At 64.2% G+C, this 57,097-nt stretch carries 47 protein-coding genes and 1 tRNA gene (1 of these 48 cut by a window edge); 24 read left to right on the top strand and 24 right to left on the bottom strand.

What is annotated here, in order from left to right:
- A protein-coding gene (locus OKA04_RS21800) for a tetratricopeptide repeat protein (protein ID WP_264503340.1) crosses the window boundary here: on the bottom strand, positions 1-937 show its 5' portion. It extends 431 nt beyond the left edge of the window; 937 of the gene's 1,368 nt are visible here — the first part of the coding sequence; it begins with the start codon at positions 935-937; the stop codon falls past the left edge of the window.
- A 6-nt stretch (positions 938-943) separates the two neighbouring features.
- Between OKA04_RS21800 and OKA04_RS21795 the strand changes: the two genes are divergently transcribed.
- From OKA04_RS21795 to OKA04_RS21785, 3 genes are all read left to right on the top strand, one after another.
- A complete protein-coding gene (locus OKA04_RS21795) occupies positions 944-1,984 on the top strand; it encodes a bifunctional riboflavin kinase/FAD synthetase (protein ID WP_319800629.1) in 1,041 nt (346 codons plus the stop codon).
- Between the two features lie 79 nt (positions 1,985-2,063).
- Positions 2,064-4,508 (top strand): Amuc_1098 family type IV pilus outer membrane protein, encoded by a 2,445-nt coding sequence (locus tag OKA04_RS21790; RefSeq protein WP_264503338.1) that lies wholly within the window; start codon positions 2,064-2,066, stop codon positions 4,506-4,508.
- Between the two features lie 54 nt (positions 4,509-4,562).
- Positions 4,563-6,116 (top strand): hypothetical protein, encoded by a 1,554-nt coding sequence (locus OKA04_RS21785; protein ID WP_264503337.1) that lies wholly within the window; start codon positions 4,563-4,565, stop codon positions 6,114-6,116.
- A gap of 51 nt (positions 6,117-6,167) precedes the next feature.
- On the opposite strand, the gene OKA04_RS21780 is transcribed toward OKA04_RS21785, so the two are convergent.
- The gene (locus OKA04_RS21780; RefSeq protein ID WP_264503336.1) at positions 6,168-6,866 is read right to left on the bottom strand and encodes a 3-keto-disaccharide hydrolase; all 699 of its coding nucleotides are present in this window, start codon (positions 6,864-6,866) and stop codon (positions 6,168-6,170) included.
- 215 nt (positions 6,867-7,081) lie between these two features.
- On the opposite strand from OKA04_RS21780, the gene OKA04_RS21775 reads away from it, so the two are divergent.
- Entirely contained in the window at positions 7,082-7,693 is a 612-nt protein-coding gene (locus OKA04_RS21775; protein WP_264503335.1) for an HNH endonuclease, read from the top strand.
- A 153-nt stretch (positions 7,694-7,846) separates the two neighbouring features.
- Positions 7,847-8,140 (top strand): hypothetical protein, encoded by a 294-nt coding sequence (locus OKA04_RS21770; RefSeq protein ID WP_264503334.1) that lies wholly within the window; start codon positions 7,847-7,849, stop codon positions 8,138-8,140.
- Positions 8,141-8,302: 162 nt separating this feature from the next.
- Here the strand turns inward: OKA04_RS21770 and OKA04_RS21765 are convergent, their stop codons facing one another.
- On the bottom strand, positions 8,303-8,656 hold the full coding sequence (locus OKA04_RS21765) for a hypothetical protein (RefSeq protein ID WP_264503333.1): 354 nt from the start codon (positions 8,654-8,656) through the stop codon (positions 8,303-8,305).
- A 187-nt stretch (positions 8,657-8,843) separates the two neighbouring features.
- On the opposite strand from OKA04_RS21765, the gene OKA04_RS21760 reads away from it, so the two are divergent.
- On the top strand, positions 8,844-9,221 hold the full coding sequence (locus tag OKA04_RS21760; protein WP_264503332.1) for a hypothetical protein: 378 nt from the start codon (positions 8,844-8,846) through the stop codon (positions 9,219-9,221).
- Positions 9,222-9,321: 100 nt separating this feature from the next.
- On the opposite strand, the gene OKA04_RS21755 is transcribed toward OKA04_RS21760, so the two are convergent.
- Positions 9,322-10,434: a cellulase family glycosylhydrolase gene (locus OKA04_RS21755; RefSeq protein ID WP_264503331.1), complete on the bottom strand. Its 1,113-nt coding sequence runs from the start codon at positions 10,432-10,434 to the stop codon at positions 9,322-9,324.
- Positions 10,435-11,130: 696 nt separating this feature from the next.
- On the opposite strand from OKA04_RS21755, the gene OKA04_RS21750 reads away from it, so the two are divergent.
- Positions 11,131-11,739: a sigma-70 family RNA polymerase sigma factor gene (locus OKA04_RS21750; protein ID WP_264503330.1), complete on the top strand. Its 609-nt coding sequence runs from the start codon at positions 11,131-11,133 to the stop codon at positions 11,737-11,739.
- Positions 11,726-13,117 (top strand): hypothetical protein, encoded by a 1,392-nt coding sequence (locus OKA04_RS21745; RefSeq protein WP_264503329.1) that lies wholly within the window; start codon positions 11,726-11,728, stop codon positions 13,115-13,117. Before OKA04_RS21750 ends, OKA04_RS21745 begins: the two co-directional genes overlap by 14 nt.
- On the opposite strand, the gene OKA04_RS21740 is transcribed toward OKA04_RS21745, so the two are convergent.
- The 4 genes from OKA04_RS21740 to OKA04_RS21725 all read right to left on the bottom strand — a co-directional run bounded on the left by OKA04_RS21740 (position 13,106) and on the right by OKA04_RS21725 (position 17,388).
- The gene (locus tag OKA04_RS21740) at positions 13,106-13,621 is read right to left on the bottom strand and encodes a GNAT family N-acetyltransferase (RefSeq protein WP_264503328.1); all 516 of its coding nucleotides are present in this window, start codon (positions 13,619-13,621) and stop codon (positions 13,106-13,108) included. The two genes, OKA04_RS21745 and OKA04_RS21740, sit on opposite strands and share 12 nt — an antisense overlap.
- The gene (locus OKA04_RS21735) at positions 13,618-15,270 is read right to left on the bottom strand and encodes a DMP19 family protein (protein ID WP_264503327.1); all 1,653 of its coding nucleotides are present in this window, start codon (positions 15,268-15,270) and stop codon (positions 13,618-13,620) included. Before OKA04_RS21735 ends, OKA04_RS21740 begins: the two co-directional genes overlap by 4 nt.
- Before the next feature lie 247 nt (positions 15,271-15,517).
- Entirely contained in the window at positions 15,518-16,672 is a 1,155-nt protein-coding gene (locus OKA04_RS21730; RefSeq protein WP_264503326.1) for a class I SAM-dependent rRNA methyltransferase, read from the bottom strand.
- Positions 16,673-16,827: 155 nt separating this feature from the next.
- Positions 16,828-17,388, bottom strand: coding sequence for a cupin domain-containing protein (locus tag OKA04_RS21725; protein WP_264503325.1), 561 nt, complete (start codon positions 17,386-17,388; stop codon positions 16,828-16,830).
- A gap of 176 nt (positions 17,389-17,564) precedes the next feature.
- Here OKA04_RS21725 and OKA04_RS21720 point away from each other — a divergent pair, with 176 nt between their 5' ends.
- Both OKA04_RS21720 and OKA04_RS21715 read left to right on the top strand, forming a co-directional pair.
- Entirely contained in the window at positions 17,565-18,815 is a 1,251-nt protein-coding gene (locus tag OKA04_RS21720) for an MFS transporter (protein WP_264503324.1), read from the top strand.
- On the top strand, positions 18,812-19,906 hold the full coding sequence (locus OKA04_RS21715; protein WP_264503323.1) for a zinc-binding dehydrogenase: 1,095 nt from the start codon (positions 18,812-18,814) through the stop codon (positions 19,904-19,906). Before OKA04_RS21720 ends, OKA04_RS21715 begins: the two co-directional genes overlap by 4 nt.
- 36 nt (positions 19,907-19,942) lie before the next feature.
- Here the strand turns inward: OKA04_RS21715 and OKA04_RS21710 are convergent, their stop codons facing one another.
- Entirely contained in the window at positions 19,943-22,060 is a 2,118-nt protein-coding gene (locus OKA04_RS21710) for a hypothetical protein (RefSeq protein ID WP_264503322.1), read from the bottom strand.
- Between the two features lie 42 nt (positions 22,061-22,102).
- Positions 22,103-23,533: a cytochrome P450 gene (locus OKA04_RS21705; protein WP_264503321.1), complete on the bottom strand. Its 1,431-nt coding sequence runs from the start codon at positions 23,531-23,533 to the stop codon at positions 22,103-22,105.
- A 149-nt stretch (positions 23,534-23,682) separates the two neighbouring features.
- Between OKA04_RS21705 and OKA04_RS21700 the strand changes: the two genes are divergently transcribed.
- Complete coding sequence (locus OKA04_RS21700) at positions 23,683-24,522, top strand: LamG-like jellyroll fold domain-containing protein (RefSeq protein ID WP_264503320.1); 840 nt, start codon at positions 23,683-23,685, stop codon at positions 24,520-24,522.
- 6 nt (positions 24,523-24,528) lie between these two features.
- Here the strand turns inward: OKA04_RS21700 and OKA04_RS21695 are convergent, their stop codons facing one another.
- On the bottom strand, positions 24,529-25,008 hold the full coding sequence (locus OKA04_RS21695; protein ID WP_264503319.1) for a hypothetical protein: 480 nt from the start codon (positions 25,006-25,008) through the stop codon (positions 24,529-24,531).
- Between the two features lie 45 nt (positions 25,009-25,053).
- On the opposite strand from OKA04_RS21695, the gene OKA04_RS21690 reads away from it, so the two are divergent.
- Entirely contained in the window at positions 25,054-27,564 is a 2,511-nt protein-coding gene (locus OKA04_RS21690) for a M16 family metallopeptidase (protein ID WP_264503318.1), read from the top strand.
- 202 nt (positions 27,565-27,766) lie between these two features.
- Positions 27,767-28,090: a hypothetical protein gene (locus OKA04_RS21685; protein WP_264503317.1), complete on the top strand. Its 324-nt coding sequence runs from the start codon at positions 27,767-27,769 to the stop codon at positions 28,088-28,090.
- A 62-nt stretch (positions 28,091-28,152) separates the two neighbouring features.
- On the opposite strand, the gene OKA04_RS21680 is transcribed toward OKA04_RS21685, so the two are convergent.
- Genes OKA04_RS21680 through OKA04_RS21665 form a run of 4 tightly spaced genes read right to left on the bottom strand, consistent with a single transcriptional unit; the run spans position 28,153 to position 34,841 of the window.
- Positions 28,153-29,403 (bottom strand): Wadjet anti-phage system protein JetD domain-containing protein, encoded by a 1,251-nt coding sequence (locus OKA04_RS21680; RefSeq protein WP_264503316.1) that lies wholly within the window; start codon positions 29,401-29,403, stop codon positions 28,153-28,155.
- Positions 29,400-32,720, bottom strand: a complete 3,321-nt coding sequence (locus OKA04_RS21675) for an SbcC/MukB-like Walker B domain-containing protein (RefSeq protein WP_264503315.1) — start codon at positions 32,718-32,720, stop codon at positions 29,400-29,402. The genes OKA04_RS21680 and OKA04_RS21675 overlap by 4 nt, the downstream gene beginning before the upstream one ends.
- An 8-nt stretch (positions 32,721-32,728) precedes the next feature.
- Positions 32,729-33,361 (bottom strand): DUF4194 domain-containing protein, encoded by a 633-nt coding sequence (locus tag OKA04_RS21670; RefSeq protein WP_264503314.1) that lies wholly within the window; start codon positions 33,359-33,361, stop codon positions 32,729-32,731.
- Position 33,362: 1 nt separating this feature from the next.
- The gene (locus tag OKA04_RS21665) at positions 33,363-34,841 is read right to left on the bottom strand and encodes a Wadjet anti-phage system protein JetA family protein (RefSeq protein ID WP_264503313.1); all 1,479 of its coding nucleotides are present in this window, start codon (positions 34,839-34,841) and stop codon (positions 33,363-33,365) included.
- 202 nt (positions 34,842-35,043) lie between these two features.
- On the opposite strand from OKA04_RS21665, the gene OKA04_RS21660 reads away from it, so the two are divergent.
- The 5 genes from OKA04_RS21660 to OKA04_RS21640 all read left to right on the top strand — a co-directional run bounded on the left by OKA04_RS21660 (position 35,044) and on the right by OKA04_RS21640 (position 40,010).
- Positions 35,044-35,295, top strand: coding sequence for a DUF1844 domain-containing protein (locus tag OKA04_RS21660; protein ID WP_264503312.1), 252 nt, complete (start codon positions 35,044-35,046; stop codon positions 35,293-35,295).
- A gap of 39 nt (positions 35,296-35,334) precedes the next feature.
- Positions 35,335-36,159 (top strand): 3-deoxy-8-phosphooctulonate synthase, encoded by an 825-nt coding sequence (gene kdsA, locus OKA04_RS21655; protein ID WP_264503311.1) that lies wholly within the window; start codon positions 35,335-35,337, stop codon positions 36,157-36,159.
- 18 nt (positions 36,160-36,177) lie between these two features.
- Positions 36,178-37,836 (top strand): hypothetical protein, encoded by a 1,659-nt coding sequence (locus OKA04_RS21650; RefSeq protein ID WP_264503310.1) that lies wholly within the window; start codon positions 36,178-36,180, stop codon positions 37,834-37,836.
- A gap of 3 nt (positions 37,837-37,839) precedes the next feature.
- A complete protein-coding gene (lptB, locus tag OKA04_RS21645; RefSeq protein WP_264503309.1) occupies positions 37,840-38,595 on the top strand; it encodes an LPS export ABC transporter ATP-binding protein in 756 nt (251 codons plus the stop codon).
- Between the two features lie 272 nt (positions 38,596-38,867).
- Positions 38,868-40,010 (top strand): serine hydrolase domain-containing protein, encoded by a 1,143-nt coding sequence (locus OKA04_RS21640; RefSeq protein WP_264503308.1) that lies wholly within the window; start codon positions 38,868-38,870, stop codon positions 40,008-40,010.
- Positions 40,011-40,192: 182 nt separating this feature from the next.
- On the opposite strand, the gene OKA04_RS21635 is transcribed toward OKA04_RS21640, so the two are convergent.
- A complete protein-coding gene (locus tag OKA04_RS21635) occupies positions 40,193-40,564 on the bottom strand; it encodes a glutaredoxin family protein (protein WP_264503307.1) in 372 nt (123 codons plus the stop codon).
- A gap of 211 nt (positions 40,565-40,775) precedes the next feature.
- On the opposite strand from OKA04_RS21635, the gene OKA04_RS21630 reads away from it, so the two are divergent.
- Complete coding sequence (locus tag OKA04_RS21630; protein WP_264503306.1) at positions 40,776-41,393, top strand: RibD family protein; 618 nt, start codon at positions 40,776-40,778, stop codon at positions 41,391-41,393.
- A 34-nt stretch (positions 41,394-41,427) separates the two neighbouring features.
- On the opposite strand, the gene OKA04_RS21625 is transcribed toward OKA04_RS21630, so the two are convergent.
- The gene (locus OKA04_RS21625) at positions 41,428-41,622 is read right to left on the bottom strand and encodes a hypothetical protein (RefSeq protein ID WP_264503305.1); all 195 of its coding nucleotides are present in this window, start codon (positions 41,620-41,622) and stop codon (positions 41,428-41,430) included.
- A gap of 102 nt (positions 41,623-41,724) precedes the next feature.
- Positions 41,725-42,705 (bottom strand): class I SAM-dependent methyltransferase, encoded by a 981-nt coding sequence (locus OKA04_RS21620; RefSeq protein ID WP_264503304.1) that lies wholly within the window; start codon positions 42,703-42,705, stop codon positions 41,725-41,727.
- Between the two features lie 145 nt (positions 42,706-42,850).
- On the opposite strand from OKA04_RS21620, the gene OKA04_RS21615 reads away from it, so the two are divergent.
- Positions 42,851-45,274 (top strand): transglycosylase domain-containing protein, encoded by a 2,424-nt coding sequence (locus OKA04_RS21615; RefSeq protein WP_264503303.1) that lies wholly within the window; start codon positions 42,851-42,853, stop codon positions 45,272-45,274.
- Between the two features lie 64 nt (positions 45,275-45,338).
- Positions 45,339-46,442 carry a hypothetical protein gene (locus tag OKA04_RS21610; RefSeq protein ID WP_264503302.1) on the top strand — a complete coding sequence of 368 codons (1,104 nt, stop codon included), beginning with the start codon at positions 45,339-45,341 and terminating at the stop codon, positions 46,440-46,442.
- A gap of 4 nt (positions 46,443-46,446) precedes the next feature.
- Here OKA04_RS21610 and OKA04_RS21605 read toward each other — a convergent pair whose 3' ends face one another.
- Positions 46,447-47,607, bottom strand: coding sequence for a mechanosensitive ion channel family protein (locus OKA04_RS21605; RefSeq protein ID WP_264503301.1), 1,161 nt, complete (start codon positions 47,605-47,607; stop codon positions 46,447-46,449).
- A gap of 586 nt (positions 47,608-48,193) precedes the next feature.
- Between OKA04_RS21605 and OKA04_RS21600 the strand changes: the two genes are divergently transcribed.
- Positions 48,194-48,787 carry a hypothetical protein gene (locus OKA04_RS21600; protein WP_264503300.1) on the top strand — a complete coding sequence of 198 codons (594 nt, stop codon included), beginning with the start codon at positions 48,194-48,196 and terminating at the stop codon, positions 48,785-48,787.
- Between the two features lie 248 nt (positions 48,788-49,035).
- On the opposite strand, the gene OKA04_RS21595 is transcribed toward OKA04_RS21600, so the two are convergent.
- Positions 49,036-49,109, bottom strand: a tRNA-Met gene (locus OKA04_RS21595).
- Between the two features lie 158 nt (positions 49,110-49,267).
- Between OKA04_RS21595 and OKA04_RS21590 the strand changes: the two genes are divergently transcribed.
- Positions 49,268-49,750: a DUF3592 domain-containing protein gene (locus OKA04_RS21590; RefSeq protein ID WP_264503299.1), complete on the top strand. Its 483-nt coding sequence runs from the start codon at positions 49,268-49,270 to the stop codon at positions 49,748-49,750.
- 63 nt (positions 49,751-49,813) lie between these two features.
- Here OKA04_RS21590 and OKA04_RS21585 read toward each other — a convergent pair whose 3' ends face one another.
- Positions 49,814-51,118 carry a right-handed parallel beta-helix repeat-containing protein gene (locus tag OKA04_RS21585; protein ID WP_264503298.1) on the bottom strand — a complete coding sequence of 435 codons (1,305 nt, stop codon included), beginning with the start codon at positions 51,116-51,118 and terminating at the stop codon, positions 49,814-49,816.
- A gap of 150 nt (positions 51,119-51,268) precedes the next feature.
- On the opposite strand from OKA04_RS21585, the gene OKA04_RS21580 reads away from it, so the two are divergent.
- Entirely contained in the window at positions 51,269-54,493 is a 3,225-nt protein-coding gene (locus tag OKA04_RS21580) for a S41 family peptidase (RefSeq protein WP_264503297.1), read from the top strand.
- 102 nt (positions 54,494-54,595) lie between these two features.
- On the opposite strand, the gene OKA04_RS21575 is transcribed toward OKA04_RS21580, so the two are convergent.
- The 3 genes from OKA04_RS21575 to OKA04_RS21565 all read right to left on the bottom strand — a co-directional run.
- On the bottom strand, positions 54,596-55,996 hold the full coding sequence (locus OKA04_RS21575) for an FAD-binding oxidoreductase (RefSeq protein WP_264503296.1): 1,401 nt from the start codon (positions 55,994-55,996) through the stop codon (positions 54,596-54,598).
- Entirely contained in the window at positions 55,993-56,826 is an 834-nt protein-coding gene (locus OKA04_RS21570) for a class I SAM-dependent methyltransferase (RefSeq protein ID WP_264503295.1), read from the bottom strand. The genes OKA04_RS21575 and OKA04_RS21570 overlap by 4 nt, the downstream gene beginning before the upstream one ends.
- Before the next feature lie 75 nt (positions 56,827-56,901).
- On the bottom strand, positions 56,902-57,097 hold a 196-nt coding region (locus OKA04_RS21565), incomplete at its 5' end, for a hypothetical protein (protein ID WP_264503294.1).

Below are 57,097 nucleotides of genomic sequence, written 5' to 3'. Positions count from 1 at the left end.
GGCCGGGGCCTTGCTTGGACGAGTCGAGCCACGTCACCAGCGCGTGGGCGAGCAGGTGACGGCCCTGCAGCGAGAGCTCGGCGGGTGCCGGATGATCGCGCTCGTGGGGCGTGGTGAGTTCCAGCACCTTCCGCGCATCGGCTGCGGCGGCTTCGGTATCGCTGCCCACGCCCAGCGAGTGACGGCCGCGGTTCAGCAGCGCATTGCAGAGGGTCAGGAGCTGGGCCGGATTTTGTGGATCCGGGAGAAGCTCGATGCACTTTTCAAAGCAGCGGCGGGCGTCCTCGTGCGAGTCGCCCACGAGGCCGCGATTTGCCCATGCGAGGGCGAGGCGCTGGAGCACGCCGGCATTGCCTTGCCAGTCCATCTCCTCCAGCAGGGCGATGGCTTCGTCGTAGGTGGCGCGGGCGTCTTCATTGCGCTCGCCCATGCGGTGCAGCACGTCGCCGCGGTTCATCAGGCTGGCGGCCAGGCCCCAGCGGATGTTCTCCTCGCCTTCGGCGGGGATTTCCTTCCGCAGTGCGATCGCCTGCTCGAAGTCGGCGAGCGCGTCGGGCAGTTCGTCCTTGTCACCAGCGGAGAGCGTGCAGATGCCGCGGTTCGTGTGGGCGTTTGCCAGCTCGTTCTTACCGCGTGGCGTGCCGTCGTCGAGGTCGGCCGGATTTTGCAGCGCGAGGTGGTAGAAAGGCAGCGCGTGATCCAGCAGGCCGTGGTCGCGATGGAGATTGCCCAGCACCACGAGGCCCAGCGCGCGGGCGAAGCGGCCGAGTTGATCGGGGTGGTTGTCCAGTGCCTGGACGACGGTGCCAAGCTCCTGGATGGCCAGATTGAACTCCTCCTCGCTGAGCGGGGTGGGGGTGTCGCGCCATTTCAAGACGGTGGCGAGCGACTCGGGGACGCCGAGGGCCTGCGGTGCGGATGGAGAAATCTCAGCCATGGGTAGGTGGACACGAGGTTGGCGGGGCGGGCGGCAGACGCAAGACTGGAAGCGGGAAGATGCCACACGGGGCTGGCACCCGCCGGGACTGCCGTGCAAGGTCCCGCCGTGCGTCGCTTCTCGAGTATCGCGGAAATGAAAGAGCTGGCCGGCCCGGTGCATCTCGCGCTGGGCGTCTTCGATGGCGTGCACCTCGGCCACCAGGAGGTCATCGGCCAGGCGCTCGCGGCCCGCGGGCGGGACGGCGGCACCTGTGGCGTGCTGACCTTCGATCCCTATCCGATCCGCGTGCTCTTCCCGGAGAAGGCACCGCGCAGGCTGCTGGCATCGCTCGACCACAAGGCGGAGATCCTTTCCCGGATGGACGTGGATTTCCTGCTCGCGCTTCCATTCGACCTCGCCCGGGCGGAGGAGGAGGCCGAGGACTTCATCCGCGAGTTGGTCTCGGCAGGCGTGAAGACGGTCGCGGTGGGCGAGGACTGGCGGTTTGGAAAAGGGCGGAAGGGCGACGTGGCCATGCTTTCCGGGCTCTCCGGCGAGCTGGGCTTCCGGCTGGAGGCCTTGCCGCCCGTGATGATGGATGGCGACCGCATCAGCAGCACCCGCATCCGCCAGGCGGTGCAGGACGGGAATCTGGAAGCCGCAGCGCGCATGCTCGGGCGACCGTACACCGTGGAGGGCAGGGTGGTGGAGGGCCGGAAGCTCGGCCGCACGATCGGCTTTCCCACGGCAAACGTGGAGCGTGGCGAGGAGCAATTCCCCCCGGATGGAGTCTGGGCAGTGCGGGCGAGGGAGGGGGAGCGGCGCTTCGATGGCGTGGCAAATCTCGGGCTGCGGCCGACCGTGGACGGCGAGGCGCGGACGCTGGAGGTGCATCTCTTCGACCACAACGGCGACCTATACGGGCGCACGCTGGAGGTGGAATTTGTGAAGCACCTGCGCGGAGAGCGGAAATTCGAGTCGCTGGAGGCGCTGAAAGAGCAGATCGGGCGGGACGCTGCGGAGGCAATGTATTTACTACGTGGGCTGGACGAGGAGGAGCGCTGAATTTTCCGGATTTTCCGCTTACGCTGTGGGAACCAGCCCTCTATACAGCGCGGAAACCCCGATGCCGATCTCCGATCGTTTGACCACCAAACTCGTTTCCCGTGCCGGCCTCCTGGCCATGGCACCGGCGACCTGTCTTCTTCTGGCCCAGCCGGTTCTCGCGCAGTCATCGTCCTCGATGGCCCAGGCGGAACTGCAGCGCCGCGCGAACAACGCGACCGAAGCACAGGAACTGCTCAGCAAGGGCGACGAATCCTACAAAGCCGGCAAGTGGGCCGACGCCGTGGCTGCCTATGCGGGAGCCCGCGATCTCCTGCCCGACGCCCCGGCCACCGCAGCCCTGCGGAAAGCCACGACCGAGCGACTGGTCCAGGCGTCCGTGGAGCAGGCCCGACTCCAGCGCCGCAAGGGCGACGTGAGCGGCGCGAAGGCGACGGTGGACAAGGTGCTCGCCGAGTCCGTGGCCCCGGACAGCGCGATGGCGCTGGAAATGCGTGCCCAACTCGAGGATCCGATCCGCACGAATCCGGCTGCGACGAAGGAATTCACTCAGGACGTCGAGGAAGTCCGCCTGCTGCTTTACAAGGCGGAGGGCTTTTACAATCTCGGCGACTACGATCAGGCACACCGTGTCTATGAGGAGATCCTGCGCGTGGATCCCTACAACAAGGCCGCCCGCCGCGGCATGGAGCAGGTCGCCCAGAACAAGGCCGACTACTCCCGCGCCGCCTATGACCACGCCCGCGCCGACATGCTCGGCCAGGTGGATGAGGCATGGCAGCTCCGCGTGACTCCCGGCGACGTGGCTCCCGAGGACCTGATCCCCGGTGGCGGCTCCGCGGACGCCCCCATCCTGCTTTCGAACAAGCTGGAGCGCATCATTCTCCCGTCCGTGGACTTCGTGGATGTGAGCATACTGGAAGCCTTCGATTTCCTGCGGGCCCGGTCCGTGGAGCTCGATAACCTGGAGCTCGATCCGGCGAAGCGCGGCATCAATTTCGTGCTCGATTTCGGCACAGGCGAAGCCGCCGCCAAGATCAATGCCACGAAGCTCAACCTGCAGCTCAGGAACGTGCCGATGTCCGAGGTGGTGAAGCACGTCTGCAGCATCACGCAGACGGTCTCCGTGCCACAGGACTATGCCATCGCCATCCGCCCGATCGGCGCGGACACGACGGACATGATCACCCGGAGCTTCCGGGTGCAGCCGGACTTCCTCACCAGCGGTGCCGCCTCCGTGGGGGGCAATGCTTCGCCGGAAAACGACCCCTTCGGCGAGAACAATGCCGGCGAGGGCCTGCTGGTCCGCCGCATGAGCGCGGAGGAAATCCTGAAGCAGCAGGGTGTGGAATTCCCGCAGGGAGCCTCCGCCAATTTCAATGCGGGCGAGAGCATGCTCACGGTCCGCAATACCTCCGCGAATATCGCGCTGGTCGAGCAGATCGCCCACGCGCTGGCAGGCGAGGAGCCTGCGATGGTGGTCGTGGAAGTCCGCATGCTGAAGACCGAGGAGCGGGTCCTCAAGGAACTCGGCTTCGACTGGTTGCTTGGCGAGTTCTCGCTCGGCGGCACCGGCCTGACTCCAGGTGTCGCGGCGGGCCACATCTCCGGCGGTGCTTACAATCCCGCGAATTTCTCGGACATCGCTATGGCTGCCGGTGTGACCGAGCGCCTCGGCCTTACCGCGGGAAATCGCAGCGGTGACGAGGCGATCGGAATCGATGGCATCGACTCGCTCATCCTGCAGCAGCAGCAGGGCTTCGCCCGTGGCAAGGCCCGCGCGCCGGGCCTCCTGTGGGCGAATGGCACGCTGAACGACACGAATCTCACGATGCTGATGCGTGGGCTCGACCAGAAGAAAAACGTCGATCTGGTCGTCGCGCCGTCCACCACCTCCCGCAGCGGACAGCAATCGACCATCGAGGTCATCCGCGAATTCATCTACCCGACGGAGTACGAGCCCCCGGAACTGCCGAACAGCATCGGCGGCAACAATCCGCCGCTCGACTTCGAGACGGGCGACCTTCTCGGTACCAGCGCCCAGAGCTTCCCGGTCACTCCGGCCACTCCGACCAGCTTCGACATGAAGAAGGTGGGCGTGATCCTCGACGTGCTGCCCACGGTCAGCGAGGACCGCCACTACGTGGACGTTGCGCTGAAGCCGAGTGTCACGGATTTCAATGGCTTCGTGAACTACGGCACGCCGATCACCTCGGCTGGTGTCGATGCCCTGGGCAATCCGAGCACCACGGTGGTGACGCCGAATGAGATCCTCATGCCGGTCTTCTCCGTGATGAAAACGGAGACGAATCTCACCGTGGCCGATGGTGCCACGCTGGTCATCGGCGGCATGCTCCAGGAGCGCGTCCAGAAGGTGGAGGACAAGGTGCCGCTGCTCGGGGACATCCCGATCGCCGGACGCTTCTTCCGCACCGAGGCATCTGCGCCTGTCCGGACCGCTGTCGTGTTCTTCGTGACGGTGAAAGTGGTCGATGCCACGGGCCGTTCCTTCAGCAGTCGTTGACGACAGGCCGGTCGTGTGAAGGATTTGCCTTCACCCCGAGATATCTCATCTGCGATGCCTGCCAACGATTCCGAGCCGGAGAACTACTCGATCGACGACATGATGGACCGCCTCCGCACGCGCGGGGGTGAAGGTTCACGTGAAGGCGAGGCCAAGCTGGTGACCCGGGACGACGGCACCCAGGTCTACAAGATGCGGAAGCGCAAGCGCCGCAGCCACCAGCCGAAGAAGGAGAAGGAAAAGAGCGACAAGCGCATGCGCGTGGCCCAGGTGGTCACCGCTGTAGCCCTCGTCGCAGGATCCGGGCTCGCGCTGGTCGGGTCACTCATCTACCTGAATACCCCCGGATATCATGACAAGATCTCCGAGCGGGTGAAGGTGTGGACCGGTGCCGAGCCGAAGATTTCCCAGCTCCGCGTGACTCCGCTGACTGCGGGAGCCTCCGCCGTGGAGCTCCGCTGGCCGGAGACCTCGCTGATCCAGAGCCTGACGGTGAGAGGGGTGCAGGGCGAATTGGCCGTGCCTTCCCTGATCGGGGGCTTGTGGAAGGGCACCGAGATGCTCGGTGGCCAGGGCGGCACGCTCGTGCTGCGCCAGCCTGTCGGCCCGGCTCCCGCGATGCCCGCCCGCAGCGGCGAGATTCCTTTCCAGTTCCGCTACCGCGCCCCGCAATTCACCGTGCTGGTGGGGGATGAGGCAAAGCCCGCCGCCCGTCTCAGTGGCACGGAGGCCACGCTGGAGGTGCTGGACACTGCCGCGACGACGGCGAACCTGCGCTTCGACGGCGGATCGATCTATGCCCCGGGCTGGGGGGATTTCGCGCTGAATTTTGCCTCGCTCCAGTTCAGCCCCGAAGGTATGCGCGTCGGCATCATCCGGATGACTCCAAGTGGGAAGACTGGAGGCGGGAACATCGAGATCACCAATCCGGACAAGTCCCTGCTCGATCTGCGGGGCAAGAAGTCCGACCTGACCATCCGCGTCGGCCGCCTCCAACTGGGCAGCCTGCTCGGCCCGAATTTCGGCCCATGGCTCTCCGCTGAAGTCGAGACCCCGGAGAATGGTGAAGCCGGGATCTTTTCCTACGATGCGGATTCGCCCACGCTGGTTTCCTTCCGCATCCCTTTCCGCGCCACGGCCTCCTCGGACTCCGTCTGGAAGCAGCTGCCGATGTTCGGCGTGCTGGCGAAGGAAGTGGGCGAGACCTGGTATCAGGCTCCCATCTTCGACCTTGAGGCAAATGGCGTGCTAGTCCGCTCGGGAGCGGTTGCCGGCTTGGAGCGCCTGCACTTCGCTTCCCGGAATCGCCTGGTCCTGGACGGGAGTCTCACCGCCGATGCCCAGGGCGTCCTGGAAGGCTCCCTGGAAGTCGGCCTGCCGGATGGCCTGGTGAACAATGCCTCGGCGGCGATGCGTGCCGTCTTCAAGCGCCGCGATGGCGGCTACTCGTGGGCCACCGTCCGCCTGTCCGGCACCGGCCGCCAGCCGCAGGATGACCTGCAAAAGCAGCTCGATACCGCCTCGACCACCGCGACTCCTGCCGCCGGCGGGAATCAATCGCTGGAAGACGCCTTCCGCGAGATCATCGAGAGCGGCGAGGAACGCTGAGGCCCGCCACCGGCCACGCCCGCCGTGCTCCGGCGGGCGGGTCATGTCAGGTCAGAGTTCCTTGATGCGGAGATTCCGCCAGCGGACCTTGCAGGATTTGCCGCTGTGCACCTGCAGGGCGAAGAAGCCTTCGGGGGTGAATTCCGGGGCGTCGTCCGTATAGTTCACGCGCTCCTCGCCATTCAGCCAGATCTGGATGTGCTTGCCCTTGCAGACGATGCGGATCTCGTTCCAGTCGTCCCACTTCATCACCTTTTGTCCTTGGGTGGTGAAGTCCTTGCGGGCCTGCTCTTGGGCCTTTGACTCCGCCTCGGTGAAGGTCTTCTTCTTGTCGTCGTTCCGGTAGGGAGCGAGCCAGGCGCGGCGGGCCTCGTCGTAGAGACCGGCGGTCCAGGCACGCTTCTTGTCCTGGTCGTGCTCGCACTGGTAGCCATAGACGCGGCCGTCGGTGCCGGGCTTTTGCAGGCCGCGGAACATCATCCCGGAGTTCCCCGTGAGATCGTCGAATTTCATCTCAAAGCGGAAGTCGAAGTCCTTGTAGGTCTTCTCCGTGCGCAGGAAGGTGTTCGACTTCACGTTCTCGCCGAAGCCGACGATCTGGCTGTCCTCGATCCTGTATTCGCCGCTGCCATTCACCCGCTTCCAGCCGGTCAGGTCCTTGCCGTTGAAAAGATCGGTGAAGCCCGGCTCGGCGGCCTGGCACAGGGGCAGCGCCAGCAGGGCGGACGCGATGAGGGAAGTCAGTTTCATGGATCTGTCGGACAACTTTCGGTTTCGCGGCAGCTCCCGCAAGCCAGAAGTCGCCGGGCAATGAAACGTTCCAGTCGCATGCCCGGTTTTCACCTTTCGCCCGGGATGACAGCATGCCCCGCGGGGCAGGACTTTTGTAACCTCCCTGTCACCAAGCTTTTTCTTGCGACGCGGGGCAATCCTGCTAGTTTTCGCGGCAATTGCTGGGAAAAGGTATGGCTGGCCATCTTGACCATCCCGTCCTCGTCCTCAACCGGTTTTGGCAGCCGGTGCACACCTGCTCCGTCCGCCGCGCGCTCAAGCTCCTGTTCCTGGGGCACGCCCAGGTGGTGCAGACCGAGGGCGATGAACGATTCCGGACCCACGACCTCGGGTCGTGGATCGAGCACTCGTCGGCGGATCTCATCGACGAGGTGATCCACACCGTCCGCCTCGCCCTGCGCGTGCCGAAGATCATCGTGCTGGCGCTCTACGAGAAGCTGCCACGGCTGGAGGTGCGCTTCACCCGGCGGAATGTCTTCCTGCGCGACAAGCACACCTGCCAGTACTGCGCGAAGGTCTTCAGCGAGTGCGACCTGAATCTCGACCACGTGATGCCGCGCGACAAGGGCGGCCGCACCACCTGGGAAAACATCGTCACCTCCTGCATCCGCTGCAACACGCGCAAGGCGAACAAGCTGACGCACGAGGCGAACATGCACCCGCTCCGCAAGCCAGCCGCCCCCCGCTGGCGCCCCATGTTCGGCCTCCGCGAAAACCCCGCCACCCACGAAAGCTGGGCCCACTTCATCGACCCCGATCCGTCGTCGGTGAGGCTGTCGGCGTGAGCGATCTTGGGAACGTGGGATGGGTGAATAAGCGTCTGCCCAATGAAGAGCGGAAAGATGTCGTGGAGCTGTTAGAATCGCCGGGCAAGGCGGCTTGTAAATTCTCAGGGGGATTTGGGCTGATCTGCGCAGTGGCAGTGGAAAATCGGAGCTATGAAATCGGTGTCTGAAATTTTGAGCCAACTGGGTCTTGGCCATGACAGGCAGTCTGAAGACGCAATCGGATGGCAGTTGCTCGATCAAATGCGCGCTGAAGGCAGCGTCGTCCTCGTGAAGCTTGATGGGGAGAGAACCCTGGATCCCTATACCTTGGTAATCTCTGGCGGACCTCTCGGTGAAAACTATTTCCGCAAAGATGGGAGTAGTATCAATGAGTTGATTGCCGAAGGAGCCAACTTCTACGACGGCTTGATCTGGAGAGGCGAAGCGCTTGATCCACAAGTCTGACCATCACGACTTTCCGAAAGACGGAGACGAAAATGCCCGAGCCATCCGGGGGCGGAATGGGCAGGGGATAAGGGGTGTCGACCTTCGGTCGACACGGCGTGGACGCAACGCCCACGCTCCTCATTTGCCGGTCAGCTTTTGCAGAAAACGGCGCCAGCGGCGCTAGCATTCCAGCTTTGCTATGATCGGTCGTGATAAAGTTCGATGAAAGTAGTAGTACAAGTAAGGTGTGATGAGTGGGAATATGAAGTGGCATATCAGCCAGCCATACCGTGGGTCGGCCCGGGATCCCCTTGTTCTGGTGATGTCCGAAATCGTTTGGAACCACAGAACCACTGCTCTCATCACAGCAATCATCATCACGAGGAATACGACAATCTGCCATGCCGGGCTATCCGATGTGAGCTCGACTTTTCCCGGGAAACGCCGCTCGCGAAGCGTCTCGCCGATCAGCAATGCTCCGGAGGTGCAGATGACAAGGATGGCTGAAATTGGAATCGTGATATCGCGTTTCATCTTCGAAGCGAGAGTTGGGAAGAAAGATTGAAAATTGGAAATTGGCTGTCGCCCTGGCCCTTGCCGGGTGAGAGAGAAGATGATGATTCGGAGGCTGTCATGCTCCATCCGCACGTCACCTGTCTTCGAAGGGCTGGAGGCGCGTGTCGTTGACTTCGAGATCGATTGCGAGTCCATCTGGGAGCGAATGAAGAAGTTGGAGCCTGCCTTGATGCAGGCGAGCCCGAATGGGAATCCTGATGGGACCTTCGTTGGAATGTATGTGGGAGCGATCCGCAATAAGGAGAGTCTTTATCGGACCGGGGTTTTCCCGTGGCAAAATAGTCCTATGTGGAAGGGACTTCTGCCTCTGATCGCGTGCTCAGATTGTGGGTGGGAGGGTTGCGGTGGCGTTTGGACACGGATCTATGTGGGACGCCGTCACGTGTTTTGGTCGGGGTTGGGGTTCTCGGGGGCTGGCGCCGGTTTCGGGCCGATCTATGACCGATCGGTATTCGTGTTTGATCGCGAGCAATATGATGAGGTTTTTGACGATCTGCTGAAGCAGATCGGTCCTGAAGAATGAAGATGCCCGCGCCATCCGGGGACGGGGCGGGCAGGGGATGAAGGGGCGGTGACCCGGCGTGGACGGAACGTCCACGCTCCTCAAGTGAGGGTGAGGTCGCTTACTTCCCGGTCAGCTTCTTGTAGAGGTCGGTCTCTTCCTTGTCGTAGGGCTTGCCGTCCTTGTGGAAGAGTTCGTGGAACCACACTTCGGGCTCGGCGGTGAAGTCGCGCTTCCAGCTTTCCCAGGGGTACTGGGTCTGGGTCTTGCCGGCGACGAGGCCCCATTGGTAGGAGTCCACCTTCTTCTCCTTGAAGTAGGGGAGGATGTCCTGGAGGCGGCTGCCGGCGGTGCGGGCGAGGAATTCGGTGCAGAGGACGGGGCGGCCGTATTCGAGGAGCGGCTCGGTCATCGACTTCGTCTTCTCGAGATCGGAGTAAACGTGGAAGCTGATGATGTCCGAGTGGTCGATCTGGTAGGCATTCAGGGCGTCGCGCTTTTCCTTCGTGCTCCAGTCGCCGGTCCATACTCCGACGGTGATGGGCTGGGTGGGGCGGACCTTCCAGGCCCACTCGAAGCTGAGTTTCACCAGCTCCAGCGAGTGCTTCTTCTTTTCCTCCACGGGCAGCTCCACCTTGCCGTAGGCGCTGAGATTCGGGTTGCCGGGCTCGTTGTAGAGGTCCCAGACGATGACGCGCTTGTCATCCTTGAAGCGGGTGAGCACGCCGGTGACGTAGGGCTCCAGGGTCTTGCGCTTGGCGGCGTCCACGAGCACGTCCTTGCCCGGGCTCTGCACCCAGCCGGAGTTGTGGGTGTGCGGGCGCGGGTCGCGCTGCTTGCCGAGCTTCGGGCTGGGGTCCCAGACGTCGTCGAAGAGGACGAACATGATGCCCACCTTGTGCTTGTCGGCGATGGCGAGGAATTGGTCCATGCGCTTCAGCAGGCCTTCCGAGTCCTGCTCCCAGAGCAGGTCGTGGAGGAAGACGCGGGCGGCATTCATCCCGCAGGAGGCGGCGTAGCCCAGCTCGCGGTCGATGGTCTCGGGGTCGAAGGTGTCGGCCTGCCACATCTCGAGCTGGTTGATCGCGGTGCTCGGCGTGAAATTCGACCCGGCGCGCCAGGGCTGGGTCTTCGCCCACTCCTGCGCCTGCTCCACGGACCACTGCTGGGCCTGGGCGGGGAGGAAAAGGAGGCACGAGAGGGCGGGTAGCAAGGCGGTCAGGCGGGGTTTCATGAGTGGATCTGGGTTAGGTCGGATCGACGGATGGGTAGCGTCCGGAGGCTAAGGACGGGCTTCGGGGAGCGTCAAACTTTCGAGGGAAGCGCTGACACAGGAGGTATCGCGCGAATTTTTTTCGCGCGTGATGAAGCGGAATTAGTGAACTGATAGAGAGTGTCTTATGGCGGGATGTTGCGAGTCATCGGCCGCCCTGAAAGCGGAGCGTGGAGAAAAAGAGAAACTTTTCTGAAACCCATCTCCCGCTTTGGCCGGATCATACGGTAGCGATCATGGTTGTGGTATTGCTGAAAGAAATCCAAGCGCCGGCTTTCACTGGGTTCCAGTGGAAGCGGGTGCTGGGGTTTCTGCGGGAGCGGCGGGTTTTTTGGGTCCCGGCCGCACCTGCCAGCAGTGCCCCCGCGAGGCAGTCTTCACCGGAAAGCATCCGGCCGGACGGCGAGATGGAGGCCGTGTTTCAAGTCGGGGAGGGCTTGAAACATGGAGGAGACTCCACGACGCCGTCCGGCCCCGGTGCGGGGAAAGAGACCCACGCGGGCCAGAGGTCGTGTGAACAGCACAGGAGGGGGGCGGCCGTCGAAAGACCGGAGAGGCTTGGTGGTGGCCGCCCCTCACCTTCTTCTGCCGCTGCAGAGTGAGCAGTTTTTCCGGCTTCCCGCAGCGGGCGGCTTCATGAGATAAAGCGACTGACCGATGGCGGAGAAGATACAGGCACTCAAGGCGGACGGACGGGCAGACGCCTGGGACGGCACCTGGCTGCTGACCCGCATCGCCCGCCACGACCCGGAGGCGCTCGAGGAACTCTACCGCATGTGGGGGGACCGCCTCTACAGCATGGCGCTGCATTGGATCAATGACGAGGGCGCGGCGAAGGAGGTGCTGCAGGATTGCTTCCTGCGGATCTGGAAGCGCGCGGGGGACTTCGACTCTGAGAAAAGCCGCGGCTTCACCTGGTGCGCCATGATCTTGCGCGGCCTGTGCCTCGATGTCCTGCGCCGGAAGCGCCGCCGCGCGGCGGTGTGGGAGGACTGGGGGACCATGCCTGTGCTGGAGGTGCCGGACCGCGGCGGGGTGGAGGATTTGTTTTTCCGCGATACGGTCTCGCGGGTGCGCTCGGCGCTGGACCAGCTCGATGCCGGTGAGGCGGAGAGCGTGCGGGCGGCGCTCTTCGACCCGGCGACGCTGGAGGATCACGCGGTGCGCTGGGGCGTGCCGCTCGGCACGGCGAAGGTCCGCGTCCACCGCGCGATGGAGAAGCTGCGCGCGCTGCTGAAGAAAGGAGGCCTCGATGCCCCGCACTAATCTCGACGACGCGACGGCGAAGGCGCTCGACCTGCTGCCGCACGATGATCCGGCCCGGAGCGATCCGCGGCTGGTGCGCGATGCGCAGTGTCTGGAGGAAATCCGCGCGACGCAGGAGACCGCCGCCGATGTGTGGCTGGCCACCTCGCCGCTGCGCGCGGCACCGCCGGAGGTGCTTTCCTCCATCATGTCGAAGGTGGACGCCCGCACGCCGCTGGCCCACCGGAACGTGAAGTTTTTCCCATGGCTGGCCGCCAGCGGTTGGGTGGCTGCCGCCGTCGCATTCATCCTGTGGCCGCGTGGAGGCGAGCAGGCACCGGATGTGGCGAAGGTAGGCTTGCCAACCGCCCTGCCATCGAAATCCGTCCGGGATACCGCGACGACACTGCCCGTGCCCGGGGCACCGGCGGATCGCCGTGCCATCCCGGATGACCGCCGCATGCGCGAGGATCTGCTGCGCTACCAGGCCCAGCTTCACAATCTGGACGAGCAGGGTGCCCTCACCGCGCCGCGCGTGCTGAGCCTTCATTCACCGAATGCGCTGCTGCCCTCCGCGGAGGAGATGCAGCGCCGCGTGACGAATGCGCTGGGCTGGATGATGGAGCTGGAGGGCGGCATGTCCGCCGATCCGGCACGGCTGGTCATCAAGAACGGCTGGATGCCCGAGAGCATGTCGCTGTCCGACGGCGAATACGTGCGGCACCTGAATTTCCCGCCGAATGCGGTGGAGGATTACGCGCTGATGGTGTCCGGGGACGGTGCCTACTACGACAAGGCAAACGACATGATCTGGGCGAAGGACGAGAATGGCCACGGCTACCTCGGACGTCGCGTCACGGCGGAGGACAATCTGAGCGCCTATCATTTCCCCGATGCCGACACGCTGGCCGCCAATCGCGTGGAAGTGCGCACGGAGCCAGAAGGCCTCGTGGTGGAAGACCCGATGACGAATACCGCCAAGGTGCTCATCGACAAGGTGAAGCCCCCGCAGCCCGGCTACGAGCAGGTGGTGGTGTGGACCGATACCTCCGGGAATGAGAACAGGATCCCGGTGAACAATCCGGTATCCGCCACCACCACGCCAACCGTCACGCCGCTGACGAATCCCCCGTCGAATACATCGGCCTCGTCTGGAAGCACGACCACGAAGGGAGTGGTGTCGCTGGCCACGCCGTCGATCACGGTGCTGCCGTCGCTGGCCCAGGCAGGCACGGGACGTATCTTCTTCAGCCTGCCGGATAGCAATGGCGTGAAGTCCTTCAGCCTGATCGAGCTTCCGATCTCCGCTGCCGGCGTGCTGACGAATACCAGCGCCGCGCTGCAGCCAAAGGTGATCGTCTCCGGAGACCGCCGCTCGAAGTCCTCGTCACTGCGCTGAGCCATCCCCGATGTCCGCCAGATCGCGGAACATCACGTGGGCATCCACGTATCCCAGGGTCTCATGGCGGAAGGCTCCGGGCACGGTGCCGATGATCGCGAAGCCATGCTTTTGCCAGAGCGCGACCGCGGTGACATTCGTGCTGACCACGATATTGAACTGCATCGCGCGGAAGCCCTGGGACTTCGCCTCTCGCAGCGAGTGCGCGCACATCAGCCCGCCCACGCCCTTTCCGCGTGCCGCCGCGGCGACCATGTAGCTGGCATTCGCCACATGCGACGCGCGCCCCGGCAGGTTTGGCTTGATGATGTAGCTGCCGAGTACCTCCGCTCCCTCCATTGCCACATAAGCCCGCGCCGCGAACCAATACGCGAGGAAGGCCTCGTAAGTGGTATCCGCCTCGAAGACATACGCATCACCCGCCGCGATCACCTCACGGAAGATCCGCCACACCGCCCCGGCATGAGCCTCGGTGGCGGGGATGATGTTGATGGCGGGTGTCATTTGAAGGAGTCGGCGTGTTCGATGGCGAAGCGGTCGAGGGAAAGATTCCAAGTGTCTTCCGCTTCCCGCAAGCGCGCATCAAGGTCTTTGAAGCCGGACTTTTCTTCGATGTCGTCCACCTGCTTGCTGCGGATCTCGCGGTCATTGCTAGGGCCTTCGTCTCCGAATTTCGCCACCGCTTCTTCGAGAATGGCAGCCAGTTCCCCTCGTTTCATTTGCTTGAGTCCGGCAAGTGCATCGCGCCAGCGATCCCCTTTGTGGCCGGAGAAGTAAGCTCCGATGTCGGGCCCCGCGTTTTCAAATTCATACACTGCGATATGGAGGCGTTGATGCTCGTTCAAAGCAGCGAAATCCTTCTCCACTTCCAGCTTTGAGAGACGGTCGCGATAGCCTTCAAGGCCATGCCATGCCAGTAGCCCCGGCATGGCGCATCGGGCGAGGGTGTCGTTGCCCATGCCGCGCAGGAGGTCCAGGTCGCCGGGATTGCGCTGTCTTCCGAGCAGCAGGAGGGCGGGTTCCGCGATCTGTTGTTTCTCCCGGGTAAGCTTGGTCGCTTTCAATTCCTCGATGAGCGCGAGAAGCCGCTCGCGTGGAAGTTGCAGGTTTGCTTCGCAGAGGACTCTCAGGATCGTGTCGAGTCGCGGGGAGTCCGGATTGAAGATTTCCGGAGTAAGGAAATACTCCGAGGCCTCATGGGGATTGAGACCGGCGAGTGCCTTGGCCCACTCCTCATCCCAGCCGCTTTTTTGGAATGCCTGCACATCCGGGAAAAGCTGCTTCCGCGTGTCGGGGTGCACCGCGCTCCGATCAATCGCCACCTGAAGGCCGCCGAGTGCGCTGATGGCGAGATCATCCCCGGGATCTGCGAATGCTTTCCTGATGTATGCAACGCTCGCGGGAGCACCGGTTTTCGCGATCGTCTCGGTGGCATCGCAACGGACGGATGGATCCGATTCCTCGAAAAATGGAGCGAGAAGAGGAATGACGGAGGAGGGTGGGGAATCGCCGAATGCGTCACAAATCCGGGAGAAGAGCGTGTCGGAGGACGCGTCGGATGGCGAAGCCTTCAGCATCTCTGCCCGCAACGCTTTGTCAGAAAGATATGCGAGGAGGAGTGCATGGATGCGGTCCCCGAGGCCCTGAAGCAACAGAAGGCGCTCATAGTCTCCCAGAAGGGGATTTCCGTTCTCCGTGGAAAAGAGATACTCATCCAATTTCTCCTTCACTTTGGCATCCGGCCACTTGCGGGCGAGTGCGATGAAATGCGCATCAGACTCGTCGAACTCCTTGAATACCGGGAGCCCTAGACTTGTGATGAATTGGGATAGAGCCGTGATGTCCCACTGCAAAGATGCTTCGTAAGGGGCGCTGGCAGCCCTGTTGCAGAGAAAGCAAATCGACAGGTGCGCAACAGCCTTTCCGTCGTGATCGTAGAAAACGATGCCGTGATGAGGAAGGAAGCAGCCCGAGCCTCTTCGATCGGGCTCCCGGGTGTAGCTGGCCTTGAGCAGTTGTTCGACCTGCTTGGCATCGAGCTTGATGCCTTGTGGGTCCACGACATCGGGATGCAGCTTTCCGTCCTGAATAATGTCATTCCCCAACTTATGCGGTGGATTATACAGATAGGCGCGGACTTCGGAGTAATCCACTCCCGGCCAATTCGCGGTCGACGATGCCTCCTCCTTCGCCGGAGGTTGGCTCGGTACTGTGGCGGGAGCTTCTTGTGCGGAGGCGCAAGCAATCGAAACCGAGCCCAGGAGGAGAAGGCGTTGAATCACGCTTCTTCCATAGGACGATCTCCGGGTGGTGTCACTGCCAGATGACGGCGGAGCCGTGTGTCCGGCCGATATGAGGTGCCCCGGCTGAGGAGAAACAGACGTCGGACCGATCACCCGATCACCCGATCACCCGGCACCAGAGAAGCTTGAGGTAGCGGGACTCGGGGTAGTTCGAGAGGGTGGGATGGTCGGGGCCTGCGCCGGTGCGGTCGAAGATCTGGAGGCGGCGGTCCTGGCGGTGCGAGGCGGAGACGACGATCTTTTCGAATTCGTCCGCGGTGAGCATGCCGGAGCACGAGCAGGTGACGAAGAGCCCGCCGGGCTTCACGAGCTGCAGCGCGAGCTTGTTCAGGTCGTGATACTTGTTGTGGCCGAGCTGGTCTTCCTTGCCGTGGATGAATTTCGGCGGGTCGGCGATGACGAGGTCCCATTGGCGGCCGTTTTCGATCATCGTGCGCGCCCAGGTGAAGGCGTCGCCGTGGGTGAATTTGATGCGCTTCTGGTTGATGTTGCCGTTGCGCTTGGCCATCTCGATGGCGTTTTCATCCAGGTCCACGGCGGTCACGTCCTCGGCCCCGGCGAGCGCGGCGCTGACGGAAAAGCCGCCGGTGTAGCAGCACAGGTCGAGCACGCTGCGGCCTGCGGCGAGTTCGCCGAATTTCTTCCGGTTCTCCCGCTGGTCGCAGAAGAAGCCGGTCTTGTGTCCGCCCGAGGGATCGACCTCGAAGGTCACGCCGTGCTCGCGGATTTTCAGCGGGCGCAGCTTTTCGGAAAGAGAGTGCGTGAGCGAGGGAATGCCCTCGATGCGCGCGAGGTCCGGATCGACGCGGATGTGCGCCTTCTCCGTGCCAAAGGCCTCGTGAAGCGCGGGCACCCACGCGTCGAGGCGCTGGTAGGCGGCGAGATTCGTCACCTCCAGCGACATCACCTTGCCGAACTTGTCCGCGACGAGGCCGGGCATCTGGTCGGCATCGGCGTGGATCGCGCGGTAGGCGTCGGTCGTTTCATCCAGCTTCATCACCTCGCGGCGCAGCGAGGCGGCACGCTGGATCGCGCCGAGGAAAAAGCTCTCGTCCACCGGCTCGCTGCCATGGGCGAAGACGCGCAGCGGCATGCCTGCCTTCGGATTCCAGAAGGCGCTGCCGAAGGGCTTGCCCTCCTTGTCGAGCACCTGGACGAGCGAGCCCGGCTTGGCATCGCGCGTCACTTCCCCGATCATGCGGGGCCAGATGGCAGGGTGGTAGGAGAAGTACTTGAGGCGGACGGTCGGCACGCGCCCAGCGTGATGCGCCGGAGGCCCGATGTGCAATAGTGAAGGTGGTAAGCAACAGCGATGGCGCCCTGGGACCGCGGAATTTATTCCGCTTCACCGGTCGGTTCACAGGCCCGTCCAAGCGGAATGAATTCCTCGCTCCCAGTGGGGAGATTTCACATCGGGCGACCGAGGAAGACGCACAGCACCTTCGCGTCCCGCGCGGCGGGATTGAAGACGCGGTGGTCCACCTCGGCATCGAAGTAGGCGGAGTCGCCCTCCTTGAGCTGGTGCACCTCGCCGTTGTATTCGAAGGAAACGCCGCCCTTCAGCACGATCAGGAATTCCTCGCCCTCGTGAGGCATCGGCTCGCGGCGTCCGCCACCGGCGGGCACGTCGAGGACGAAGGGGTCCATGTTCCGGTCCGGCCTGCCGTGGGCCAGCGCGTGGTAGCAGATGTCGGACTGGTCGCGATCCCGCTCGATCTCCCTGCGATCGGCGACGCGGGTGATGCTCAGCTTCGGCTTTTCATCCAGCCCCTCGAAGAGCTCGGACAGGCTCATGCCGAGTGCTTCGCAGATCTTTGCCAAGGTCGGCAGGGAAGGCGTCACGCGGAAATTCTCCACCTTTGACAGCAGGCCCTTGCCGAGGCCGGAGATCTCCGCCACGCGGTCGAGCGTGTAGCCCTTCGACATGCGGGCTGCCTTGATCCGGGACGCCAGTTCGACGAGGTTCATGTTTCCCGAAATGCAACCTTCCGCAGCGAGCAGGGTCAAGGAATGGCTGGGAACGGTCAGGTGACGATTCGAAGTCGGGGTTTCCCGAAAAGAAACAAAATCGTTTCAGGGGATCTTTTGTGGTGAGAGCTTCTCCCGTGCAGTTCTCGGGCTCTACCGGCGCTGTCCGGACGCCGATGATGACCGAGACGAGACATGCCACCAGCTTCGCGAGCGCACGGGTGAAGACCCTCGTGGTCGTGATGTTCTGCTACCTCTTTTACTACACGGGGCGGCAAAATTTCGGATTCGCGATTCCCGGTATGGCGGAGGAATTCGGGCTCACGAAGGCGCAGCTCGGCTGGTGCAGCACGGCGCTGCTATGGTCCTATGCCATCGGGCAGGCGATCAATGGCCAGCTCGCGGACCGCTTCGGCGGACGCAGCCTCATGACATTGGGCGGCCTCCTTTCCTTCGTCATGAACTGGATCACCAGCTTCGCCGGAGGGCTCGCGGGCGTGCTGGTGCCGTGGGCGGGGAATGGCTTCGTGCAGTCGATGGGCTGGGCGCCGGGCAGCCGCATCCTGTCAAACTGGTGGGACCGCGGGCATCGCGGTCGCGTCTTCGGCTTCTACACCTTCGCGGCCGGGATGTCGTCGGTGGTCACCTACTGCCTCGCTGCCGTGGCGGTCGATCACGGCTGGCGCTGGATATTCCGCGGGCCGGTCTTCCTCATGCTCGTGGGCTGCGCGGTCTTCTGGCTGGTGATCCGCGAGCGGCCATCGCAGGCGGGCTTCCAGGACCTGCTGGATGAAGGCGACTCCGCCCGCGAGCAGATCCACCCGGAGCGGCATCTCACCTGGTGGGAACGCTACAAGGCGGGCTTCGCCTGCGTGCCCTTCCTCTTCGGCTGTGCGGCGATCGGCTTCCAGAATCTCGCGCGCTACGGACTGCTCGTCTGGGTGCCGGTCCACTTCCTCGGTGAGGATTGGAAGGACTCGCCGCAGAAGTGGGTATCCGTCGCGCTGCCCGTGGGCATGGCCTTCGGCGCGATCTCCGCCGGCTGGATCTCCGACCGCATCTTCGCCGGAAAGCGGTCCACGCCGGTCATCCTCTTCCTCGGCATCGCGGCGATCTGTGCGGGCGGCATGTCGATGCTCGACCGCACGTCGATGCTCGCGCTGCCGCTGCTTTTTCTAACAGGTTTCTTCGTCTATGGTCCGCAGTCCGCCTTCTGGGCGCTGTGCCCGGACCTGCTCGGCAAGCGCCTCGCGGGGACCGGCACGGGGATGATGAATTTCGTCGCCTATCTCTTTGCCGGTCTGGGCGAGCCGCTGATCGGCTACCTGATCGAGTCGAATGATTCGACGCACATGGTCTTCCCCGTGGTGGCCGTCGCCTGCGCGCTCGGCGCGATCCTGATGTCCTTCATCCGAAAACAAGCATGAACACCGAACGCTCCGGCGGCCGCGCCCTCGCCGCCGTATTCTCCGGTCATGGCGAACCTTTCCGCCTCGAAGAGTTCCCGGTGCCGCTGCCAGGCCGCGGCGAGGTGCTGGTGGACGTGACCTGCAGCACCATCTGCGGCAGCGACCTGCACACCTGGCATGGCCGCCGGCAGGAGCCGGTGCCCTGCGTGCTGGGGCATGAGATCGTCGGGCGCATCGTTGCTTTCGGTCCCGGTGCCCCGCGCATCGACCTGCGGGGCGAGTTGCTGCACGAGGGAGACCGCATCACGTGGACGCTCGCCGCCTCGTGTGGGGAGTGCTTCTTCTGCACGCGCGGCGTCCCGCAGAAGTGCGAGCATCTTTTCAAATACGGCCACAGCGCGATCGCCCCGGGGCGTGAGTTCAGCGGTGGCTTCGCCGAGTTCTGCCTGCTCACCGCGGGCACCGGCATCGTGAAGCTGCCGGATGAAATGCCGGACGCTCTCGCTGCCCCGGCGAATTGCGCGGTCGCCACGGTCGCCGCCGCCTTCCGTCTCGCCGGTCCCGTCGAGGGTGCGACGGTCGCCATCTTCGGCTGCGGCGTGCTGGGCCTGAATGCCACGGCGATGGCCCGCCATCTCGGCGCGGCGCAGGTCGTAACCTGTGATCTCGACGCCGCACGTGCGGAGGCTGCCGGGCGATTCGGCTCGCAGTTCTTCTTCCAGCCCGCCGACTTGCAAGCGGGACTGCGCGACGTGACCCGTGGCCGAGGCGCTGATGTGACGATGGAATTCTCCGGCTCGTCCATTGCGGCAAGTGGCGCCATCGCCGCCACCCGTACCGGCGGCGTCTCGGTCATCGCCGGGACCACCACACCGGGAGGAAGGGTGGAGCTCGATCCGAATGACCTCGTTCGCCGCATGCTCACCATCCGTGGCCTGCACAACTACGCGCCCAGCGATCTCGTCACGGCCATCGATTTCCTCACCGGGACTTCAGGCCGTGTGCCTTTCAATTCGCTGCAGGGAGAGAGCTATCCTCTCGCGGAAATCGAGGCGGCCTTCGAGTCATCCGGCCGTCACGCCGGCCTGCGCACCGCGGTGATTCCTTGATGCATGGATGCTGTGCTTCGTGGGCCGGACGTGCTTTCACTGGCTCTCCTGCAGGAGCCTGCGTAGTTGCTGCTGGTCGAGCTCGATGGCTCGGGCTTCGTGGATGCCGAGACCGGAATTCTCGGGCAAGAACTTCAGGCTCATATCCCGGGTCACCCAGTGCCGCTCTACCGCATGAAGGATCGGCATGGAGATGGCGAAGACCAGCGTTCCGGCGAGGTAGATCGGTGCGAGCATGCGCGACAGGATCACCCTTCGCAGCAGCTGCCGCCTGCTGCTGAAAAGCGATATCAGCAGCGAGATCAATCCATACACCACCGCAAACGCAAGAAGGCCTATCCCGACCTTCAGCCATGCCTTGCCAGGCATGGCTGCTTCTCCCGGGTCGAGGTCGATGAAAGACGGAGCATTCAAAATGCCGTCGCTTGGCATCAGCTCGTTTGGCACCATCACCTGTTGGGCGATGTAAAAGGCGGGGAAGGCGAGAACACAGGCCGAGACCGCAAACCAGCCGAAGATGGAGCGTCCGCCATGGAGGCCGAGACGTCCCGCTCGCTGTGACAAGCGGCGGCGCGCGAGGATCAGCGGGACCAGCAGCATCACGAAGACGATCGCGAGAAGCTGCCCGAATACGATGAATCCACCGTGCGCGTGGAAGTTCCATGCCCGCCCGCCCAGAGGTGTGAGATGAATCAGCACGAGCGAGAGCAGGAAGGGAAAGAGCACGCCCCAGCCGATGATCCACAGGTGATCACGTTCGGTCGCGAGATGAGAGAGTCTTGCGGACAGTAGCTTCACCAATCCGTTTGCACGAAAGCGGTAGCAAACCGTGAAGATTGAGAGAAGGGCGAGGATCGTCCATCCCGGAAGAGCGGCGATGCGGTCCATCAAGGAATACTCCGCCATCCGGGTCGGTCGTATTTCTTCTTCCGACAGCGGCTCGACCGAGAGGCCTGAGCCCAAGAAGAGCCCGCCATGGAGCTTGGCTTGCCGCTTGGCTTCGGTGTCTCCCATGGCCGCTGCCAATGGCGATACGTTTTGTTCGAAGATCTCCTTTTTCTTGCGGAGGGCCTTGGCTTCTTCCTCCAGGCCGAGGCCGTCAGCGGCAGCGATGAAATTGTCCAGCGGCATCCTTACGAAGGATCGGAGGCCAAGGGCCGATATCGCCGTGAGTCGCTCGTCTTCCATCTTCCGGAGAAGCAAGTCGTCCCACGCCCTGATGATGGCGACCAGGCGATCGCGATCTCCCTTTCGGAGGCATTCCTGGGCTCCGGCACTGATGATCGGTACAAGGGAGAAAGAAAAAATCTGAGCGATCTTGTCTCCGAAAATGTAATCGGCATTCGGTGCCGAGGAGAGGATGTCGTCGGTTTCCGGAAGCAGTTCGAGGCGGCTGTTCCAGAGTTCTTTCTCGTGGCTGCGGAACTCAGGTGCTGCAGCGCAGGCAAGGAGATGATCGATGCTCCGGTTCAATCCTGGCTCGTCGAGAATGTGATACTCTCTCGCTGGCTTCGGGCTACCCGGCGTTCGAGGCGGTCGGATTTCTTCGACGACCTTGTGAGAAGCAGCCAAGGCAGCGAGATAATGGTGGTATCCATTGTCCGGATCGATCCGGAGGCATTCGCTCCAGAGTTCGGACGGCATGGTCTTCTCTTTTGATATCCAAGTGCGGGCATGCTCGGCGAGGTAGACGGGGTTGTCCGGATCGGACTGCCATAGGGGCTTCATCTTGTCTCCTTCCGGTCGCGCTTGTTGGTCGCCGAGAAGCAGGAGCTTTTGGGCAGAGGTGAGGCCCTCGGTCAGCTTCTCTTCGGGGATATCATGGTAATACGTCCAATCTCCGATGCTGTCGAACCACAGGATCTCATCCCTCTTGCTGTAGAACGACCACGCGGTCCATGCGAAGAGGACAAGCGATGTCACCGCCATTGCCAGCACGGACCAGAGCTGCCACCGGGACGTCCTCCGATCGACGGCATCCAGCCGGGACTGCATGATCTCGGGAGAGTCGCCCGTCTCCGGTGCGCCCCACATGGCTTCCTCCAGTTCTCTCTTGGCGATGATCTGGAGTTCGGCATTGTCTTCAAATCCGCGGACAGCAGTATCGAGGAAGTCAGGGGAAGGATCAGGCACGGCGATGCCATCATTCGGCATGAATCATCTCCGGATGCCTATCAGAAAATCACCGCCCCGCGCTCATCCCAGCGTGCCGCCGGAGTAGGGACAGGTGAGGGGGGCCGCGGCTTTGGAGCGTGCCATGGGTGCCTGCGGCGTGCGCTTGCTGACGACCATTCGCATGCCGTGCTTCGGCCGCAGGGTGATGAGGAATTCGCCCTCCACCTTGAAGCCCTCTTCCACGCGGAAGCGGAAGCGGCGGTGAAAGAGGATCGTCATGATCATCAGCTCCTGCAGCGCGAAGTGATTCCCCACGCAACCGCGCGGGCCCGCGCCAAAGGGGAAGTAGTGCGGGCTGTCCGGAGGCGGGCGGCGCTCCGGCGAAAAGCGGTCGGGATCGAAGTCGCGGGGATTTTCCCATGCCTCCTCGTTCCAGTGGAAGTGGAAGGTGGGGATCAGCACGTTCGTCCCTTCGGCAATGTGATAGCCGCCGAGTTCATGCGCCTCCGTGCAGCAGCGGCCCACGCTCCAGATCGTCGGGTAGAGGCGCAGCGATTCATCGATCACCTGCCGCACGTAGGGGAAGGATGCAAGGTCCTCAAGGCGCAGTTCGCCTTCCGGGAAATGCGCATCGATCTCGTCGTGCAGCCGCTTCTCGATCTCCGGGTGGGATGAGACGAGATAGAGGATCCATGCCATCGCATTCGCGGTGGTTTCGTGGCCCGCCACATACATCGTCATCACCTCGTCACGGAGCTGGGCATCGCTCATGCCGCGTCCGCTGTCTTCCTCGCAGGCGGCGAGGAGCATCGAGAGCAGGTCATCATGATCGCCCGGGTGCTCGCGGCGCTCGCGGATCAGGTCGTGGACGATGCGTTCCAGCTCGGCCAGCGAACGCTGCATGTCCGAGAAGAAGGGCAGGGGGAGCTTCCGCGGCAGCAGGAGCATCCACGGGTGACGCAGCGCGCGCAGGGCCCATTCATTGAGCGTGGCGATGTGGTCGCTCACGTCGCGCGCCATGCCCTGCGAGTCACTGCTGAACATCGCACGCGAGATGATGTCGAGCGTCAGGCGGGAAAGCGGCTGCACAAGATCCACCACGGTGTCCGACCCGCCTGCCTCGTCGAGTTCGTCGAGCATGTGCAGCGTGCGGTCCACCTTCATGGAGAAGATTGCGTCCAGCCGCTTCGGGTGGAATGCGGGCTGCACCAGCTTGCGCTGCGTCTTCCAGAGCGCGCCCTCGCTGGTCACGAGTCCGTCACCCATGAGGATGCGCAGCACCCCGTAGGATCGGCTTTTCTTCTGATAGCAGGAGGCCTTGGTGACGAGGATGCGGCGCGCCAGCTCCGGCGATGTGACCACCGCGGCTTCGCCCACGAAGGGCACTTGTACCATGAAGAGCCCGTTGTAGCGCCGCGCCCACTCCGGTACCCAGCGCTGGGGATCGTAGCGGAGGTAGTAGGCGCTGCCGAGCAGCCAGTGGCGCGGTGAATCGACGACGGGCGGTTTCATGGGCGAGGGGCGACGGGAAACGAGAAGGGAAAGCGGGGCGGTTGCTTTCATCTGTCCGCGGGTCCACGAAACCGGACAGGAATTTTCGTGGAAGTGGAATTTGCCCGGAGAAGTGATGGTCGCACGCGGTCCGGAGCGTATCACTTTCCGTGACGCGCTTCTCCCTCATCGCCTGCCTGCTATTTCCCGCGCTTGTGCTCGCGGATGACTTGCCATCCCGCTCGCTGGTTCTTGATCTGGATGCGGCGAAAGGCGTGACACTGGAAGACGGCGGGCGGGTGTCCATGTGGACGAACCAAGCCCCCGGTGCCGCGGCGAAGGACTTCGTGAAGCGTGACGAAGGCCGCGCGAAACCCGGCTCGGGCAGGCCGATCATCGTGAGAAACATTCCCTCGCTCGGTGGCAAGCCCGCGCTCGATTTCCGCCAGCAGGAGCTGGTCTGCATGGATGAGGACGCCTTCGACGGCCTCACGACTGGGAAGGGCCACACGTGGATCACGGTGATGTCCGTCCACGAGCAACGTTTGGGTCTGAAGGATGTGAATTCCTTCTTCGGAAATCTCCGCAACGATGGGAACTACGAGGGCCTGTGGGGCTGCCTGAATGACAACAACACGCTGTGGTGCGGCCTTCGCAATGGAATCACCTTCGGTCGATTCGACGAGAACAACACGCAGGTCATGGGGCCGAAGCTGGAGACAGGCCGTTACTACATCATCGCCGGGCGCATGGCTGCCGGGACGGGGCAGGTGGCGATGGAGCTTTACGTGGACTCGCCGGTCGCCGTGGCGAAAGGGCAGTCACCGGTCTCGGCAAAGGCGAATCCCTCGCGGATGACCATCGGGCAGGAACGCGATGCCATCCAGCATCCCGGTGTCGAGTCCTTCGACGGTCGCATCGCCCGCTTCCTCATCTGGGAGAGACCGCTGGATGACCGGGAACTCGCCGCGGCCTTTGCCACGCTGAAGTCCGGCTACTCGCTCAAATAGGGCCGGTCAGAACTTCGGCATCGAAGAAGTCGTGCCCGCCGGCGTTTGCTGGCTCTCCGGATTGACGAGCCGCTGCACGTCCTTGGACATGCGCTCCGCCAATTCTATCAGCTCGGGCCGCTCGGCGACGATGCCCCTGAATCCGACGTTCAGGGTGCTCGTGGGGATGCCCTTGTAGGTGGTCTCGCCTTCCTCGATGACCACGCGGCGCCTCAGTTCCTCGACGGCTGCCTGCTCGGAGCCGAGTTCCCATATCGCCTCGATGCCGCAATCACGCGCGATGCCGGTCAGCACGGTCTCCGTCAGCAGTGCCTTGCGGAGTTCTTCCACACTCTTGTCGCGCTGGGCTTGCGTGGACTCGGGATTGAAGGGCAGCTCGACCCACTGGCGGTCCGGTGTGTTCTGCCGATGTTTCCAATAGCCGAACACGGACCCGCTCCCGAGGAGAGTGAGAACCAAGGCACCGAGCACGATCCACCGTTGCATGTGCTGGGTGTATCCTCCATTTCTCTCCCTCCAAGCCGGAAATTCATGGACTACCCTGCAACTGCCGCCGACCTCCACCACCTGCCGAACGGCCTCGCCGTCATCCTCGATCCCGATCCGGCGGCCCCGGTCGTGAGCGCCCAGGTATGGGTGGAAACGGGCAGCCTGCACGAAGGCGTCCTGCTCGGCTCGGGAGTCTCGCATTTCCTCGAGCACATGGTCTTCAAGGGCGGTGGACGCTTCGGCGCGGACGAGCTGGCCACCTCCGTGCAGGCCGCGGGTGGGCACTGGAATGCCTACACCACCTTCGACCGCACGGTGTATTACATCGATGGACCATCAAGCGGCCTTGATACTTTCCTCGAAGTGCTTGCCGGGATGGTCTTCGCGCCAGCCCTGCCGGAGGAGGAATTCGAGAAGGAGAAGGACGTCATCCGCCGTGAGATCGACATGGGGCTGGACGATCCCGATGACGTGGCGGGACGGCTGACATTTTCCACGGCCTTCACGGCGGACCCTCGGCGGCACCCGGTGATCGGGCATCGCGGGCTTTTCGACGAGATCACCTTCGCCGGGCTGACCGGCTACCATCGCTCGCGATACACGCCGGACCGCTGCTGCCTGTGCATCTCGGGGGACTTCGATGCGGACGAGGTGAAGGCGCGCATCGCCGCGCTCTACGGCAGCTTCGCCCGGGGCAGCGGCGCGGAGCCGGTGGTGCCGCAGGATGCGGTGCAGCTCGGGCCGCGTCGTGGCCGCGCGACCTTCGCCGTGCCGGCGAGCAAGATCACCATCGCGTGGAAGATCCCGCCGATGGGGCACCCGGACGTGCCCGCCTATGACCTCGCCGCGGCAGTGCTGGGGCGGGGGCGTTCGGCACGGCTGTATCGTCACTTGCGCGAGGAGCGCGGGCTGGCTCTGGAGATCTCCGCGTGGTCGTGGAGCCAGGCCGGCCGCGAAGGGCTCTTCGCGATTTCCGCGGAAGCGGAGCCGGAGAAGAGCGACGAACTGATCGCCGCGATCATGAGCATGCTCGCGGAATTCCCCAGCACGGCGCTCGATGACGATCTCGCCAAGGCGCGCCGCCAGATCGCGGCCAGCCAGTTCAAGACGCTCACCACCGCGTCCGGCCGCGCGACCGACCTCGCGTCGAATTGGCACGAGGCGCGCGATCTCGACTTCACCCGCCGCTACCTCGCCGCGCTGAATGCCACCACGGCAGCCGATGTCCGCCGTGCGATGGCTCGCCTGACGGAGGACCAGATGAGCCTTTCCATCCTCGATCCCGAGGACGCCCCGGCACCTGCCACGCTGAAGCGCGCCTCGCGGGTGCGCCCGGAGCCGGAGTGCGTGACGCTGCCGAATGGCGCGACCATCGCGCTGCTGCCGGATGCGCGGGTGCCGCTCTTCACCGCGCAGGTCGCGGTGCGCGCCGGCCTAGTCTCGGAGATCCCGGAGAATGCGGGGCTGAATACGCTCTTTGCCTCCACGCTGCCGCAGGGCACGGTGCGACGCAGCGCCGCGGAGCTGGCGGGCCTGCTGGAGTCGCATGGCGCGACGCTCGGTGCCGCCTCCGGGAACAATGCGCTGCTCGCCCAGCTCTCCGGCCTCTCGCCGGATCTCTCCACGCTGCTCCCGCTGCTGACGGAGGTGATGGTGGAGCCCGCCTTCCACGGCGACTCCATCGAGCGGGAAAAGGCGAGCCAGATGGCATCGCTGCGCGAGTCGCTGGAGGACCCGCTTTCCACCGCGTTTCGTCTGGCGCGGGCACATCTTTTCGGCGGTATTGGCTACGGCCTGCCGTCGCTCGGCACGGAGGCTTCGCTGGCGGGGCTGGATCGCATCGCGCTCTCCGCACATCACTCGCGGCACTTCCAGGGTAGCAATACCGTGGTGGCGCTCGCGGGGGACTTCGACGTGGTGCATGCGCGCGAGGTGCTGGCGGAGGGGATCGGCCGCCTGCCTGCGGGCACGCCGTGGCTTCCACCGGCGGCGACGGTGCAGGCGGATTTCGAGATCGATGCCTTCCTTCCGAAGAAGCAGGCCGTGCTTGCCCTGGCGTATCCCGGTTGCTCGGCCCTCGCGCCGGAGCGCTTCGCCCTGCGGATGATCCAGGAGTGGTGCTCGGACATGGCCGGCCCGCTCTTCGTCCGCATCCGCGAGGAGCTGGGGCTGGCGTATCAGGTCGGCGCGACGCAGTTCCACGGTCACGATGCCGGGTTTTTCGGCTTCTACCTGGCGACGGATCCTTCGCAGGTGGATCTGGCGCAGCGTGAACTCGCCTCGGAAATCGCGAAGATCTCCGAGGACGGCATCCCCGTGGAGGCCTTCGAGCGGGTGCGCGCGACCGTGCTCTCCAGCCTCGCGCTGGGACTGCAATCGCCCGGCTCGATAGCGCGCCTCTCGGCCATCGACGTGCTCTTCGGCCTGCCCGTCACGCACCATCGCGAGGTCGCCGGCATCTTCCAGACGATCACGCCGGAAGAGGTGAAGGCGGCGGCCGCGGTGCTGCTCGGGGCGAAGCCGGTCACGGCGCGCGTGCTGCCGAGGGACTGAGCCGGGACGGCATTTCCGGGCGCGGGTGAAGTTGGCTGATGGGCCAACTTTCACCCCCGCTCAGGATTGCATTGCCATCCCCCGCGATCTTGGGGAGCTTTCTTTCATGATCGATGGTCAGGGACATGCCGGGTGCCGGTTTTGCCGGCGGGCGCGTGTCTCCTGAGAATCAATCTTCCCAAAAACCAAAAAAACCGACCCCATGAAAACCACTGCCATTGCCTTGTTTCTGGCTGCATTAATCGTTCCTTCCCATCTGGCATCCGCCCGCGAAAGGGAGCGGGAAGACCCGCGGAAGGAAGAGGAACGTAAGAAGCAGGAGCGCGCCGACAAGGATCGCAAGCGCGATGCCGTGAAGGATTTCCTCAAGAAGAAGGACAAGAACAAGGACAGCTCGATTTCCCGCGACGAGTACCTCGCCGACGAGGAGGACAAGGAAGCCGCCGGCAAGAAATTCGACGAATACAACAAGAACGGCGACCGCTCGCTCACCAAGAAGGAGATCGAGGCGCTACTGGGCCTCTGATCCCTTCTGCCGTTGCTGATCTGATCGCCCGCTGCCGATGAAGGTGGCGGGCGATTGCTTTTTCATGGCGACGCCGGTGCGGCGGGATGCGAGCGGTGAAATGGCCATTCTTCGAGATCCGGCTTGCCGAGCGTCTCTTGCTCGAAGTCGCCCTTGTCCCCGCTGGTGGCGATGGCTTCAAGGGACGGGCGCACGTCTTCCAGCAGGGGATCGGCAAGCAGCGCGGGGAGGATGGCCCGGTCGTAGTCGGTGAGCGGCACCGGCTTCGAGGCCTCGCGGCGGTGCATCAGGAATGCGGTCACCGGCCTGCCCGCAACGCGGCGGAGACGTGAGAGGATCTGGTATCCGGCAGGGTCCGTATCGCCGAAGTGATGGATGGGCAGATCCTGCGGCAGCAGCGCGAGGATGCGTCGCAAGCCCTCCGAGGGGTAAGCGCAGGCGAGGATGAGCGTTTCCTTGCCGGCATCCAGCGATGCGATCCGGCGCAGGGTGGTCTTGGTGTTCTCGATGGTGAGGATGCGCTTGGAGGGTGTGCTGGCCCGCAGCGCTTCTAACAGGTCGGAGCCGAGATGATACGAGCCACGGAGCTCTTCGGCTCGTCGCGTCTGTCCATCCGGGAAGTGCAGCGTCAGTTCGCCGGCAATCTCGATTCGTGGTGCGCTCCCGACGATGCCGAGCATGTCGAGTGACATCGGGCGCCGGAACATCGATGTCAGGCAGGACTCGATGATGCGGCGGGAGCGTTCGAGTTGCTTCGTCTCTAGTCCGAGTCCGACGCTGGCCTCGCGGATGAGGCATCCGTCCGGCCATTGAGTTGAGGAGATGTCAAAGGTGAGATCGAGCAAGCGGCGAACGAGATCGGGATGTTGCCATGCCAGCGGGCGCAATCTCTTGCCATCCGCGAAGGCCATGCGGATCGCTTCGATCCACGCCTGCCAGCTTTCTTGGAAACGAGAGTGCTGCCTTGCAGTCGCTTCTTCCAAATGCATCAGGCTCTGCTGCCGCAGATCCTCCGGAACGGGCGAGCCAAAGATCCCGCGCAGCCACTCCTCGGACGACAAGGGGAGGGCGATCTTCTCGATCAGGTAGCGCCGATACTTGTGCCGGGTCAGCGTGATCCTGCCCTCATCGTGGAGCCTCGCCGCCTCGCGCCCCGCAGTGGCGATGTCCTCCGCGGAGGTGATGCCTGAGTCTTCTAACAAGCGCTCCCAATCCCTTGAGAATGCACGAGCCTTCTTCGCAAGCTGCTTCCCCCGGGCCGCAAGCCACTGCCGGTGCAGTTCCTGGAGCCACAGGGGAAGTTGAGTTTTCACGACAGCGCCTCAATGAGCTTCTTGCGGTCCACGCGGACGCACCAGTTGCGGATGCTGGTGACGGTGCCGCTCTGGTCGTCGTAGGCGCGTTCCACCTTTGCCTGCACCACGGTCTGTGCGTGCTGGATCATGGTGGGGAGTCGGTCTTCGGGGAAGGCCATCACGAGCTGTAGTCCGAAGTTCCGCGCGAGCGCGAGGCAGGCGTCGATGCGGTCGCCGGAGAGTTTCGAGAAAGCCTCGTCCATCACCACCAGGCCGAGGTTGCGGCGGTGGTCCTTCTTGCCGAGGTCATAGACGCGCTGGAAGGCGGCAAGCATGGCGACGAAGAAGGGCGCCTGGTTCTCGCCACCGCTTTGCTTCTTCGCGCTCTTGTTGAGCGAGATCGCCGAGCCCTCGCCCTTCCCCGCGGGCATCGCCTGGATGTCCCAGTGATGATAGTAGCGGTAGTCGAGCGCCTTCTGGTGGCGCGGGTCTTCCGCGTTCTCGATGGCCAGCATCAGTGCCTGCTTCGCCTTCTCGATGTCTTCCTTGCCACCCGCGGCGAAGAGTTCCATCGCAGGATTCAGGCCCTTGTCCACCAGCGTCCAGATGGCGCTGTGGGTGCGGTCCGCCCGCATCGAGAGCTGGTAGCGCATGCCGCCGATCACGTGGTCCATCGCCTTGTTCAGCTCGCGCTTGGTGCGCTCGGCCTCGTCCAGCTTCTCCTTGAGAACGTCGAGCACCTGGTGCTGCAGGCGATCTTCCCACTGCCTCTGCGCGTCCTCCGCCTCGATGCGGTAGCGCTCCAGTTCATGCTCTTCCAGTTCGCGGCGACGCGCCTCGTAGCGGCCGTTCTCGTCGTCCGCCGTGTCGAAAAATTCTGCGGTGTCCGGGTGCTTCTCGGCCAGCGCATTGCGCTCCAGGTCGCGGGTGTCGCGGGCCTTCTCCGCGCCGCGCCGCTGCATGTCGGCGAATTCCCGCGCGGCATCGATGCGTTGCTGCCACTTGGGGAATTGCTCGCGCGCCGACTCGATCTGCGCCTCGATCTCCGCGTCGCGGATGCCCGCGAGACGTTCACGGCTCAGGCGTCGCACTTGCAGCGCGGACTGCTCCTCCTCCTGCGTCGTCGCGATGCCGTCGAGTTGTTCGCGTTCCTGCTGCTCGAATTTCGAGAGCGATCCATTCAGTCGGCCGATGCGCTCGATCACGCCTTGGAAGGTGCGGTCCAGCACGCGCAGCTTCTCCACCGTGGCCTCGCGCTCCGGCGTGGCCAGCAGGCGGATGGTTTCGTCGAGTCCCTGCGCTTCCTTCTTCAGGCGCGGCAAATCGCGCAGCCCCGAGGTGCCCGCGGGCGCGTCCGCTTCATCCAGCCGCCACTGCTTGCCGCGGTGAAGCCAGGTCTTCCAGTCGTCGCGCGAGCGGTTGAGTTGCGCGAGCTCCTCCCGCACGCCTTCCAACTCCTCCTCGCGCAGCGTGCGCAGGCGACGCAGGCCTTCCTCGCCGATGGTGAATTCCTTCGAGGGCGACAGGTGCAGCCGCAGCGGCGGGTCCTTCAGCCAGCCGTCCTTGGAAAGCGCGCGCGGGTGCTTGTCGAGTTGCTTCACCTTGTCCACTGCCACCAGATCCCCGTAGAGGTGCTCCAGATAGGCCTTCGCGTCCTCGTGCGAAGTGTCGAACATCGCGGCGACGCTGCCGGTCTTCGGCTTCGCGGATTTGCTCAGCTCGGTGGTGTTCACCAGCGGCTCGTCGATGTGTCCGAGCCGTTGCGCGTGGTCCCACGCCGCGGTGAAATTCTCAGCAAGCACGGCCTGACGGTTCGGGCCGAGCAGCGTCTCCAACAACGGCCACCACGGCTCGGCCTCCGGCTTCACCTCGATCACCCGGCCCAGTGCCGCGGCCTTCTGCCCGCGCGAACGCAGGGCATCGAGCAGCGGCGATGAAAACGTGCTGCCCTTGTTCGCGAGGTCATCCAGCTCGCGCTTGAGCTTCGATTCGCGCGCTTCCTGCTCGCGCAGGCGTTCCTCGATCGGGCGGAGTTGTTCCTCGCCCTCGCTTTCCAGCAGTCGATAGATGCGCGACATCCGCGAGGCGGCGTCGAGGGCGGGGGACTCGTCCGCGCCCTGCATCTCCTTCAGCCAACCGGCGGCTTGCTCCGGTTCTTCGAGGCCGAGCTCCTGCGCGTGCTTCAGCCAGTTCTTCCAATGCTGGGTCTTGTCGTGGAGGAATTGCCGTGCGGTCTTCGCCGCTTCGCGAAGCAGCTCGATTTCCTTGCCGACTTCCTCGCGCCGCGCGCGCCCTTGGGCGAGGTGGGCGATCTGAGCGTCATTGCCCGCGACGAGCCGCACGGCATCGAGCTGCTGCTGGAGTTCGTTCCTCTCGGCGATGGCCGCCTCGTAGTCGGTGCGCTGCTCGTCGTTCTGGCGGCGCAGTTGATCCAGCTTCGCCTCGCGTCCTTCGAGCGCCTCCCGCTTTTCCTCATGGACGAGTGCATCGCGCAGGTGGCCGAAGAGGGCCGCCTCGCGCGATGCGGTGAGATACGCGGAATGCTGGTCGCAGATCCGCACCAGCCGCTGGTGCTGGTCGTGCATCGTGTCCAGCCGGTCCTTTGCACGGCGGTGGGCGTCCACGCTCGCGCGCACCGCCTTCACATCCGGCAGGCCGGGCTCCAACAAGTAATCGCGGATGAACTTCTCGAAGCTTTCCACCGGCTGGAAGGCCATCGAGTTCGGCAGCGTCTTGTTCATCTGCGGCCGGTCAAAGCCGAGGTGGGCACGCAGGCCCATCTCCTCCAGATAGCTCGCCTGGCGGTCCCACACGTCGCCTTCCAGATCCCGGCGGACGTGAACGCGGAACTCCTCCTCGGAAAGGAACGACATCCCGTCGTCGAGAAGCTGCGGCGCAAGGAAGTCCTCCTTTTGCATCCGCGTGGGAATGCAGAACCACAGCGTGCGCGGCTTCGCGGTCGGGCCCTCGTATTCGATGCGCGCACCCCACGTCTCGCGCCGCGGCTCATCCTCGCCGGCATTCTGCGGCCAGACGAATTCCAGCGCGGCCAAGGTCACGCCGCTGGGCCGCAGGAAGCGCTCCTGGCCGTCCTTGCCCACCGTGTTCGTGTCGCACAGGCAGTAGCCGCGCAGCGTGCGCCCGCTGCCCGCTCCGGCGGCTGCCTTGTTGAAGCGGCTGAGCGATTCGCCCAGCATCACGAACTGTAGCAGGTCGAGCAGCGCGCTCTTGCCCGAGCCATTCGCGCCGGTGATGAGGGTGAGGCCGGAGATGTCGATGAAATCCCGGTAGCCATACCAGTTGATGGCGATGATGCGACTGAGGTGGACACGCATGGCTGGGCTCAAGCGGAGGCTTCCGGGGCGGATTGCGGTTGATAGAGGGAGGCCCGGACGGTCCACGCCTCGATCGAGTCGAAGGGGATGGTCCGCGCGAGGCTGGGCAGGATTTCGATCAAGGTCTCACCGACCGGCGCATTCGGATCCGGCCGCTGGGTGCGCACCAGCCGGTGCCGCTTCATGCGGGCCAGCAGGTTTTCCACGTGGGTCTTTTCCGGCGGCTCAATGTTCTCGAAGGTCGATTTGAAGCGCTGCCACAGATCGTCCACCGTGATGATCACCGACTGCTCCGCGCGCGACGTGCGGTGGTCGTCCCACGCCCGCCACAGCACCAGCAGGAAGAGCGTCTCGTCCTTCGTGAACTGCGCGAGCAGCAGGCAGGTCTCCGGCCGCGGGCGTGCCTGCAGCAGGTAGAAATCGTCATCCACGATCAGCTCCAGGCCGAGCGGCGCGAGGTAGTCCTTCAGGTGCTCCTGGTAATGGTCGCGTGCCAGCAGGAAGAGATCGCGCCCGCTGCCGTCGGTGCCGATCAGCGTGCCGCGGCCCAGCAGCTCGGCCAGGATCTCGCGCAGGGGAGCGCGGTCGTTGTCGGGGACATCCGGCCAGAAGCGCGGCCAGTTCGGATCGGTATCGCTCATCTCAAGCTTGGCGGGTGAGGGTGAATCGTTCGATGGTCCAGTCCGCCTGCTCGTCCATGGGGACGCCATCGGGCGCGAGGCCGTCCTGCCGCCGCGGGCCATCGGCCGACCAGCGCACCACGCGGCCGTCCGCCATGGTGGCGTGGTCGTAGGCCGCGGTGGCGAGCAGGTCGAGCACGTCATCGATGCTCGCGGACTGGATCTCCTGCGTGCCGATGCTTGCGGAGACCTCGTCGAGAAGGCGGGCCACCAGCCGTGCCGCACGCTGCGGGGTGAGGGCGAGGCGCTGGCGCTCCTTCAATGCTTCCAGCGAGTCCTCGTCATTCTCCCGTGGTTCACCATCGATGCCGAAGGAAAGGTCCGCCGCGGCACGGACGCGACGCGTGCGTGCCAACGACTCCACGCCATAGAAGCAGCGCATCTCCGGCACCAGCGGGGCGAAGTCCGGCGGCGTGTCGCGAAAGCCGGAGAGCTTCGTGCCTGCGTGCGCTGCATTGATCGCGTCGCAGTAGGATTTCACGATCTCAGGGCGGCGTCCGCGCAGCTCGGTCTGGTAGCTGTAGCGCTGCTGGGAGAGGCGGTTGAAGCCGGCCATGCGCGCGTCGATCGCATCCGCGACGAGGCGGATGGAGGCCAGGCGGCGCTCGAGGTCGCGCAGCATCTTTTCGCCCCGCACATAGGCCTCGTCCGGCGGCCAACTGTAGTGCGTGGCCAGTCCTTCCGCGAGGCGCTCCTTCACCAGCGGCTGGTCGCGGATGTCGGCCACCTTCGTGCGGATCGCCTGCAGCCGTGGCAGCAGCCCGTTTCTACGAAGGGCATCGTAGCAGACCATGTGCTGGCCGGTGCCGAATTCCTCATACAGCAGCCGCAGGGTCTCGGCGGGCGTCTCGCTGGCGCGCTGGCGCTGGTCGAAGATGGAGATCAGCTTTTCCACCCCGTGGAGCTGGATGACGGCATTCTCCAGACGGGAATTCAGGTCGGTTACCGTCGCCCGCAGCTCGTCCGTCGTGCGGAAGCCCGGGTGCAGCACCTCCGGGCGCTCCAGTGTCTCGCAGACGCCGCGCACGGTATCGGCGAAGGTGGTCAGCTCGGCGATCTCCTCCTCCGCCAGCTCGCGAAGCAGCCGGAGCAGGGGGCGCAGGCCGGGGGAGACGAGTGCCCATCGCTCGTGCAGGCCGAGCTGCTGGTCCTCCAGCCACCCGGCGTCGCAGAGGCGGTTGAAAAGCTGGCCGGCTCGCTGGCGGGCATCCCGCAGGGAGGCTCCCTCGTCTTCCGCCAGCAGGATCTCCGGATGGGAGGCCAGCGTCTCGCGGACCAGCGCGATGGCGTCCGCATGCGGGATGCGTCCGGCATCGCCCGCCGTGTCCGCGATGCGGTCCGCGCAGTCGATGTAGATCGCGGCGGATGGCCGGGAAAGCGGCCGGAAGAAGTCCCGGGAGACGGAACCGAGCAGGCGGCGGCTGAGTGGGTCGAGGTCCATCGGAGGGCGGGCGGCGACGCTACCGGATCGGCCCCCGCTGCCAAGCTCGTTGCATTCCTACCGCGCCGCTTTGCCCTCAATGCCTTGGAAATCAATCCGCAAACCTGAAGCGTCCGCAGCCCGGGCGCGCACTTCACCGAAAGGAGCATCGACGCTCTTGGCACTTGGCACGTTTCGCCGGGGGATTCAGTCTCAGCGCCCCATGGCCGTCGCCGATCCCCGCTTCAATGAGTTCGTCATCCTCCAGGCCCAGAATGCCGGGCTTTTCCTCGGCCAGATCCCGCATCCGGCGACCGGCGAGCGGACGACCAATTTGCGCGCGGCCAAGTCCGTGCTCGATTCCCTGGAGATGCTCGCCGCGAAGACCCATGGGAATTTGACCGATATCGAGGAAAAACTTCTCACGACCGCTCTTGCCAACCTGCGTCCCCTATACGAGAAAGCGGAGGGCTAAACGTTCGTTTGGAATTTTCCGTCTCATTAAGCTTCAATCATGTCCTTCGAACCCTTCCAAATTGGCAGCGTCCCGGTCGGCGGGCCGGTCCCGTTTTTCATCCTCGGCCCCTGCGCGCTCGAGTCCGAGGCCTTTGCCTGGGAGATGGCGCGCTCCATCGACGAGATCGCGAAGCGCACCGGCATCCACTATCTTTTCAAGGCGTCCTACGACAAAGCGAACCGCACTTCGGTGAAATCCTTCCGCGGCCCCGGCGTGGCCGAAGGCTGCCGCATCCTCGGCGAGATCTCGAAAGAGCTCGGCGTGCCGGTGACGACTGACATCCACAGCCCGCAGGACGCGGAGATCGCCGCGGAGCACATCGACCTGCTGCAGATCCCGGCCTTCCTCTGCCGCCAGACGGACCTGCTGGAAGCCGCCGCCAAGACCGGCCGCGCGGTGAACGTGAAGAAAGGCCAGTTCCTCGCCCCGTGGGACACCGTGAACATCGCGGACAAGCTGCGCTCCTTCGAGTGCCGGAATTTCCTTATCACCGAGCGCGGCACCACCTTTGGCTACAACAACCTGGTGGCCGACATGCGCTCGCTCTACTGGATGCGGAAGGAAGGCCTGCCCGTCATCTTCGATGCCACCCACTCCGTGCAGCGGCCCGGCGGCCTTGGCGGCACGACCGGTGGTGATGGCGAGCTGGCTCCCGTTCTTGCCCGCGCGGCCATCGCCACGGGCATCGATGGCATCTTCATGGAGACGCACTCCGACCCGGAGAATGCGTTTTCGGATGGACCTAACCAAATTCCGCTCGAATTTTTGGAAGACTTGCTCGTCCGACTGGTGGCGATCCACCACGCTGCGCACGGCGCTTGAACCCCTGTTTCCCCGCCCATGTCTCACCGCTCCCTTCGTCCGAGACCTTCCTTTCGCGGCCCGATCGCGACGGGCATCATGGGCGCGGCACTGGGGCTCGCGATGGCCGCGGCGCAGACCACCGTCCCGGAGGAAGGTGCCTCGCCGCTCGGCGGGGACGGGGGAGACGAGTCCGGCGGCCTCTTTTCCGGCGGCCTGCTGCCAAATGGCAGCGTCCTGAAGAACGTGGTGCTGCCGAGCTATGACGAGAAGCTGAACATGGTCTCCTCGGTGAAGGCGGGGAACCTGACCATCTTCACCCGCGACGAGCAGAAGATGGATCTTCGCACCAACAACCCGAAGACCGTGGCGGTGCTGGACAAGGTGGAGGTCAAGGACCTCAGGATCTCCTTCTTCAATCCCGACCGCTCCAGCAAGGGGAACATCGCCATGACGGAGGCGCTCCTGGAGGTGCGGAAAAAGCTCACGCTGCTCAGCTCGGACGAGCCCGTCTCCTTCGTCTCCGACGATTTGAAAGTCGATGGCTCCGCCCTCGCCTTTGACACCAGAAACAACCGTGGATTCCTGCACGGCCCCGTGACCGCGGTGGCCAAGAACATCGAAAAGGACAAGAGCACTTCCATGAAAGCCACTCCTACCCGAGGCGCACTGGCCGCCGGAGCCATGATGATGGCCGCAGCGCCCGCCCTGCCCGCGCAGCAAAAGGCCGTGCCGGCGGACGAGGCATCGGTCACCACTGCGGAGCGCTTCAATGGCTCCTTGCTGAGCCAGGAGCAACTCGCCGAGGTGGCCGCACAGACGGCCAGCCGTGCTTCCGAGCAAGTCGAGCAGATCGACGCCGCGGGCAAGAATCTGGCCGACATCAAGGCGACGTCGAATGACGCCCGCCTCACGATGAACAATTTCCTCCAGGCCGCGTCGCTCGTCAGCCTGCTTGCCGACGCTGCACCCGCTGCCGGGGCCGCACCTGCCGATGCTCCCGACGTGCCGCGCCCGGCCGCACTGGCGGATACGAAGGACACCGTGGTGAAGGCGAAGAAGGGTGCCTACTTCGACTCGAAGGAAGGCCTGCTGATTTTCCTCGGCGACGTGACCGTGACGAATCCGCAGCTCCAGCTGAAAGGCGCGAGCGAGGTGAAGCTCTTCCTCGAGCCAGACGAAGGGAAGAAGGAGGAGACCGCTCCCAAGCCGAAGGATGGCGCTGCCAATGGCAAGCCGAAGCCCCCGCCTACTCAGGCGGAGCTGGAGGCGATGCTCGCCGCGAAGCACGCGAAGATGGCCGAGGATCTCAAGAAGGCGGGCGGAGCTGACAAGGGCAGTGAGGGAGGCACCTTTGGCGATGCCAAGCGCATGGTCGCCACCGGCCCCGCCGTCCACATCCGCTTCGACTCCGGCAAGCCGGGCGACAAGCCGGTGGAGGCCTCGGCGCACTCCATCATCTACGATTTCGAGAAGGAGCAGATCCTTCTCCAGGGCGGCTCACCGTGGGTCTTCCAGGAAGGTGGCATGCAGGGTCAGGCAAAGGGAGCCAAGGCCTACATCCTCATTCATACGGACGGCGACGGAAACCTGACGAAGGTGGTGACCCACAATCCCGACGGATTCGAAGCCAACGTGAAGACCCCGCCGAAGAAAGAGGCTCCGAAGCCCAAGCCGCAGCAGCAACCGAAACGCTGATCGATGTCTTCCTCCTCCTCCTCGAATGGCCAGCGGCTCCTCACCGCCACCGGTCTCCGCAAGTGCTACGGCGGTCGTGCCGTGGTCGATGGTGTCAGCCTCGCCGTGTGCCCGGGCGAAATCGTCGGTCTGCTGGGCCCGAATGGCGCGGGCAAGACGACGTCCTTCTACATGATCGCCGGGCTGGTCCCGCCGGATGCCGGGACGGTGCAATTCAATGGCACCGACATCTCGCGCCTGCCGATGCATCGCCGCGCCCGCCTCGGTCTCGGCTACCTGCCGCAGGAGGAGTCGGTCTTCCGCAAGCTGACCGCCTTTGAAAACCTGCTCGCGGTGCTGGAGACCCGACCGGGACTCTCCCGGAAGGAATGCAAGGCACGCGCGGAGGAATTGCTGGAGCGCTTCAAGATCACCAAGGTCCGCAACTCGGAAGCCATCGCGCTTTCCGGCGGTGAAAAGCGACGCCTTGCGATCGCCCGTGCTCTCTGCACGGACCCGCGCCTGCTGATGCTGGACGAGCCTTTCGCGGGCATCGACCCCATCGCGGTGGAGGACATCAAGGGCATCGTCCGCGAGCTGCGCGAGCGTGACGGCCTGACGATCCTGATCACGGACCACTCGGTGCGGGAGACGCTTTCCATCGTGGACCGCGCCTTCCTCATCCACGATGGCCGCGTGATCCTGGAGGGGGACTCGCAGGTCCTGGTGAATGACCCCGTCGCGAGGAAATACTACCTCGGCGAAGACTTCCGCCTCTGAAGCCCCTGAGATCACCCCTGGGAGCGCGGGCCACTGGCCCGCCGAAGGAACCCTCCCAGCCCGCATCTCCCCGCGGCCAAAAACGGCCTGCAATCTCCGCTCCCTCCTCGCCAAGGAGGCGGTGCCCCTCGGCAGTCAGTCCGCAAGACAAGCTCCGCCGCCAGACGAGCTTCGGCGGGCCAGTGGCCCGCGCTCCCAGGAGCAACGGCCCGCATTTCCGGTGCGTTCAGGCCTGCGATCTCCCGCTCGCTTCGCTTGCCAAGCCGGGTCCCATGGTTCACCCCATCGGCGTGTCTCCGTCCGCGCTCGGTGAATTGCTGTCCGTCTTCGAGGAAAACTTCCGCAGCCGGGGTGAGATCGGTGCCTCGGTGAGCGTCTGGTGGCGCGGCGAGGAAGTCCTTTCGACCGGCGAAGGCTGGTGTGAGAAGGAGCAGACCCGCCCTTGGACCGAGAAGGCGCTGGTCCCCGTGTATTCCGCGACGAAGGGCCCTGCATCCGCGACGCTATTGCTCGCTCTGGACGCAAAGGGCCTCGGGCCGGAGACGCTGGTGCGAGAGGTGTGGCCGGCTTTCCCGGTGGAGGAGGCGACCTTTGCCCACCTCCTTTCCCATCAATGCGGGCTGTCCGCACTCGATCAGCGCGCGATGATCTGGGATCACGACGCCGTGGCCGCGGCCCTCGAGGCGCAAGTCCCCGCGTGGCGTCCGGGCGATGGCCATGGCTATCATCCGCGCACCTTTGGATCGCTCGTCGAGGAACCGGTGCGCCGCCTGACGGGCAAGCCGCTCGGTCAGGTGTGGCGCGAGGAGATCGCCGCACCGCTCGGCTTGGAATTCTGGATCGGCCTGCCGGAAAGCGAGCACCCGCGCGTCGCCCGACTCTACCCGGGCAAGGCCGCCGCGGAGGACCTGCAGGATGGCTTTTACAAGGAGTTCAACACCGAGGGCACGCTGACCCGGCGCTCCTTCGCCTCACCCGCCGGGCTGCGCTCCGTGCAGGACGTGAATGACCCGCAGGCATGGACCTACGGCCTGCCTGCGATGGGTGGCGTGGGCACCGCCTCGGCGCTGGCGAAATTTTACCAAGCCGCCATCGGGGCGATCGAGAGTCCGCTGAATGACCGCGTGCGCCAGGCGCTGGGCACGCTGCGCATTTCCGGCGAGGATCGCGTGCTGATGAAGCCCACCGCCTTCTCCTGCGGCTGCCAGCTCGATCCCGTGGACGAGTCCGGCAAAAAGGTCCGCGAACTCTACGGTCCGTCGCTGGAGGCCTTTGGCCATCCCGGTGCCGGCGGCAGCCACGCCCTCGGCGATCCCGACAGCGGCGTCAGCTTCGCCTACGTCATGAACCAGATGGAACTCAGCGTCCTCCCCGGGAGGAAGAGCGTGGACATGGTCCAAGCGCTCTTCTCTTGAGGAAACGTGATCTCGTAGCGAAGCGCCCGCATTCGGCTTCGTAGGCTTCGTAGCGGAGCGACTGCGTCGCTCCGGCTGGGTGCGGCCCGCCTCACGAGGCGACGTGGCGAACTTCCTCCACGCTCGCCCCGCCAGAATGGCGCTGCCATTCTGCTACTTCTCCTTCGCTACTTTTCTTCCGATCAGCCCAGGAACTTGATCTTCCCCGGCAGCTTGAAGTCACCACGGGCCATCGCCTCGTGCTGCTCGTCGGTGCAGGCGGAATTCGTCGGCGCATCCGCGGCTTCCTCGCTCTTCTCAAGGTAGCCGTTTTCGATCAGCCACGCCTCGACCTCATCCCCGGAGATGTCCGGAAGCATGGTGCCATCGATCTCGACGCACGGCGACAGCGACTGGCCGCTGCGCTGCTCCATTTCCCAGCGGAAGGCCGGATTCTTGATGATGTCCTTCTCTTCGAACTGGAGATCGTACTTCCGCATGATCGCGCGGACGCCCTCGCTCCAGCCGCAGAAGGTCTTGAGATAGGCGGTGATTGTCGGTGCAGGCTTGCTCATGCCGCGGAAAATACATGCCGCAGCCATCCCCGCAAGCCTTGCCAGCGCATGCCATGGTCCGGGCCGGGTAGCGGATGCATGTCGGGCGTAGCTCCCTGAGGAGGGTGGATGTTCCGTTCACCCGTGTCGACGGAACGTCGACACCCCTCAGAATCGATCAGGACTTGCGCATGCGCGGCTCCGTGGGGTCGGATGGAGGGGCCGGTCCGAGATGAACCTTCCCACCATCAGCCTCAATTTCGCCCTCTCCGCCGACGGCAAGATCTCGTCCGTGGCCAAGCGCCCGTCCGGGTGGACGTCGCGGGAGGATCATGCGCGGCTGTTGGAGCTGCGGAAAAACGCGGACGCCCTGATGGTCGGGCGAGGGACTCTGGAGGCGGACCGCATGACGATGAAGTCCCCGCAGGATCCGTTGCGCTGCGTCGTTTCGCGGAGTGGGAATTTCGATCCCGGGCATCCGCTATTTCACACCCCGGGCGGGCCGATCCATCTGCTGGCGACGGAGGGGCAGGGGATTGAGATCGCCGGGGCGACCCTGCATCGCGGGAGCTTGGCGGACTTCTTGGAAGAACTCTCGAGGCTCGGCGTGCGCCATCTCCACTGCGAGGGCGGAGGATCGCTGGCTTTCGAGCTGCTGGCGCTGGATGCGGTGGAAGAGGTTCACCTGACCTGGGCCGGTCACACGCTCTTCGGAGGACGTGAGGCTCCCACGATCAGCGGGGTGCCGGGAGGGTTCCTGCCGGGGTCGCGAAAATTCGAACTCACGGAATTCGATCCTCGTCCGGAAATCGGCGAGTGCTTCCTGAGCTACCGGCGGGTGCGCGAATGAGATGAGCGCCTGGGCGCGGGCGCGGAGGCCCGGCTCAGTGAGCAGCCTTCTCTTCGCCGTGCTTTTCCCCTTCGTGGCCGTGACCGTGGTCGTCATGGCCTTCACCATGGGAGGCGTGGCCGTGCTTCTCGTGGAGCTTGCGGGTTTCTTCCCACTCGTGGCGCTCGCAGGAGGTCGCAAAGAGGAACAGCCCGGCGGCAGCGGCGGCGAAAAGCGTGGTCGGTTTCATCCCGGCGCGGGTTTAGCGCATCGACCGCGGATGGCAAGCGGTGAAAGCTTTTTGCCCCGCAGGAAGGACAGTGAAGCCGTCACGCCACCCCGAAGCCCCCCCTCAAAATGCCGCCTCCATCACATGAAACCGCGAACCGAGGTGTCCGGGGTGCGTGAGGGTCTGGAAGGCGCGGAGTTCCTTCTTCGTGGTGTCGTCCGTGCGGCCTTCCATTTCCAGCAGCCACGGGCTGGCGACGCGGGTGAGGAAGCTGCCCTGTGGCTCGAATCTCACGACCTGGCCGCCCGTGGCATCCAGGTCCCGGGCGAGGGCGGTGAAATCGACGTGGGCGGTGATGTCGATCTCGCCGGGCGAGTCGAGCGGGTCCTCGCCCGCGCGGTGCCGGGAAAAGGTCCTCAGGGTCCCGGTGGTCCGCGCCTCATGATAGTAGTCGTCTTGCGGGAAGCCGTAGTCGATCCACAGCATGCGCCCGCCCGCCATGGCAGCAGCGAGAGGCCGGAGGAAATCCCGGACGCCGCAGCGGATCTCGGTGCGATACCCGGCGGGCATCACCGGCAGGTTTCCCACCACCTCCGCCGCGGCGGGTCCGAGCGGATGCCAGGCGAAGGCTCCGGCATCATCCACTGTCACACCCTGCTCGATCCATGCGATGCCATCGGACTCGATGACGTGGAAGGGCAGCGCGTCGATCACCTCGTTTCCAAAGACAAACGACGGCAATGGATCGCCCGCGAAGGCCTCGGCACTTTCCACGATGGCCACGCCCGGCAGTCGCTTGCGCTGATCTTGCGCGAGGCGGGGCAGCGGTTCGATGATCGCGTATTCCAGCCCGGCATCCGCGGAAAGTCGCTCCAGAGTCGAGATGATGTCCCCGGCCAGCGAACTGTCATTCGCCCCCGTTTCGATGATCCGCCAGCGCTCCGGAGACCCGGCCTGCTGGTGCCACGAGGCAATGTGCCGGGCCAGCAGGCGCCCGAAAAGCGGGCCGACGCTCACGCTCGTGATGAAGTCTCCCGCCTTCCCCACCTGACCGGCGGGGCGGCCGTAGTAGCCCTCCGCGGGGTCGTAGAGGGCGGCGGCCATGAATTCCGGAAAGGAAATCGGGCCGGATGCGCGTATCTTTTCCCGCAGCCTGTCCGCCAAGCCCGGTGTTGCGCGATCGCATTCCGGAGAGTATGCGGATGGGGCACCGGGGGAACTCCGGGCCAAGTCACGATCGGATTCCTGCATGGCCACCAGCGAAAAAAACACGCGGACGAAGCCCAAGAAGCGGCGCTTCTACAAGAAGAAACGCTTCTGGTTCTCCTTCCTTCTCTTCGGTCTGCTGATCGGTGGCATCGGTCTGGTGGCTGCGGAGCGCTACACGCGGCCCTACCGGGAGCGCGCGGATACCTACGATCTGGCCCGCATCAATGACCTGGAAATCCCGAGCCTGATCCTCGACCGGAATGGCAAGGAGATCGGTCGCGTCTTCGTCCAGAACCGCAGCGTGATCCCCATCGCGCAGGTCCCGCAGATCTTCATCGATGCCCTGAGGGCCGGTGAGGACCAGCGTTTCGAAACGCACGATGGCGTGGACTACATCGGCATCGTCCGCGCCGTGTGGCTGAATTACAAGGCAGGCGAGACGACCCAGGGTGCGAGCACCATCACCCAGCAGTTGGCGAGGAATGCCTACGACCTGGAGGCGGAGAAGAAGGCGCGCGGAGAGAGCGGGATGGAGCGGAAGCTGGTGGAGGCCTTCCTCGCCCAGCGGATCGAGAAGCGCTACTCGAAGAAGGAGATCCTGGAATTCTACCTGAACCGCATCTATTTCGGCAGCGGCTACTACGGCATCCGCTCGGCATCGCTCGGCTACTTCGGCAAGGAACCGAAGGATCTGGATGCGCTGGAGAGCGCTGCGATCGTCGGCTGTATCAAGAACCCGAGCAATCTCTCCCCACTGAACAATCCGGCGGCGAACCAGACTTCGCGGAACCTCGTGCTGGGCCGCATGGTGGATCTTGGTGCCGTGCGCAGCAGCGAGGTCGCCAAGCTCCGAGTCACCCCGCTGAAGCTGAATCCGAAGCCGCTGCAGCGCGGCACGACGCACCTCTACGAGCGGGTGGCAGACGAGATCCGCCGCGTCATGGGCGAGGACGCCTTGGCCGCCGGTGGCTTCCGCATTCACACGTCCATCGATGGCGACGTGCAGCGCGCGCTCGAGGCGAGCCTGCAACGCAGCCTGGAAGCCGCGGAAAAGCGCCCCGGCTATGCGAACCAGAAGCGCTCGCAGTACAAGAAATCCTCCGGTGTGGCCCCCGAGTATCTGCAGGGCGCCGGCCTGATGATCGACCACCAGACTGGCGAGGTGCTCGCCCACGTGGGCGGCCGCAGCTATGAGGAAGCACCCTACGACGTGATCGAGCTGGGCCGTCGCCCGCTTGGCACCGCTTTCCTGCCCTTCCTCTACGCCGCCGGGCTGGAGCAAGGGATGGGCCCGGCCTCGATCGTGGAGGACGAGCCGATGGACAACCGCTCCGTGATGGTCGGCGGTCGCGAGGGTATCCTCGGCGAGTGGGGCATGGAGACCGCGAAGCCCGTGTATGAGGGCAAGATCACCGTGCGCCGTGCCCTCGAAGCCTCGAAGATCGCCGCCTCGGTCCGCTATGCTGGCATGGCCGGCTTGGAAAACGTTCGCAAGACCGCCGAGAAATTCGGCCTGCCGATGAAGGACGCCGAGCTCCTGCCGCGCCTCGCCGTGGGCTGGGAGGCTGCCTCGCTGAAGGACGCCGTGCGTGGCATCTCGGCCTTTGCCCGTGGCGGAGCGACCGCTCCGACCCAGCTCACCATTGTCGATCGTATCGACAATTCGGCCAGTCGGACCGTTTACCAGCGGGCGATCCTCACGCCGACCCGCCTGCAGGCGACCGACGACGCCACCGCCTTCATCGTGCACAGCATGATGCGCGGCGCGATGGAGCGGGGGAACGTGGCCGGGCTCGCCGAACGCATGGTCGAGAAGCCCTTCACCGGCGCGGGCAAGACGGGCACCACGCATGATTTCTCCGACAATTGGTTCCTCGGCTACAATGGCCGCGTCTCCTGTGGCGTCTGGGTCGGCTTCCTCCAGCCTGGCAAGTCGATCTACGAGGGTGCTTTCTCAAAGGACCTCGCGATGCCGGTGTGGGAGGACGCGATGAATACCGCCGCGGCTTCCTTTGGAGGGAAGATCATCTCGCAGCCGGAGTCCGTGGTGCAGGCGGAGATCTGCCGCGTCTCCGGCCAGCGCGCCACGCCCTATTGCTACGACACCATCACCGATCCCGTGACCGGTGCCACGCTCACCGGACCCGCGAAGATCCAGGAGTTCTTCAGGAAGGGCAGCGAAAACCTTCCATTCTGCCCTCTTCACTCCGGAGCCACCGCGGCGGCTCCCTCCGATTCCTCCACGCTAATCATGACCGCGGTGATCGATACCACGCCGGTGCGGTCAAAGGATCCGGTATTGTTGGGCGACGATCCATACTACACCGAGCAGCTCGTGGTGGATCGCTCGGTGGAGCACTCTCCGCGCAACCGCACCAACGTGCTCGACAGCTTCGACCTCGGCGACGGGGAAGCCCGCATGAAGCTGCCATGGCCGGAGCGCCTGGACATCGAGTCGGAATGATATCTCCGCCCGTGTGCCGGATGAAACCCTTGCACCGCCGCCGCGTAGCCCGCAGCTTCCCCGCGTGTCAGAGACGGTGATCACTGCCAGAAGACGGTGGAATAGCTTCGTGTGCCCGGGATGCCGCTGCGTCTTCCGGGTGCCACAGGATCACGATGGCGTGGGCGTCGTTTGCCCGGCCTGCCGCATCATGCTGCGCCTGCCCGGTCCGGACGATGAGCTGCCGCCGCTCGTCGCCCCTATCGCCGAGCCTGCACCGGAGGAGCCCGAAGAGGATCTGGTGGAGGAATACGAGGATGATACGGAGGCTGATGAAGCGCAGGCTGCCGCCCGCAGTGACCGGAATTTCATCGCCATCCTCGGCGTGGTGGGCGTGGTCCTGGTGGGCGTCTTTGCCTGGTGGATGATGCCGCAGGAAAAAGCACCCGCACCGGTGGCGGGCATGCCTGCTCAGGCCCCTGTCCAGGACGAACAAGCGACCACCAAGCCAAAGGACAGCGGCACCAGCGCGGAGTCCGCCCCGACGTTGCTCGTCGAGATTGAGACCGTCGCGAAGGCATTCCTCGATGCGCCCACCCAGGAAGCGGCCCTGGAGCATGTCCTCGATCCCGAGAAGACCCGCGCCAAATGGGACGCGTGGCTCTCGGGCGAAGGCTACGAGAAGCCCGGCTTCTCCTCTTTCGCCAGCACTCCGATCACCACGGGTAGCGGTGAGGGTGCTGTTTCCGTCGTCGCCGTTTCCGTCGCCGATGCAAGTCTCCGCGAAATCGCGCTCGTCCGCCGGGATGGCCGCTTGAAGGTCGATTGGGACAGTTGGGCCGCTTGGTCGGAGATGACTTGGGACGAGATCCGGGAGAAGAAGCCGACCGCGCCCGTGCTCTTTCGCGTGCAACTCACTGCGGTCGATTACTATAACTTTGACTTCGCTGACGAGCGCGAGTGGTCCTCCTATCGCCTCGCTTCGCTGGATGGCATGAGTTCCCTCTATGGCTATGTCCAGCGGGGTGGTGCGCTGGATCAGCAGCTCCGCCCCGTCGATGTGGGGGCGGTCACACGCTTGGCCCTGAAGGTGAAATACCCTCCGGGTGCTGCCCGCGCTGATCAGGTCATCATCGACAGCGTCGAGGCGGAAGGCTGGGTGCTCGATCCGCAGGCGGCGGGGAAGTGATGGGTCACCCCTGCTCCGGGGCCTTCGATTCCGTGGCAGGCCGGCCTTCTCCGACAGTGAGGGTTTCGCCCTCGCGCAGCACCACCGGCGGAGTGGGAGAGGCGAAGCCGGAGCCCGATCCGGCCACGATGTCCATGATGCCCAGATAGATCTCCTCGCGCACCTTCAGGAACTCATTGAAATCCCGGGTCACCACGTAGGCGAAGACTTCCAGGTTCAGCGCCGACTCGGTGAATTCGATGAAGCGGACACGGTTTCCGGGCGCGATCTCCTTTCGCTCAGCCAGCAATGAAGTGATGCTCGCCAGGATGCTCCTCATCTGCGCGGGATTGGTATCGTAGCTTAGCGCGATGACGGTTTTCAGCAGGATGCGGTCGCGCATCGCCACGTTCTCGATCGGTAGCTCGCAGAGCTTTGCATTCGGGATGGTGACCAGCGTGCGGTCCGCCGTGCGGACACGCGTGGAGCGGATGCCGATGTCCTCGATGGTGCCGGAATTGCTCCCGAATTTGCAGAAATCGCCCACCCGCGCCGGCTGGTCCACCACCAGCGTCACCCCGGCGAAGAGATCCTCCACCGTCCGTTTGCCCGCGAGGGCGAGCGCGAGGCCGCCGATGCCGAGCCCGGCCAAAATCGCGCCCACATTGATGCCCAGATTTTGCAGCAGGAAGACGATGCCGAATATGATCACCGCCCCCTTCACCACGCTCCGGATGAGAGGGATGGCCGCCTTCGCATGCGCACGACCGGTCTTGTCGAGCTGCTTGCCGAGGAAATTTGACGACATCTCGGTGAGCCTCAGCAGCAGCCAGAGCAGCGCCACAGTTCCCACCGCGAGTTCCAGATAGTGGAGGAATCCCTGGAGGCTCTCGGACAGCGGAAGCGGCTTGCGCCCCAGATGAAAGAGCGCCGTCCCCACGCACCACTGGGCGGGCTTCCGGGCGAATCCCACGAGACTCCGCAGCTTTGATTTCTTCGCCGCACCCTCGCGCTGCTTCGCCAGCGAAGTCCCCAGCGACCCGATCAACCGAGCCGCCAGCCATGCCAAGCTGCCGACCACCGGCAATGCCAGCCACGCCCAAGCAGGCGTGCCGCCGAGTGAATAAGACAGCCAACCCGAGAAGACATCGGCCAGAGGAGCATTGGAAACTGCGAGCGGGATCATGATCGAATGCGAAGGACCGGGATGGATACCCGTGTCTCTCGCAAACTCACTCCGCACAGCCCGTTCCGATGACGCCAGCCTTGGGAATGAAGGACATCCCCGGTCTCAGCACGCCTCGCCCGCTGCAAATGGCAGCACCGATGGGTGCCCAATGCACCTTGCATCCTCGGATTCCAACAACCTCAAGGTTTGCGGACGTCCGAACGCGAAACCTCAGCTCGGATCTTCCATGAATCGCCCGACGATCAGCACGATCGCCAAAGCAACGACAATCGCCGCATCGACGGCGAACTGGCAATCAGGTGGATCAGGCAGGGGAAACACGGCAGGTGCGGTTCGTTAGGGTGTGGCAGTCGCAGTGGCGAAATCGCCGAAGCACGGATGCGACATCCGGCAAACGATTTCTCACGCCGCCCCTTCTACCGGGAACCCCCGCCCAGTTCAAACCCCGTTAGAAGGCTGTGATTTCAGCCGTTTCACAGCTCCGGAAATCGGTTGGATCGCTGAAAATTGGTTGCAATTTCATCCGTTTTCTTTGGATGTAGAACGTATTAACTGCCTGTGAACTGTACCGTAAATCAACTCAATGCGAATCGATGAAGAAACCAGGGCGTTAGCTCTGGAATATGTCGGACGGAAATCGTCGAGTGATCAGGAGATTTTGGCCGAGTTGATCTCAATCATTTCTAGGCCGGAGCAGATCAGCAATACGAATAGGTTTGCTAGTCTGCTTGTGGAGATCACTGACGATCGCTTCATTCCGATGTTGATTGAAAAGGTTGTTGATGGAACTCGGGGCGAGGATTTCTGGCTTTCCGACTACATGTATGCGTTGGGGATGCTGCTGTATGATCGTGATGAATGCTATCCGGTCGACGACGTTTTTGTCCGCCTGATGGGAGATTGGCTTTTGAATGGAAAGGGAGGAGAGATATCGTGGAAGGCTGGAGGGATTTTGTCTGAAGTTGAAGCTCCTGCGGCGAGGGAATACCTCTTGAAGGGTGCTGCGGATACATCGCTATTTCATCTGACCCGGATTTCCTGTGTTCGTGGGGTCGTTAATAATTTCCGCGATGATGCTTGGGCGTTGCTGGAGAGCCTTGATGGTGATGAAGATGACTACGTGAGGGAGGCTTGTCGCAGCGCTTCGTCTTTTCTCAAAGAACACCGGAAGAAATAGGTGGTAATACAATCCCCGATCCGGTGGGCGGCATCCTAAATCCGTTGGTCTGAAGATCGGTTGAGTTCGGCCCAAGCTCTTCATTTTCCGTTATTTCCCGCTTTCCGCTGTTGGCAGAACCCTTGAGTGACGAGCAAGGAGGGGTCTAGAGCTGGTTCAGGTTGGAACCGAATCGAAGGAAACAGAAAACCCGCCGGAGTGCGGCGGGTTGATTCTGGTCTCTCACTTTCACCAGTTCGGCGAAGAAGTGGCGGGAGTAGGATTTGAACCTACGACCTTCAGGTTATGAGCCTGACGAGCTACCTGGCTGCTCCATCCCGCGATTTTGTGTGGTGCACCTTGCGGTGCGGGGCGGCACCTTAGTCAGATCGACTGCCGGTGCAAGAGGTTTTTGATTCTTTTTCGCGAAGTATTCCGAAGCGTCGATGGTGGGTGCGCGAAAGCGTTGTCGCGCGGGTCGGCGGGGGGTATCGGGTGGGCATGCCGCAGCGCTCCACGGGTTCCCGCGTTTACCTCTCGATCATCGGGCTGATGCTCGCATTGATCGGCGGGATTTTCTCATGGCTGATGTGGCGGAGCTTCCAGCGTGCGCGGGAGGTGGACCATTGGCCGCAGGTGCCGTGCATCATCCTGCGCTCGGCGGCGGAGGAGCGGCAGATCGATCCCAATGGGAATGTGGAGCGCCGCTTCTCGGTGCTCTACGGCTATCATTGGGAAGACGTGCCAAGGCAGAGTGACCGCCTGAAACTCCGCGGCAGTCCTTGGGTGAGCAAGGAGGCGGCGGTGCAGATCTTCATCGACCAGTATCCGGAGGGATCGCAGCAGCAGTGCCGTGTGAATCCGGCGGATCCGGACGTCGCGGTGCTGGAGCCGGAATCGAAGGCGCCGGGTTACTCGCTGTGGTTCCCGTTGCTCTTCGTGGTGGGTGGCGTGGGGATCGTGGTGGGGGCTTGGAGGAAGTAAGGAGGTAATCCCAGGACCTCAACGGATCATCATCTTCTCTCCGGTACGTGCTCCGGTGGAGCTTCAGGTGCTGCCGGATTCGATGGCTCCGGCGTCCGGGGCTTTGCCGTTGAAGGGCTCGGCACCTTTCTCGCCGGCGTCCACCATTTTGCCCTTTGGCGCGGGGCGCATGAAGTCGATGTGAGGCAGTGAGCCATCCTTCTGGCGCGGCGCGGCGAGCAGTGAGACGTCGAGCGAGAGGAAGTCTTTCGTCTCCAGTCTTTCTCCGAAGATGTTCCCGGCTAGCTGGCATTTCTCGCGATCGAGCTGGGCCAATTCGTTGCGGCTGCCAAAGCCGATGTTGTTCCGGATGATGTGTCCGCTGCCGGGCACGCCGGTATGGGTCGAGAAATCGCGGCCGAGGAAATTGAAGTTCGTGCGGTTGGCGTAGGCGCTGTTGTGGATCCAGTTGCTGCCGCCGGGGTGGTGATTAGCGTAGAATCCGTTTGCCTTGTTAGACGCCGCCACGCAGCGGATCACGGTGTGGCGGGGCATGGGGTCGGGCAGGCCGCGCTTTGCCTCCAGGCCGAAGCCGCCGATCTTGAAGCCATTGCCGTCGCCGAGGCTCTTGCCATCGGGCGACTTCCCGTTTTGCCAAGCCCAGCAGTTTTCAAAGCGGATGCTCTCCCACGCGGAGATGCAGTCGAAGCCATCGTCGGAATTGAACCACGCGCGGCAGCCGCGGAAGACATTGCCGGTATCGCCGCGGTTCGGGTGACCGCCGAAGCCATCCACATTCCCGCCGCGTCCGCCCTCGGAGACCGGATCGTAATTGTTCCAAGCGTCACAATTTAGCACGAGATTGTTAGATCCGCGCGAGAGGTAGAAGCCGATCCCCATTCCGTCGTGCATGCGAAGGCGTTCGTAGCGGTTGTGGCTGCCGGTATTGGAAAAGCAGATCGACTGCGTGTGATGCGCCGCGGTGACCTGCACGCCGGTCACGGAGATGCCCTGCAGGACGAGGTGCGACCCCTTCACCTCGAATGCATGCACGCGCAGTCCCGCGGGCTTCACCGCGGAGAGGTCGAAGACGGGCTGCTCGCCGGTCTCCGCTCGATAGGTGATGGGCTTGCCCGGCTTGCCGCTCTTGTCCAGCAGCGTCACATAGGCCCAGATGCGCTCGCGGCGGGCGATCATGGATTCTTGCATGGCATAGGTGCCGCCGCGCAGGATGACGGTGTCGCCGGGCGAGGCGGCGGCCTGTGCGCGTTGGACGGTGGCGAAGGGCTGGGGGCGATCGCCGCGAGCGTGGTCGCTGCCATCGGGCGCGACGTACCAGGTGGCCGCATGGGCGGCGGATGCGAGCAGCAGGGGTAGCAGGAATCTCATGAGGGAAAGCAGGGCAGGGGAGAGAATACGCCGGATCTCCACGGCTTCCGAGTCTCCCGAACGGGTGATGGCGCGGAGGGGCGATGAATGCCGGAATCGGTCCCCGGGGTTGCCACTCCGGCCCGATTCGTGCATGTCCCCCGCATGCTGATGCCCCGTGTTTTTGTCGCTTTCACGCTGATCGCCGTCGCGCATGGCGCGCCCGGGTTCTTCCGGATGCCCGCGCTACATGGCGAAACGGTCGTTTTCACCGCCGAGAGCGACTTGTGGAAGGTCTCCGTGAAAGGCGGCTCGGCCCAGCGCCTCACGACTCATCCGGGGCTGGAGTCATCCGCCACCATCTCGCGCGATGGCAAGTGGCTGGCCTTCACCGCGGAATACGAAGGCCCCATGGAGACCTTCGTGATGCCCCTCGATGGCGGCTTGCCAAAGCGCCTCACCTGGCACGGCGAGGGCTCCCGCCCGGTGGGCTGGACGTCGGATGGCAAGGTGCTCGTCACGACCCGCGCCCACTCCACGTTGCCGAATGACCAGCTCGTCGCGATCGATCCGGCGACGGGTGTGGAAAGCCTGCTGCCGCTCTCGCAGGCGAGCGATGGCGACTTCGACGAAATCGGCATGCGCCTCGTCTTCACCCGCCTGCCATTCCAGGGCAGCAGCACGAAGCGCTATGTGGGCGGCACGGTGCAGAATCTTTGGCGCTTCGACCTGGGGTCCACGGAGGCCGTGCCGCTGACGGGTGACTTCAAGGGCACCTCGAAGCGCCCCATGTGGGACAAGGATCGCCTCTACTTCCTCAGCGACCGCAGCGGCACGATGAACCTGTGGTCGATGACGCCGGATGGAAAGGATGCGAAGGCGCTGACCAGTCATGCGGACTTCGACATCCGCCACGCGGACTTGCACGAGGGCCGCATCGTCTATCAGCACGCGGGAGCGCTGCGTCTCTTCACGATCGGCGATGGCAGCGATGTGGAGATTCCCGTGACGCTCGCGTCGGACTTCGACCAGACGCGGGACCGCTGGGTGAAGCGGCCGATGGAGTATCTCACGCGCTTCAGCGTCTCGCCGGATGGGGAAAAGCTCGTTCTCACCGCGCGCGGCAGCGTCTTCGTCGCTCCGGTGAAGGCCGGTGGACGGCTAGTGGAGATCCCGCGCCCTGCCGATGTCCGCTTCCGCGAGGCGAGCTTCCTGCCGGACGGGAAGTCACTCGTCGCACAGACCGACCAGACCGGGGAAATCGAGATGGTGAAGCTGCCGGCAAATGGCGTCGGTGCACCGGAAATGCTCACCGGCGATGGCACCATCTTCCGCTACGCGCCGGTGCCCTCGCCGGATGGCAAGCGCCTCGCGTGGCAGGACAAGAACCTGGAGCTGTGGGTGCGAGACCTGGCGACAAAGCAGTCGGTGAAGGTGAGCACGTCGCCGATGCGCGGCTTTCCCGACATGGCGTGGTCGCCGGATGGCCAGTGGCTCGCCTTCGTGGAGCCCGCGCTGAATACCTTCCCGCGCATCCGCCTCTACAATACGAACGACGGCAGCATCATCGAGGCGACCAGCGATCGTGTGATGAGCTCCTCGCCCGCATGGTCCGCCGATGGCAAGTGGCTGTATTTCCTGAGCGATCGCGAGCTGAAGTCGCTGGTGAAGAGCCCGTGGGGCCCTCGCCAGCCGGAGCCCTTTTTCACCGAGAGCACGCGCATCTACGCGCTCGCGCTGACGAAGGACGCGCGTTTTCCCTTCACCCCGCCGGACGAGCTGGTCGCCGAGCCGAAGGAGGAAAAGAAGGACGAGAAGAACGGCGACAAGCCTGCGACGGTGGCTGCCGTGAGCATCGATCCCGATGGCCTCGCGACGCGCCTCTACGAGGTGCCCGGCGTCTCCGGAAACCTCTCCGGACTGGTGGCGACGCCGAAGCATCTCTTCTTCAACACACAGGCGCCGGGGAATGACACGAAGCCGCGGCTGATGCGGCTGGACATCTCGCATGACGATGCGAAGCCGAAGGTCTTCGCCGAGGACACGCGGGGCTGGGACCTTTCCTTCGATGGCAAGTGGCTGGCGCTGCGGAAGGGTGATGCCTTCCACGTGGTGCCGTCCGCGGGCGAGTGCCCGGCGAAGCTGGACAAGCCGGTGGCGCTGGACCGCTGGGGCTTCAGCATCGATCCGAAGGAAGAGTGGCGGCAGATCTACCGCGAGTCCTGGCGCATGCTGCGGGACTTCTTCTACGACCCGAACATGCACGGCCTCGACTGGGTGGCGGTGCGGCAGAAATACGAGCCGCTGGTGGATCGCGTGGCGGACCGTGCGGACCTCGGGGAGATCCTTCACGAGATGTCCGGCGAGCTCAGCGCGCTGCACATCTACGTGCGCTTCGGCGACTTGCGCGAGGGTCCGGAGAAGATCCAGCCGTCGGCACTCGGGGCGCGGCTTTCGCGCGATCTCGCGAGCGGCGGCTGGCGGGTGGATCACATCTTCACGTCCGATCCTGAGTATCCGGGCATGACGAGTCCGCTGGCAAAGCCCGGCGTGGGCGTGAAGGAGGGTGACACCATCATGGCCATCAATGGCCGCGAGCTGAAGGACGCGGAGCACCCGCAGCAGTGGCTGGCGCAGAAGGCCGGGCAGCAGGTGCTGTTGGATGTCCTTTCCCCCGGCGGGCTGCGGAGGAACGTGCTGGTGAAGCCGCTTTCCCCCGAGGCTGCCGCGGACTTGCGCTACTCGGAGTGGGAATACACGCGCCGCCTGGAGACCGAGCGGCTGGGGCAGGGGAAGATCGGCTACGTGCACCTGCGGAACATGGGGCCGGAGAGCATCCTGGAGTGGGCGCGCGATTTCTACCCCGTCTTTGACCGGCAGGGCCTGATCATCGACATGCGGCACAACCGCGGTGGCAATACCGACTCGTGGATCCTCGGCCGCCTGCTTCGCAAGGCGTGGTTCCACTGGTCGCCGCGTGCGGGCATGCCCTACTCCAACATGCAGTACGCTTTCCGCGGTCACATCGCCGTGCTGTGCAATGAATGGACCGCCAGCGATGGCGAGGCATTCTCCGAGGGCGTGCGCCGGCTCGGGCTGGGGAAGGTCTTCGGCACCCGTACCTGGGGTGGCCAGATCTGGCTGAATGCCCAGCGCTGGCTCATCGACAACGGTATGTGCAGCGCCGCGGAAATCGGCGTGTATAGCCCCGAGGGCGAATGGCTCATCGAGGGCACAGGCATCGAGCCCGACGAGACCGTGGACAACCTGCCGCACGCCACCTTCGGCGGAGCTGATGCCCAGCTCGAGGCCGCGGTGAAGCACCTGCAGGACCTCATCGAAAAAGACCCGCGCCCCGTCCCGCAGCCCCCAGCGCGCCCCGACAAGACGAAGTGAACGGCAGAGGAAGAATGCCAATGGAAGGCCTGCGCCCCTGGGAGCGCGGGCCACTGGCCCGCCGAAGCACCTGACAGCATTGTTTCGCTCTTCAACCCCGCATCACTCATCCCCACACCCCGAAAACATCTCCCGATAACACCGCCACCACTCGCTCTGAAACCTGCCCTCCGGATCACGCCGCTCCTTCTCCGCCAGGAACTCCGCAAATCCCGGATACGCCTTCTCCACCTGATCCCGCCTCGCCCAGCGGTGATACGTGAGGAAGTAGCAGCCCCCGAATGACAGCGCGAGATCGATGAGCGCGCGGAATGCCTCCACGGCAGGTTCGCGGCGGTCATGCTCCACGTGGAGATTGAAGATCACGCAGGCGAAGTCCTCGCGCGCCCAGGGGAGATGGGATTCCTCGTCGCGCCGGATCCAGCGGATGGTGCCATAGATCACCGGCACGCCGCGTGGGCGCAGATCCCCGGCAGCGGCTTTCATGAAATCTGTTAGAGCCTGCGGCGGCACATACAGCTCGGTGATCATTTCCGTGCCCGCACCGCTGCCGAGGCAGCAGTCCAGGTCGTGATGATAGTCGCACAGGTAGACCGCGAGCTGGTGCGTGTCCGACCAATAGAGCGAGCCATCCGTGCCGAGGTAGTGCTTCGCGTAGGTCTCGAAGGCGCGCGTGCGATCCGTATGAGCCAGGCGGATCAGCTCCCGCCATTCGTCCGCTCCCAAGGTGCGGACTTCCTCCATCTTCCGGTCCTGCGGGACGGGTTGGTAGGTCGAGAGCACGCCGCGATTGAGGAAGTCCTGGGAACATTCATCGATGGCGAATTGGAAGTCTCCATAGAGCGCGCCGGCTTCCATGCGCTCCTCCATTTTTCCGTGGAGTTGATCGAGCGTGGTCACCTCCACGCGTCGCGCGACCTTGATCCGCGGGGCGAGGCGCAGCGCCACGGAAGTCACCACGCCGAAGCACCCGTATCCGCCGATCACCAGACGAAAGAGATCCGCATGCTCTGTCCGGCTGCATCGTCGCACTTCGCCCGAGGCATCCACCAGGGTGAAGGCCTCCACGTCGTCGATGAAGGGTTTCATTCGCAATCCACGCCCGTGGATATTCGATGCCAAAGCCCCGCCAAGCGTGAGGTCATCCGCTCCCGTTTGCTTCTGGCGGATCGTCCAGACCGGTGACTCTCCCGTCTGTTCATCATGAAGCGCGGCGATCAGCTCCGGCCACGTGAGGCCCGCGCCTGCCTCGACGATGCCGCGCTCGCGATCAAGCCCGCCGATTTCCTTCATGTCGCTGCAATCTAACAGCATGGTCCCGTCGCCGAATTGCTGGCCGCCCATCGCATGACGCGCGCCGCAGATGGAGACCGGCCTGCCATCGCGTGCCGCCTCGCGGATCAATGCCGCGACTTCCGATGTAGAGCGAGGCCGATGGATCTGCGCCACCCGCACCGGATTGAGCTGCGAGTGGACATCGTTGCAGAGGAGGGGATCGGTCATGGGGAGAGGGGACTGCAGAGGCAAAGGCACTCACCACGGGCCAGCGTGAGCTTTCCCGCGCCGAGTGGCTTGAGGATCTCGGCACGGAGCGTCTCGTGGTCGGCGATGGTGCGGATGCGGATGCCGAGCGATCTGAGCAGGTCATCCAGCTCCGCCCGTGTGGCACCCCAGCGAAAGGGCTCCCTCCGCATCCTCAGCCAACGGCCGATCCATGCACTCTGGCCGCGGAATCCCAGCGAGCCATCGGCGGCCTTTTCCATGAAGCTGAAGATCACCCGGCCACGCGGACCTGCGATCCTCGCGCAGGACGCGAACAATTCCGCGACGCGCTGCGGCTCCAGATACATGGTGACGCCCTCGACGATGACGACTGCGGGCTTTTCCGGTTCGTGATGCGGGCATCGGGCGAGGGTCGTTTCGGGCAGCTCGTCTGTGAGATCCGAGGGCAGCAGGTGAAATTCCGCCGCGGCACCCGGAGCCGAGCGCTTCAGCCGCTGGGTGGCACAGCGATCCAGCTCGAAGCACCGCATCCCTCCATCCTCCCGGCACAGCCGCCACCCGAGGGCGTCGTAGCCCGCGCCGATCACCACGAGCTGCTTCACACCACTCTCAGCGATCGCCTGCCTCGCCGCGCGCTCGATCCAGCGCTTCCTCGCGAGATAGTGGGCGAAGATCCCGCCCAGCAGCACGCGCTCCGCCGCCATGAGACACCCGCGGGTGAGGCGATGCCGCGCCGCGATGGAAAACCAGCCCCGGTCCGCGCGCTTGCCGAGGAATCCACGCACCGCATCCGCTTCCCCGGAAGCCAAAAGGGGCAGGCGGCTGGGCATCCGCTCCGACAAGAGGACGCTGCGCGCGATCAAAACGGCCGTGTGGCTGGGAGATTCCTGCTTCAATGGGCGGATTCAACGTCGGGCCTTCCCGATTTCCTGCATCGGAATTTCTGAGCGGAACATCGCGTTTTCAGATGGTTGTGGGAGATTATCCGAATTCATGGAAGATTTCCCTTGTCCATGGGGCGTCTGCATGTAGAAAGCGCGCACGCGTTTCGCGACGCGGGCGTAGCTCAGTGGTAGAGCGCCACCTTGCCAAGGTGGATGT

The organism is Luteolibacter flavescens (assembly GCF_025950085.1).
Taxonomy (GTDB): Bacteria; Verrucomicrobiota; Verrucomicrobiia; order Verrucomicrobiales; family Akkermansiaceae; genus Haloferula; species Haloferula flavescens.
Note: the sequence above shows the minus strand (reverse complement) of the source record. Positions and strands in the feature narration are given on the sequence as shown.

Bases quoted from the DNA above. Each gene is read 5' to 3' on its own strand.
- OKA04_RS21580 (WP_264503297.1), top strand. From the start codon at position 51,269: ATGCCCCGTGTTTTTGTCGCTTTCACGCTGATCGCCGTCGCGCATGGC.
- OKA04_RS21675 (WP_264503315.1), bottom strand. From the start codon at position 32,720: ATGCGTGTCCACCTCAGTCGCATCATCGCCATCAACTGGTATGGCTAC.
- OKA04_RS21690 (WP_264503318.1), top strand. From the start codon at position 25,054: ATGGACTACCCTGCAACTGCCGCCGACCTCCACCACCTGCCGAACGGC.
- OKA04_RS21720 (WP_264503324.1), top strand. From the start codon at position 17,565: ATGATGACCGAGACGAGACATGCCACCAGCTTCGCGAGCGCACGGGTG.
- OKA04_RS21745 (WP_264503329.1), top strand. From the start codon at position 11,726: ATGCCCCGCACTAATCTCGACGACGCGACGGCGAAGGCGCTCGACCTG.
- OKA04_RS21630 (WP_264503306.1), top strand. From the start codon at position 40,776: ATGAACCTTCCCACCATCAGCCTCAATTTCGCCCTCTCCGCCGACGGC.
- lptB (WP_264503309.1), top strand. From the start codon at position 37,840: ATGTCTTCCTCCTCCTCCTCGAATGGCCAGCGGCTCCTCACCGCCACC.
- OKA04_RS21705 (WP_264503321.1), bottom strand. From the start codon at position 23,533: ATGAAACCGCCCGTCGTCGATTCACCGCGCCACTGGCTGCTCGGCAGC.
- OKA04_RS21625 (WP_264503305.1), bottom strand. From the start codon at position 41,622: ATGAAACCGACCACGCTTTTCGCCGCCGCTGCCGCCGGGCTGTTCCTC.
- kdsA (WP_264503311.1), top strand. From the start codon at position 35,335: ATGTCCTTCGAACCCTTCCAAATTGGCAGCGTCCCGGTCGGCGGGCCG.
- OKA04_RS21665 (WP_264503313.1), bottom strand. From the start codon at position 34,841: ATGGACCTCGACCCACTCAGCCGCCGCCTGCTCGGTTCCGTCTCCCGG.
- OKA04_RS21650 (WP_264503310.1), top strand. From the start codon at position 36,178: ATGTCTCACCGCTCCCTTCGTCCGAGACCTTCCTTTCGCGGCCCGATC.
- OKA04_RS21605 (WP_264503301.1), bottom strand. From the start codon at position 47,607: ATGATCCCGCTCGCAGTTTCCAATGCTCCTCTGGCCGATGTCTTCTCG.
- OKA04_RS21725 (WP_264503325.1), bottom strand. From the start codon at position 17,388: ATGAACCTCGTCGAACTGGCGTCCCGGATCAAGGCAGCCCGCATGTCG.
- OKA04_RS21570 (WP_264503295.1), bottom strand. From the start codon at position 56,826: ATGCCCAGCCGCCTGCCCCTTTTGGCTTCCGGGGAAGCGGATGCGGTG.
- OKA04_RS21615 (WP_264503303.1), top strand. From the start codon at position 42,851: ATGGCCACCAGCGAAAAAAACACGCGGACGAAGCCCAAGAAGCGGCGC.
- OKA04_RS21575 (WP_264503296.1), bottom strand. From the start codon at position 55,996: ATGACCGATCCCCTCCTCTGCAACGATGTCCACTCGCAGCTCAATCCG.
- OKA04_RS21780 (WP_264503336.1), bottom strand. From the start codon at position 6,866: ATGAAACTGACTTCCCTCATCGCGTCCGCCCTGCTGGCGCTGCCCCTG.
- OKA04_RS21600 (WP_264503300.1), top strand. From the start codon at position 48,194: ATGCGAATCGATGAAGAAACCAGGGCGTTAGCTCTGGAATATGTCGGA.
- OKA04_RS21640 (WP_264503308.1), top strand. From the start codon at position 38,868: ATGGTTCACCCCATCGGCGTGTCTCCGTCCGCGCTCGGTGAATTGCTG.
- OKA04_RS21685 (WP_264503317.1), top strand. From the start codon at position 27,767: ATGAAAACCACTGCCATTGCCTTGTTTCTGGCTGCATTAATCGTTCCT.
- OKA04_RS21635 (WP_264503307.1), bottom strand. From the start codon at position 40,564: ATGAGCAAGCCTGCACCGACAATCACCGCCTATCTCAAGACCTTCTGC.
- OKA04_RS21660 (WP_264503312.1), top strand. From the start codon at position 35,044: ATGGCCGTCGCCGATCCCCGCTTCAATGAGTTCGTCATCCTCCAGGCC.
- OKA04_RS21620 (WP_264503304.1), bottom strand. From the start codon at position 42,705: ATGGCCGCCGCCCTCTACGACCCCGCGGAGGGCTACTACGGCCGCCCC.
- OKA04_RS21590 (WP_264503299.1), top strand. From the start codon at position 49,268: ATGCCGCAGCGCTCCACGGGTTCCCGCGTTTACCTCTCGATCATCGGG.
- OKA04_RS21785 (WP_264503337.1), top strand. From the start codon at position 4,563: ATGCCTGCCAACGATTCCGAGCCGGAGAACTACTCGATCGACGACATG.
- OKA04_RS21760 (WP_264503332.1), top strand. From the start codon at position 8,844: ATGAAGAAGTTGGAGCCTGCCTTGATGCAGGCGAGCCCGAATGGGAAT.
- OKA04_RS21585 (WP_264503298.1), bottom strand. From the start codon at position 51,118: ATGAGATTCCTGCTACCCCTGCTGCTCGCATCCGCCGCCCATGCGGCC.
- OKA04_RS21775 (WP_264503335.1), top strand. From the start codon at position 7,082: ATGGCTGGCCATCTTGACCATCCCGTCCTCGTCCTCAACCGGTTTTGG.
- OKA04_RS21695 (WP_264503319.1), bottom strand. From the start codon at position 25,008: ATGCAACGGTGGATCGTGCTCGGTGCCTTGGTTCTCACTCTCCTCGGG.
- OKA04_RS21755 (WP_264503331.1), bottom strand. From the start codon at position 10,434: ATGAAACCCCGCCTGACCGCCTTGCTACCCGCCCTCTCGTGCCTCCTT.
- OKA04_RS21740 (WP_264503328.1), bottom strand. From the start codon at position 13,621: ATGACACCCGCCATCAACATCATCCCCGCCACCGAGGCTCATGCCGGG.
- OKA04_RS21670 (WP_264503314.1), bottom strand. From the start codon at position 33,361: ATGAGCGATACCGATCCGAACTGGCCGCGCTTCTGGCCGGATGTCCCC.
- OKA04_RS21770 (WP_264503334.1), top strand. From the start codon at position 7,847: ATGAAATCGGTGTCTGAAATTTTGAGCCAACTGGGTCTTGGCCATGAC.
- OKA04_RS21715 (WP_264503323.1), top strand. From the start codon at position 18,812: ATGAACACCGAACGCTCCGGCGGCCGCGCCCTCGCCGCCGTATTCTCC.
- OKA04_RS21750 (WP_264503330.1), top strand. From the start codon at position 11,131: ATGGCGGAGAAGATACAGGCACTCAAGGCGGACGGACGGGCAGACGCC.
- OKA04_RS21765 (WP_264503333.1), bottom strand. From the start codon at position 8,656: ATGAAACGCGATATCACGATTCCAATTTCAGCCATCCTTGTCATCTGC.
- OKA04_RS21710 (WP_264503322.1), bottom strand. From the start codon at position 22,060: ATGCCGAATGATGGCATCGCCGTGCCTGATCCTTCCCCTGACTTCCTC.